Genomic DNA, 57,671 nt, shown 5'->3' with positions numbered 1-57,671 from the left:
AGCTATTTAACAATGGCAACAATTTCACAATTGGTACGCAAACCGCGTAAGGACAAAGTTCAAAAAACTAACGTTCCTGCGCTAGAAGCGTGTCCTCAAAAACGTGGTGTATGTACTCGTGTATATACTACTACACCAAAAAAACCTAACTCGGCAATGCGTAAAGTTGCTCGTGTACGTCTAACTAACGGTTTCGAAGTAACTTCGTACATCGGTGGTGAAGGCCATAACTTGCAAGAGCATAGTGTAATCTTGATCCGCGGCGGTCGTGTAAAAGATTTACCGGGTGTTCGTTACCATACAATTCGTGGTGCACTTGATACTTCAGGTGTTGCAGCACGTCGTAACGGTCGTTCTAAGTACGGTGCTAAAAAGCCTAAATCTTAATACTTTCCGTAAGTAAGGCCAAACAAACACTATTTAATTTTAATATGTTTTGGGTAAAATCCTGAAGCGCACGGAGATAATAAGATGCCAAGAAGACGCGTCGTAGCTACTCGTAAAGTACTACCAGATCCTAAGTTTGGATCAGAAGTTCTAACAAAATTCGTTAACGTAGTAATGGTTGACGGAAAAAAATCTATCGCAGAAAAAATCGTTTATGGTGCATTAGCATCAGCAGCTGAAAAAAGCGGTAAAGACCCAATGGAACTTTTTGAAGTTTCATTAGAAAACATCCGCCCAAGCGTCGAAGTTAAATCTCGCCGTGTTGGTGGTTCAACATACCAAGTCCCTGTAGAAGTTCGCCCTTCTCGTCGTAATGCGTTAGCAATGCGTTGGTTAGTTGAAGCTTCTCGTAAGCGTGGTGAAAAATCAATGGCATTACGTCTAGCTGGTGAGCTAGTTGATGCAGCAGATAACAAAGGTTCAGCGGTTAAGAAACGTGAAGACGTTCACCGTATGGCTGATGCAAACAAAGCGTTTGCTCACTACCGTTGGTAGAAAAATATTAGCACAGGCTTTTGCTTGTGCTTTTTCGTTTCTATTTGCACAAAGCTTTATTTAAGAAGGACATTGCATTGTCACGTACAACTCCCATTGAGCGTTACCGTAATATCGGTATTGTCGCTCATGTCGATGCAGGTAAAACTACTACTACAGAGCGTGTATTGTTCTACACTGGCGTATCTCACCGAATTGGTGAAGTACATGATGGTGCAGCAACAATGGACTGGATGGAGCAGGAGCAGGAACGTGGTATTACTATCACATCCGCTGCGACTACTACTTTCTGGCAGGGCATGCAAAACCAGTATGAGCAACACCGCATCAATATCATCGATACCCCTGGACATGTAGACTTCACTATTGAAGTTGAACGTTCATTACGTGTGTTAGATGGTGCTGTAGTTGTATTTTGTGGCTCGTCAGGTGTAGAACCTCAATCAGAAACTGTTTGGCGTCAAGCTAATAAATACCACGTTCCGCGTATTGTATTTGTTAACAAGATGGATAGAACAGGCGCTGATTTTGAATCTGTACTTGAGCAAATTCGAACTCGCTTAGGCGCTACTTGTGTTCCTATTCATCTGAATATTGGAACAGAAGAAAACTTTCGCGGAGTTATCGACCTCATTAAAATGAAAGCGATTGATTGGAACGATGCAGATCAAGGAATGACATTTAAATATGATGACATTCCTGCTGAACTATTAGAACACGCGCAAGTTTTGCACGAAGAACTAGTAGAAGCAGCTGCAGAAGCAAATGATGAACTAATGGAAAAATACCTTGAAGAAGGTGAGCTTTCAGAAGAAGAAGTCAAAGCAGGTTTACGTATTCGTACGTTAAATAACGAGATCGTCCTAGCAACGTGTGGCAGCGCCTTTAAAAATAAAGGTGTGCAAGCAGTGTTAGATGCGGTAATCGATTATTTACCTTCTCCAGTGGAAGTTGAAGCGATTAAAGCTATCAATGGACACAATGATCAAGAGATTGAATGTCCTGCTTCAGATGATGCACCATTTGCTGCACTTGCATTTAAAGTTGCTACTGACCCATTCGTGGGTACGTTAACCTTTATGCGAGTTTACTCCGGCGTAGTTAAGGCTGGTGAACAAGTTTTTATTCCTATTAAAGGCAAAAAAGAGCGTTTAGGACGTATCGTACAGATGCATGCTAACGAACGTAAGGAAGTCAAAGAAGTTCGCGCCGGTGACATCGCCGCCGTGATCGGTCTTAAAGACGTCACTACAGGGGATACGCTTTGTGTTGCTGGACAGAATATTATTCTTGAGCGTATGGATTTCCCTGAACCGGTTATTCAAATTGCGGTTGAGCCTAAAACCAAGGCCGACCAAGATAAATTAGCGCTAGCACTAGAAAAACTATCTGCTGAAGATCCTTCATTTCGTGTTGAAACGAATGAAGAGTCTGGACAAATACTGATCTCTGGTATGGGTGAACTTCACCTAGATATTATAGTCGATCGTATGCGTCGTGAGTTTTCTGTTAACTGTAACGTGGGTAATCCTCAAGTTGCATACCGTGAAACCATCCGTAAAACGGTTGAGGTTGAAGGTAAATTTATTCGTCAAGGCGAAGGACCTAGCCATTATGGCCATGTCCAACTAAGATTAGAACCGCTGGAAAGTGGTGCTGGTTTTGAATTTGTGAATGAAATGGCTGCGAATGTTTTCCCTAAAGAATACATTCCAGCGGTGAGCAAAGGCTGTGAAGAACAAATGAACCAAGGTGTGCTTGCTGGGTACCCAATGCTTGACGTACGAGTCACTTTACTAAATGGTTCTTACCATGAGGTTGACTCTAGCGAAATGGCATTTAAAATTGCTGGTATGATGGGTTTTAGAGATGGGGCATTAAAAGCTGATGCAACAATTCTTGAACCTGTGATGAAAGTGGAAGTAACTACTCCAGAAGATTGGATGGGCACTGTTGTTGGCGATCTTAATAGTCGTCGTGGTATTATAGATGGAATGGACGATGGCCCTGGTGGCGTTAAGATCGTACATGCTAAAGTACCGCTGTCTGAAATGTTCGGTTATGCAACCGCAGTTCGTTCAGCAACGCAAGGTCGTGCATCTTATTCGATGGAGTTTTTAGAATATGCCGATGCGCCTAAAAAAATTGCTAACGCAATTATTGAAGCGAAATAAAAAATAAATTAAACTAACGCCTTTCCATGTGATGGCATGTGGAGAGGTATTTACTGATAAAGAAGGTACACACTGTGTCTAAAGAAAAATTTGAACGTAATAAACCACATGTAAACGTAGGTACAATTGGCCACGTTGACCATGGTAAAACTACTTTAACAGCTGCAATCTCTGCTGTATTAACTAAGAAATTCGGTGGCGACATCCGTGATTTCTCTGCAATCGATAATGCTCCAGAAGAGCGTGAACGTGGTATTACAATCAATACTTCTCACATCGAATACGATACAGAAACTCGTCACTACGCACACGTAGACTGTCCTGGACATGCCGATTATGTTAAAAATATGATCACTGGTGCTGCTCAAATGGATGGCGGTATCTTAGTTGTTGCTGCTACAGATGGTCCTATGCCACAAACTCGTGAGCACATCCTACTTTCTCGTCAAGTTGGTGTTCCACACTTAGTTGTTTTCTTAAACAAATGTGACATGGTTGATGATGAAGAGCTACTAGAATTAGTAGAAATGGAAGTTCGTGAACTTCTTTCTGAATATGATTTCCCAGGTGATGACCTACCAGTTATCCTTGGTTCAGCTCTTAAAGCTCTTGAAGGCGAAGCTGAATGGGAAGAAAAAATCCTTGAACTTGCTGATGCACTAGATACTTACATTCCTCTTCCAGAGCGTGATATCGACAAACCATTCATCCTACCAATTGAAGATGTATTCTCAATTGCTGGTCGTGGTACTGTTGTTACTGGTCGTGTTGAACGTGGTATCATCAAAGTTGGTGAATCTGTTGAGATCGTTGGTCTTAAAGATACAGTTACAACTACTTGTACTGGTGTTGAAATGTTCCGTAAACTGCTTGACGAAGGTCGTGCTGGTGAGAACGTTGGTGTTCTTTTACGTGGTACTAAACGTGAAGACGTTGAACGTGGTCAAGTTCTAGCTAAGCCTGGTTCTATCAAGCCGCATACTAAGTTCGAATCTGAAGTATACGTACTAAGTAAAGATGAAGGTGGTCGTCATACTCCATTCTTCAAAGGTTACCGTCCACAGTTCTACTTCCGTACAACTGACATCACTGGTGCTGTTGAGCTTCCAGAAGGTGTTGAAATGGTAATGCCTGGTGATAACCTTAAGTTCGTTGTTGAACTAATTGGTCCAATCGCTATGGATGAAGGTCTACGTTTCGCAATCCGCGAAGGTGGCCGTACTGTTGGTGCTGGTGTTGTTTCTACTATCATCGCGTAATTTATAATTACACGTTTTTAGTTAAACAATATTCAAAAAAGACAGCTTAGGCTGTCTTTTTTTATGCCTGTAAGAAAAGTTAAAAGTCTCCATTTCGCAATCCGCGAAGGTGGCACTATACCAAGTGCATGTAGGTGCTGGTGTTGTTTCTACTATCATCGCGTAATTTATAATTACACGTTTTTAGTTAAACAATATTCAAAAAAGAGAGCTTAGGCTCTCTTTTTTTATGCCTGTAAGAAAAGTTAAAAGTCTTCATTTCGCAATCCGCGAAGGTGGCGCTATAGCAAGTGCATGTAGGTGCTGGTGTTGTTTCTACTATCATCGCGTAATTTATAATTACACGTTTTTAGTTAAACAATATTAAAAAAAGAGAGCTTAGGCTCTCTTTTTTTATGCCTGTAGAAAAGTTGAAAGTCTCCATTTCGTAATCCGCGAAGGTGGCGCTATACCAAGTGCATGTAGGTGCTGGTGTTGTTTCTACTCTTTTATTTTTTGACCTTGGGGCGCTGGCTTTAGCCTGCAGGGATTCTGGTGTTAGGGTTTATTTTTTGATCTTTTAACATGAATGATGAATCGAATAATCTATCCAACAATCAACACAAAAAAGATCTGCAAGCTGAAGCATGCGCCCCGAAAGTTAAAACACTGCAAGCTGAAAACAGGACTCGCAGAGCTCCTCCGTTCATAACACTAGGCTATCGCCTAATTCGCCATGCGCACCTAAACAACATAATTTAAATCAATAGTTTTGATTATCGATCTTTTACTTGAAAGCACCAAAATAACCACGAAGCGCTACGCTACACGAAGGGCACGAAGAAAAGCTCTAATTCATTACTTATGATTAATCGCTTTTGCTCTAACCTTCTTCACCCTTCGTACCTTCGTGGTAAACCGCTTGTGACTTTGGGGCGCTGGCTTTAGCCTGTAGGGATTCTGGTGTTAGGGTTTATTTTTTGATCTTTGTAACACGAATGATCAATCGAATAATCTGTCAAACAATCAACACGATTCAGCTTCCTAGCTCCGAATGTCAGCTTTTGACTTGAAAACACCAAAATAACCACGAAGCGCTACGCTACACGAAGGACACGAAAGAAAAGCTATAATCCATTACTTGTTATTAATTGCTTTTGGCCTAACCTTCTTCACCCTTTGTACCTTCGTGGTAAACCGCTTGTGACCTTGGGCGCTGGCTTTAGCCTGCAGGGATTCTGGTGTTAGGGTTTATTTTTTGATCTTTGTAACATGAATGATTAATCGAATAATCTATCCAACAATCAACACAAAAAAGATCTGCAAGCTGAAGCATGCGCCCCGAAAGTTAAAATACTGCAAGCTGAAAACAGGACTCGCAGAGCTCCTCCGTTCATAACACTATGCTATCGCCTAATTCGCCATGCGCACCTAAACAACATAATTTAAATCAATAGTTTTGATTATCGATCTTTTACTTGAAAGCACCAAAATAACCACGAAGCGCTACGCTACACGAAGGGCACGAAGAAAAGCTCTAATTCATTACTTATGATTAATCGCTTTTGCTCTAACCTTCTTCACCCTTCGTACCTTCGTGGTAAACCACTTTTGACTTTGGGGCGCTGGCTTTAGCCTGCAGGGTTTCTGGTGTTAGGGTTTATTTTTTGATCTTTGTAACATGAATGATTAATTGAATAATCTATCCAACAATCAACACAAAAAAGATCTGCAAGCTGAAAACAGGACTCGCAGAGCTCCTCCGCTCATAAAACTAGGCAGTGCCTAATTCGCCATGCGCCCTGAAAGTCAAAACACTGCAAGCTAAAAATATCAGTCAAGGGGAGGGGATTCGTTAGTGGCGTTGTAAATGATGGAATTTTAATACTAAAAATAATAGAGAAAGCTACTCTTGTAGGTTTTGTGTGTGAAGATGGTCAAGTGCAGGGTAGTGTCTTGCTTTTGTATTAGAGAGGCTTTTAGGGACTCTAGATTTGACATTAAAACATTAAATAAAGTCAAATGAATAAAAATGATAATAACGAGTTAAAGATAGCGATTATTTACAGGGGCATTTTTGTTTATTTATATTGCTATTGTTTTAACTTCTTCTGGTAATAAGACTCGATTTTATAAAGCTTGAATTCAAGTGATAAGTTAATCGTTGTAATTTTTTCGTGCATTGGCAATGGCGTAGCCAGGCATTTTTTTAGCTAATTTAGCTAATAATCTTTCCGCTTCTTTTTTGGTTTTTGGATTTACAATGACGCTGCTATTTAAAGCCCTGTATGCATCTTCATAATCAAGTGGACTGCCGTAACCTTGATCTAGTAATTTGATATAACTAATTTTTGCAGGTAAGTAACCTTGCAATGCGGCTTCTCTGAAATACCTTGTGGCTTTATCTTTGTCTTTAATAACCAAAGTACCGTTATTGTAATAACGCCCTAATTGTTCTATCGCTGCCAATAAACCTTGTTTAGCAGCTTGATCTATATAATACATGCCTAACGTTGCATCACGCTCTACACAAACGCCCCAAGCAAGCATATCACCCCATAAAAATACGTAAGAGGGTTCTTGTATCTTCAGTGCATGCGCTTTGATATCTTGTACTAATTGGCAATCATCTGCTTTTACTCTTTGTAAATGCTTATTTTTTTTAATCAGCGAATTGAGTTCATCTTGGGTATATACCTGTATCACTTCATAATCTTCAGCAATCGCTGTTACGCTATTTAATAAACTAAATATTAGTAGTGATTGTATTATTTTTTTCATATAAACCCTTGGCTTTGATGCTTTATCAAAATATTCATTATAGTCATTGATATTAAGTTATCGGCAAGTCACCTTTTTTCTTAAGTAAAAAACAGGCAAAAAAAAGCCCCTAATATTATTAGAGGCTGTTTATAGCAATTTTATTTAATCAATATTGAAAGTAATTAAATACCACTACCTTGTTCTTCAATTGGATCTTCGTGTAATCCACATTCACGTTTTAAGCCAAAGAAGCGTGTTTCTTCTTCACTCATGCCTAATTCAAGTGGGCGTGATGTTTGTACATCGCCTACTGAGACATAACCTTGCTCCCATAATGGATGGTAACTTAAACCGTTTTCTTCTAGGTAGTAATGTACTTCTTTGTTACTCCAGTCGATAATCGGTAAAAATTTAAAGCAGTTATTTTGAATGCTTAAAACCGGCAAGTCTTCACGACTTGATGATTGTGAACGACGTAAACCAGAGAACCATGTTTTAGCATTTAATTCTTTCAATGCACGTTTCATTGGCTCAACTTTATTGATCAAATTGTACTTAGTTAAACCATCTACGCCTTGATCCCATAATTTACCATAACGAGCTTCTTGCCATGCTGGACTGTGCTGTGCACTGTAAATTTTTAGGTTTAAGTTAAGTTGCTTTGTTAAATCATCAATAAATTGATAGGTTTCAGGAAATAAGTATCCTGTATCCGTCAAAATAATAGGTGTATCAGCTTTGACCGCTGTGATCATATGCAAACATACAGCAGCTTGTATTCCAAAGCTTGATGATAAAACAAATTCACTTTCTAAATTCTCGACTGCCCATTGGACACGCTCTTGAGCTGTCTTTGTTTCTAATAACGTATTAACTTCAGCGAGAGCGATTTTTTGCTCTGCTTTAGAAAGTGTTAATAGATGGTCTAGAACTAAGGTGTTAGGCATAGAAATCCCTAGCCGCAACAACTACTTCAGAAATAATGCCTGCGCGAATAACAAAGTCACCAAAATCTTCATCTTGGTCACGCTCTGTTGCCCAGCGACCGATTAATTCATCTAGTGTACTGACGATCGTTGCTTCATCAATATTTTCAGCATACATTTTAGGAATACGCGTACCGATACGGTTACCACCTAAATGCAGGTTATAACGACCAGGCGCTTTACCCACTAAACCAACTTCCGCTAACATCGCACGACCACAACCATTTGGACAGCCTGTAATACGCAGGATGATATGGTCTTTTGCAATGCCGTGCTTAGCTAATAAGCCTTCAACATCGTCGGTTAAGCTTGGTAAATAACGTTCAGCTTCTGCCATTGCTAGCGGACACGTTGGTAAAGAAACACATGCCATAGAATCAAGACGTTGACCACTTGTACCATCATCAATTAACCCACACTCACGTGCTAATTTTTCAATGTTGTCTTTTTCAGATTCTGGCACACTTGCGATTACTAGATTTTGGTTCGCTGTCATGCGGAAAGTACCTTGGTGTACTTTTGCAATTTTTACTAAACCTGATTTTAATGGTTTGCCATCAAAGTCTAGGATACGACCATTCTCAATGAACACGGTTAGGTGCCATTTGTTATCGATACCTTTAACCCAACCGATACGGTCGCCACGTTCTGTGAACTCGTAAGCACCGGGTGCTGCAAAAGCAATACCAGCACGTTTCTCAACTTCTTTCTTGAAGGTTTCGATACCGTGTGTTTCAAGCGTATATTTAGTACGAGCATGTGAACGACTAACACGACCACCTAGGTCACGTTGTGTTGTTACTACTGCTTCAGCTACTTCCATTACTTTATCTACAGTAATAAAACCAAAGTCATCACCTAGACGTGGGAACGTTGTTTTATCGCCATGTGTCATACCTAAACCAGCACCAACAACCACGTTATAACCAGTGATTTTGTCATCTTCAATGATGGCAATGAAGTTAAGATCATTGGCATGAATATCAACATCATTGTACGGCGGTAATGCCACAGCAATTTTAAATTTACGTGGTAAGAAAATATTCTTGTAGATAGGCTCTTCTTCTACCGTATCTAATACTTTTTCGCCATCTAACCAAATCTCTGCATAAGCATTTGATTTTGGTAAGAAGTGTTCACTTAACTTTTTAGAAAGCTCATACACTTCTGTGTGCAATTCAGATTGCTCAGGGTTAGACGTACAAATAGTATTACGGTTTACATCACCCGCCGTAAAAATAGAATCGATATTCGCTTTGAATTTCAATTCTTGGAATACTGATTTTAAATTACGTTTAAAGATACCGTGGTATTGGAACGTTTGACGTGTGGTAATACGGATACTACCTGCATCAGTTAATTCTTCAGCAATACGATCGATCTCTAACCATTGTTCAGGTGTTACAACACCACCAGGTAAACGAGCTCGTAACAAGAACGAATATAACGGTTCTAGTTTTTGTTGCTTACGTTCAGCACGCAGATCACGGTGGTCTTGTTGGTATAGACCGTGGAATTTAACGAGCTGTACTTCATCAGGATGAAATGAGCCTGTTGTTGTATCGTTAATTCCTTCTACTAAGTTACCGCGAAGATAATTACTTTCAATTTTAATGCGTTCGTTGTCGTGTAATTTCTGGCTCATTAGTAAACATCCCTTTGGTAGCGTTTTGCTTGGCGTAATTCTGTTAAGTATTCTTCAGCATCTTCAAGGCTTAGTTTTCCTTGTTTGCTGATAATATCGATTAATGCTGTTTGTACATCTTTAGCCATGCGGTTTGCATCGCCACACACATAGAAGTGTGCTCCATCTTGTAACCACTTAAAGACTTCTGCAGCATTTTCTTTTAAGCGATCTTGTACATATATTTTTTCAGCTTGGTCACGTGAGAAAGCAAGGTCTAATTTTGTTAATAGGCCTGATTTCAAATGTGTTTGCCATTCAACTTGATATAAGAAATCTTCGTTAAAGGTTTGGTCACCAAATAATAACCAGTTTTTACCTGTTGCTTCACTTGCTTCACGCTCTTGCATAAATGCACGGAAAGGCGCGATACCGGTACCAGGACCGACCATAATAACCGGTGTATCTGGATTCGCTGGTAAACGGAAGTTATGGTTATCTTCAATAAATACTTTAACTTCTTCACCTTCTTCTAAACGATGAGATAAGAAAGTAGAAGCACTTCCACCACGTTGTTGACCTGCTTCATTCTCAAATACAACCGCTCCGACAGTTAAGTGAACTTCATCTTCCACTTCAGTTTGGCTTGATGCAATTGAATATAGGCGAGGGCTACTACGGCGTAATAGCGCAACGAAGTTTTCTTCTGTTACTTTGTCATTACCCGTTGCGGTTACAACATCAACAATCTGGTTATTATTAGCGAAGTCACGACAAGCGTTTTTATCTTCAGCTAGTTTTTGTAATGCTTCGTTTTCTGTTAACGCAGCATAACCTTCAATGAAAGCTGGGTGTGTACCAGTTAATTCATATTCTTCAATTAATGCATCTTTTAATGCAATTTTTTTATCGCCTACAGTGACTTCTTTAGTCGCATCTAGGCCTAACTTTTCAATCAGTTCATCAACCATGTTTTGGTTATTTTTAAACCAAACGCCTAGTGCATCACCCGCTGTGTAATGTAAGTCTGAACCTTCTAAGTCAATTTCAATGTGTCGCACGTCTTTTGCTGAACGGTCGCCAGTGATTTTTTGACTTGTTAATAAACTTGCACTGAAAGGATTTTGTTTATTATATTTATTTTCCGTTACGATGGTGCCTGTTGCGACAGCGGCTGTTGTTGATGTGCCTGCTTTTTCAAGTGTCGCTTCAACTGCTGTTAATGCTTTGTCGAACCATGCTTGCGTTACTTCTTGATAATCAACATCGGCATCTAAACGGTCTGATATTATTTCGCCGCCTAATGCTTGTAAGCGTTGTTCAAAATCTTTACCTGTTTGACAGAAAAATTCATAGCTTGAATCACCTAAACCTAAGACAGCAAATTTTAATCCATCTAATTTAGGTGCTTTTTTAGAGGCTAAAAATGCATGTAAATCAATGGCGTCATCAGGTGCTTCACCTTCACCGTTAGTGCTGGCAACAACAATGACATGGCTCTCATCTTTAATCGCTTTAACTTTGTAATCAGCCATTGAAACAAGTTTATTAGGGATGCCCTTCGCTGTCGCTTGTTCAGCTAGTTCTTGTGCAACGCCTTTTGCATTACCCGTTTGTGAACCAACTAAGATAGTTAAGCTTTGTCCTGCGCTTTGCGTCGGAGCTGCTGCTGTTACTGGGCCTTGGCTTACGCCTGCTAGATAACCGCTAACCCATGCAGTTTGTACTGCATCCAAGCCTGCTGTTGCTTGTTGCAATTGAGTCAATTGAGACTCTGATAAAGGCGATGTTAAAGCCGATAAATTGTTAAGTGCCATGAAGTAATTTCCGCTATTACATTAAGATAGATGCAGTTTACGCGAGCTTATAATTAACACAAAAGAATAAAAGTTACTCTTTTATAACTAAATGCTATTTAAAAAAGTGTGGGTAATAATCATTCGTATTTAGGCGGTTTCTTAGAGAGGAAAATTTAAGACTGGTTATGTTTAATCTTGGTCACATTATAAATCGATTTAAAATATGACCAAGTCATTTTTTATTAATATACCTGTTGCCATTCAAGATTCAGCAAATGGTGAAGTGAACAGATGCGAGGCAGAAAGAGCAAGATCTAACGGGGTAAATCGACACTTTCTAACAACGAAGGTGTTTACTTCACTGCTCGCCCTCTGGGTCGTTAGCTTGAAAACCAACTCTGCGTTCCAACCTTCAATAAGGACTCGCCATTATTATCATGTTGGCTTTGATTTGGAGTCCAAGCTAACGACTGAAAAAAGTACCTTAAACGGTAACGAGTACATAAAGGGGTAAAAGCTTGATGCAATCACCCCATTAATTTTTTCAAAGTGCTATATCGTTGTTTCTGCATCTAATTCGATTTCATTTGAGCGAGTAAAAGCAGGGTGGCTGGCTAGTTGTTGAATATAAGTGGCTATGTTTTTATATTTATCTAATTCGCCATTGTTTTGTACTAACTCTGCAATAAACGACATCATAATATCTGCACCAGTTAATTGGTCTGAGACTAAATAACGTTTACCTTGTAACGATTGGTCGAAGAAGCTAATCACTTTTTCGGTTTCTATATCTGCATATTGAGCTAAAAAGTTAGTTTTACAGCCATCTTTTGCAACAAACATTTTTAATAACAAAGGTAAGATAGCAGAGCTCTCCGCAAAATGTAGCCATTGAGAGTATTCTACATACTCTTTTGTACCACGTGTTGGTGATAACTTACCGTCTGCGTCGTATTGCTCAATAAGGTATTCAGTAATAGCGCCTGATTCTGCGATTACTAAACCATTATCTTCAATCACAGGTGACTTGCCTAACGGATGAACCGATTTAAGCTCTGGTGGGGCAAGGAAGCTAACGCTATCACGTTGGTATGGGATAATTTCATAGTCAATATTAAGTTCTTCTAATAACCAAATAATGCGTTTAGAACGTGATTTATTTAAATGATGTAATTTGATCATGATATTCCTAATTTTTATAATGATGGATAATGTATAAGCAAGTTTATCAAAGCTCTTTTATTTTACATTCCATTGCCATCTATCACTTTAAACACATCATAATGTTATGCAATACTTTTATAAGTCTGCTAACAGACTAGTTTGCGAGATCAACTTTTAACTATTTTGATGAGTTATTATACCAATCACACTAGTTAAGTTATCTATTTTACTTGTTAAAATAACTTATTTCTTCATTGTAAATTTCGTAAATGGAACAACCATTTACGAAATTTTCACCTTGAACTAACTCATTTTTCCTGCGCAAAATTTAGATCACTTATTTAATGTAATCAGTATTAAAAAGAATTAAAAACACTCAACTTACCCGTCCTCGACATCTATTTAATCAAAAAGGCCACAAATAGATAACTATTTGTGGCCTTTAAATTTAATGTGCTATTTTTAGACTGGCTTAGAAATGAACTTCTACACCTGCAAATAAACCATCAATTTCTTGCTTGTTAGCCGTATGATCTAAATCCAGCTCTTGTACGCGGTAACCTGTGCGAACCGCGATATTTAATAAGCTTGAATCCGGGTTAAAGGTATAAGCTAATCCAATTTCAGCACTTAATGCGTCATCATCTGTTACTGAACCACCAATGACTTCTGCAAAAGCATGCATACTTACCCCTGGTACATGTACTTTAGCTGCACCATAAGCTTGTACTATTGATGCACTTTCGTTGTAACCTTCTGCATCCGTATAAACAGCACCTAAATCGAGTTCAACTAATCCATTATCAAGGATTTCGTAATACAAGATACCATTTGTCGTTGAGCTATTATCTTCATCAAAATGGTGGTTTGTTAGGTCATTATATTTAATTTTAATATTTGGTATTAATGGAATGAAATGTTCAAAAGCGACATAACCAGAAATATTATTTGATCTGTCTGAATCATTGTCGAGCGTTGTTTCATTCGTGCTGTAATCAAGACCAGCATAAACACCTAAGAAATCAGCCATTGCTGGCATGCTCATTGTAGCTGCGATAGCAGCCGCTAAAACTTGTTTTTTCATAATTGATATCCCTTTGTGAGCTTAATTATTTAATGATGTTTGTGATCTGACATTTTGTGAGAAGCGTTAATCTTTTGTACTGGTGTATTTACTTTGATCTGTTCACCATTATCAAAATAAAGCATGAGATCGACGCTTTGTCCTTCTGTTAAACTATTTTTTAAGCCTATAAACATAACATGATAACCACCTGGCTGTAATGATGTACTACTATTTGCTTTAATCATTATAGTGTCTACTTGACGCATTTTCATCATGCCATCTTTATTAATATTATTATGTATCTGAACTTGTTCTGCAATATCACTATTTACTGCAACTAAGTTGATGCTTTTATCGGTATTATTAGTGATAGTAAAAAAAGCGGCACTGCTTTTAGTATGGGGAGGCGTTGCACGTATAAGTTGCTTGCTAATGTCTATCTCACTTGCAAAACCACTTATTGAAATGAGTAATGTACAAATTAAAAGAGTTAGTTTTTTCATTATTTGTCCTTGTTATATTGAAAGAAGTAATAGTAAATTAGATAAGCAATTAAGAACCAAATACCAAATTTAAAAATAAAGGAGAGAGCACCAATAAAGATAAAGCAAGCGATCATTATGAAGGCGATAACACCAAGACTAAGTACCGATATACCAAACATAAAAAGTACAAATGCGGACATCAATAGCGCTAGCAACTCGAACATTTCATTCTCCTATAAATAAAAAATGCAAAGTACAGGAAGCTGCACTTTGCATAAGTAAAGTTTTAACAATTAGATTAGCGTTTACGCACGCAGTGCTTTATCACCGCGAGCAATACCACAAACACCGGATCTTACCACTTCAACAATTTCACTTGCATCACAAATAGTTGCTACAAAAGCATCTAATTTTGAACCCACACCCGTTAATTGTATTGTGTACAGGTGTTGAGTAATATCAACGATTTGACCACGGTAAATATCACAGGTGCGTTTAACCTCTTCACGTGCTTCACTACCTACTGTACGTACCTTTATTAACAATAGCTCACGTTCTACATGTGCACTTTGAGTTAATTCAGAAACACGTAACACATCAACTAGTTTGTGTAATTGCTTCATCATCTGTTCAAGTGTTGCATTGTCAACTACGTCAGTAGTGATTGTCATACGTGATAATGTTAAATCATTCGTTGGTGAAACGGTTAAAGATTCGATGTTATAAGCACGTTGTGCAAATAAACCAACAACACGTGCAAGTGCACCAGATTCATTTTCTAATAATACAGAAATTATTCTACGCATCAGTTTGCTCCGTTTTGCTTAGGTACATGTCTTGCATACTGCCAAATTTAACTTGCATAGGGTAAACGTGCTCTTCAGGATCAATCGCAACGTCAACAAATACAACACGATCTTTTAATTCAAACGCGCGTACTAATGCAGGCTCAAGCTCTTCAATTTTGTCTACCTTAATACCGATATGGTTATACGCTTCTGATAATTTAACAAAATCAGGCACACTATCCATATAAGAATGAGATTGACGACCACCGTAGAACATTTTTTGCCACTGTTTTACCATACCTAGGGAGCGGTTGTTTAATAACAAGATAACAACTGGAATGTTGTATTGCATACAAGTTGATAGCTCTTGAATATTCATTTGAATAGAGCCATCGCCTGTTACACAAACAACGGGACGATCTGGGAATGCTATTTTACAACCCATTGCTGCTGGTAAGCCAAAGCCCATTGTTCCAGCGCCACCTGAGTTAATCCATTGACGAGGTTCTTTAAATGGATAATATTGAGCGGCAACCATTTGATGTTGACCAACGTCAGAAGTAACAATAGCATCGCCTTTTGTTACTTTATATAAACACTGGATGACTTGCTGTGGTTTGATATGCGTTTCTGATGTTTTGTAAGCAAGACAATCTTTAGCGCGCCATTCGTTAATTTGATCCCACCAAAGATTAATGCTTTCGCTGTCATTGGTTGCTTTAGTTTCTTCAATCAGATCTAACATCTGTTGTAACACCACTTCAACACTACCTACAATCGGTAAATCTGCGTGGATATTTTTTGAGATAGATGTTGGGTCGATATCAATATGCATGATTTTTGCGTTTGGACAGAATTTATCAACATTATTGGTTACGCGATCATCGAAGCGTGCACCACAAGAAAAAATCAAATCAGCATTATGCATTGATTTGTTTGCTTCATAAGTGCCGTGCATACCTAACATACCGATAAATTGTTTGTGCTCGCCAGGGAATGCACCCAAACCCATTAAGGTATTGGTTACTGGTAAGTTTAATTTTTCAGCAAGCTCTAATACTTGTTTTGATGCATTGGCAATAATGGCGCCACCACCTACGTATAAAACAGGTTTTTTAGCACTTGTTAACGCAGCAACTGCACGTTTTATTTGTCCTTTATGTCCGCTTAGCGTTGGGTTATATGAGCGTAAGCTAACCGTTTCAGGATATTCATAAGGGAATTTATTCAGTGGGTTTTGTACATCTTTTGGAAGATCGATAACCACTGGGCCTGGTCGGCCTGTTGATGCAATATAGAATGCTTTTTTAATTGCAATTGGTATTTCTTCTGCGGTACGACATGAGAAACTGTGTTTTACGACTGGGCGAGAAACACCAATCATATCCGTTTCTTGGAAGGCATCGTCGCCAATCCAGAAAGTTGGTACTTGACCTGCTAAAACAACTAATGGAATCGAATCCATGTAAGCCGTTGCAATACCTGTAATACAGTTTGTTGCACCTGGGCCAGCTGTTACTAATACACAACCTACTTTGCCCGTTGCACGTGAATAAGCATCTGCCATGTGTACTGCGGCTTGCTCATGACGTACTAAATAATGCTCAATTTTATCAGATTGAAAAATCGCATCGTAAATATCTAACACTGAACCGCCAGGGTAACCAAAGATATGTTCTATACCTTCGTCCTGTAGTGAGCGCACAACCATTTCTGCGCCAGAGAGCATTTCCATAATTTGTATCCTTATACAATCGGTTAATTGCGTCGTTTTCTATCTGTATCGGATAGAAGCGAACCTTGCTTAAATGAGTTTTTAACTTTACGTTAATGAAAATAAAATGCATCTAAAAAACACTGAAAACTTGTCTTTTTTTTAACTTATTTGCTGTATTTCTGATTTTTTTGTAAAGCTTATTAACATTTTATGCTTTTCAATGTAGTGAAGCATTTTTCGTGCTATTTTGGTTTTTCTCAATACAGTCTAATTTTTTAATAATAATCTTTTAAGGTAGTCGAGAAAAAACCTAAAAAAGCGCCTTATTTAAATGCTTTTTAGGCATCATTTTATCCGTCCTTCCTTTTAATCTAAGAGTATAAACCCCATTTCCTTAGCTGGGCTGAGCACTGCGTTATTACTTTAGTTGATAAAAGCATCGTTAAGCGGCTATTAATTTTAATTGTTCTCTATTTATTTCGATGATAATTGGTTAAAATTCGCCTCTTTTTACGAATATACTAATAGCGAGCATCAATGTTTGAAGTAAATCCTATTCTTAATCAACTTAAAGACCTAACTGAGCGTGCTGAAATGCTTAGGGGGTACCTTTGACTACGACGCCAAAGTAGAGCGACTCGAAGAAGTTAGCCGTGAGCTTGAATCGTCTGAAGTTTGGAACGATCCTGAACATGCACAAGCATTAGGAAAAGAGCGCAGTAGCCTTGAATTAGTAGTGAAAACTATTGATGCCTTAACAGAAGGTACTGACGAAGTTGAAATGCTAGTGGAAATGGCGGTAGAAGAAAGCGATCAAGACAGTTTTGATGAAGCGATTAAAGAAGCCAATGATCTTGAAAAGCAATTAGAAGTCTTAGAGTTTCGTCGTATGTTTTCGGGTAAACAAGATGCTTGCTCTTGTTACCTTGATATTCAATCTGGCTCTGGCGGGACTGAAGCACAAGACTGGGCGAACATGCTATTACGTATGTATTTACGTTGGGGTGAAGCCAATGGATATAAAACCGAGTTAATGGAAGCAACGCCTGGCGATGTCGCAGGTATTAAAGGCGCTACTATTCGTTTTAGTGGTGAATATGCTTATGGCTGGTTGCGTACTGAAACAGGTGTGCATCGTTTAGTGCGTAAATCGCCATTCGATTCATCTGGTAAACGCCATACCTCTTTTGCTTCTGCGTTTATTTACCCTGAAATTGATGACAATATTGATATTCAAATTAATCCTGCAGATTTACGTATTGATGTATATCGTGCATCGGGGGCAGGTGGTCAACATGTTAATACAACGGAGTCAGCGGTTCGTATTACCCACGTGCCAACTAATATAGTAGTGCAATGTCAAAATGATCGATCGCAGCATAAAAATAAAGATCAAGCGATGAAGCAACTTCGCGCGAAACTTTATGAGCATGAAGTACAATTGCAAAATGTAGAAAAGCAGATTAATGAAGATGGTAAGTCGGATATTGGCTGGGGCAGTCAAATTCGTTCATACGTATTAGATGATTCGCGTATTAAAGATTTACGTACCGGTGTTGAAAATCGCAATACTCAAGTCGTATTAGATGGCGATTTAAATAAATTTATTGAAGCAAGCCTAAAGTCTGGATTGTAAATAAAATAAACAGCATAAGCCTTATATTAACTTACTTTATGTAAGGCTCATTTAGAAAAATAATGTAAGACACTAAACCGATAGGAACTATCATGTCAGAGCAAAATAAAGCAGAAGCACCACAAGAAGAGTTGAACGATATTTTAACCGCACGTCTAGAAAAACTAGATGCTATGCGTGAAAAGGGACAAGCATTCCCGAATGACTTCCGTCGTAAAAATATCTCAGATGAACTGCATAAGCTTTATGACGAAAAGAGCAAAGAAGAGCTAGAAGAATTAGCGGTTGAAGTGAGCGTTGCTGGACGCATGATGACACGTCGTATTATGGGTAAAGCAAGCTTTGCGACTATCCAAGATATGGGCGGTCAGGTTCAAGTCTACGTTGCACGTGATAACCTAGCAGAAGGTTTTTACAATACTGAATTCAAAAAATGGGATTTAGGCGATATCGTTGGTGCGACGGGTGTTTTATTTAAAACAAAAACAGACGAGTTAAGCATTAAAGTATCTGAAATTCGTATCTTAACTAAGGCATTACGTCCATTACCTGATAAATTCCACGGTTTATCTGATACTGAAGCTTGTTACCGTCAACGTTACCTTGACTTAATTGCTAATGAATCATCACGTAAAACATTTATTTTACGTAACAAAATCGTAACGGCTATTCGTACTTACTTAAATGAACGTAATTTCATGGAAGTAGAAACGCCAATGTTACAAGCCATTCCAGGTGGCGCAACAGCTCGTCCATTTGAAACGTTTCATAATGCATTAGATTTACCAATGTATTTACGTATTGCACCAGAATTAAACCTTAAGCGTTTAGTGGTTGGTGGTTTTGAGCGAGTATTCGAAATTAACCGTAGTTTCCGTAACGAAGGTGTTTCAACGCGTCATAACCCAGAATTCACTATGATTGAGTTCTACCAAGCTTACGCTGATTACATTGACCTAATGAACTTAACTGAAGATATGTTACGTACTATTACTGAAAACGTATTAGGTTCAAGCATTGTTAAATATGGCGAAGAAACGTTTGATTTTGGCCAACCTTTTATACGCTTAACAATGAAAGAATCAATTCTTGAATACAATGAAGGCATTGAAGCATCTGAATTAGATAGCATGGAAGGATTAAAAGCCTTAGCAAAACGTTTAGATATCCACTTAAAAGAGAGCTGGGGCGAAGGTAAAGTCTTAACTGAGATCTTTGAAGAAACAGCTGAGCATAAACTAATGCAACCAACGTTCATTACCGCTTACCCAGCTGAAGTATCACCATTAGCACGTCGTAATGATGAGAACCCAGATGTAACAGATCGTTTTGAATTCTTCGTTGGTGGTCGTGAGTTAGCGAATGGTTTCTCTGAGCTAAATGACTCACAAGACCAAGCGCAACGTTTCATGGATCAAGTAGCACAGAAAGAATCTGGTGATGACGAAGCAATGTTCTACGATGCAGATTACATTACTGCCCTAGAGCATGGTTTACCACCAACAGCGGGTGAAGGTATTGGTATCGACCGTTTAGTGATGTTGTTTACTGACAGTCATACTATCCGTGACGTATTACTATTCCCACACATGCGTCCACAAGCTAAATAATAAACACACTTTATTATTTCAACGATATTGTTTCACAATATTAAGCCTCGTTATTCGAGGCTTTTTTTTGCCCGTTTTTTATGACGAAAGTATTTTTATTGCATTTAATAATCATTAAAATTGACGCTTAGTGTATTTAATTAAAAGAATAACTTAATCAGTCAAAGTCATTCAGTCCATTATAAAAATAACAAAATAAATAAGAATTCACTTATACAAAGCAGTTAATACTATTATTTATTTCTTTTATTTTTAATTAAGTTACCTAATCAAAATAATGAGTATTAAAGTAAAATATTCATGTTAGATTTTTATTTTCTTTAAATTGTTTTTTTAACCAATTGATTTTTAATGTATTAATAAATGAATGTTAAGTTATTTGTTATATTTTTTATGTATTAAGTACTTATTTTTTTGTAAACAATATCAAAAGCACTTAACAAACTTATCTTTATTCTCATTTATTTTGAAATTTTCAGTAAATGGGGTGGGTCTTTTGAGGGGACAGTAACTTACACTCAATTAATGACGAGTTATTGTTTACAGCTTTTTTACTCATAACTTGTTTTAAAACATTACGTCTTAACCCATTACATTAAGGTCAATTATCATGAAAAAAATATTAAAAAACAAACCTGCTATTATCGCTGCTGGTATCTTTACTGCTGCTTTAACTATTAACCCAGCATATGCAAGCTGTGGTGGTGCTGATTTCGATGATTTTTGTTCGCCTTGTTCAGCTAAGGTGACTAAAGTGGTTAACCCGTGTGCTGCTAAAAACCCGTGTGCTGCTAAAAACCCATGTGCTGCTAAAAACCCGTGTGCTGCTAAAAACCCATGTGCTGCTAAAAACCCGTGTGCTGCTAAAAACCCATGTGCTGCTAAAAACCCATGTGCTGCTAAAAACCCATGTGCTGCTAAAAACCCATGTGCTGCTAAAAACCCATGTGCTGCTAAATAAGCACTTTGTTAGTTAGTTAATTATTGGTAAACAACGTATTCTAATAAGCGTTAAGAGATGTTTATTAAAAAATAGGTAACTTAGTTGATACCAAATTTTAGAGACTTCTAGGCGAAATCAGCACATGTTTTTTGCTATAACATTTTACTAGAATACGCTGTTTTATCTTTTTAACCTTTAATATTAAGTTTTATATTATGCATAAAATTTCTTGGTCTGCTTGTGAAGCGAATATTCCTCTTGAAGCTCCTTCGTTAGAGTCAATTGATAATATCGATGCTCTATTAGTCGCTGCTAAAAAAGTGAAAGAGTGCCATCGCCTTTTAGAGAGAGGGGGGATCAATATTGTTAGTGAATTACTTAAAGGGGAGGGGACATTTTACCAATTAAACCATTACCCTGAAGAAGATGTTTATGACAATGAAACACACAGTCAATATTATTACCATAATCATCGTGGAATAGAGTCTGAGCATGGCCACTTTCATACTTTTTTACGTTCACCATCAATTCCTGAGTCGATTAAACCGATGGAAGGGTTTATGCATTCAGAGCCGTGGCCTTCAGGTGAGAAGGCTGTTGCACACTTTGTTTGTATTTCAATGGACGATGAAGGTTTCCCTGTTGGCTTTTTTGCTGTGAACCGATGGGTATCTGCGCAAACATGGTATTCAGCTAAAGATACTATTGCCTTATTAGATAGCTTTTGCATTGATCATGCTTATCCTAACTTGGTGGTAAATCAATGGTTATCAGCGATGTTTATTTTGTTTAGACCGCATATCGTTGCCTTATTAGAGCATAGAGATAAAGTGATTGAGTTTATGCATAAAACAAACCCAGAAGTTGATGTATTAGAAGATCGTTCATTAGATATGACAGGCTCATTGTCTATAACAATAGATGAGTGGGTACTACAATTGACAGAGAAAGCTGAAACGCTTAATCATAACATCGACTAACAATGCCGAGTAATAACGATACCTAGTAAATTTTATTATCGAAAATAACCGTAATGGTATCAATGATATTGAATTTTTGGATTATCGAAGAATAGAGTTGAATAAGCTAGGCAATAATTTCACCTAGCTCAGTTTTTATTCTTAGTAAGAAAAGTTAAGCTTATCTTGTAACTGCTCAATAAAGTGATTTAAACCGGCTTCATCTACTTCGTTAAAACGCTCTGTAATTGGGCTATCAATATCTAATACTGCTACCGTTTTCCCATTGTAATTAATAGGTACAACAATCTCTGATTGGCTTGCTGCATCACAAGCAATATGCCCTGGAAACTCATGTACGTCGGCGATACGTTGCGTTGTATTAGTGCTAAACGCTTTACCACAAACTCCTTTATCTAAGTCGATACGCACACAAGCAACATTACCTTGGAATGGGCCCAATACAAGTTGATCGTGTTTTAATAGATAAAAACCTACCCAGTTTATATTCGATAAGTTCATATTAAGCAGAGCACTTATATTCGATAGATTAGCTATTAAATCTTTTTCATCTTCTATAAGAGCAACAGCTTGTTTTGTGAGTAATTGGTAGTCGGCTAATGTTTTCATTTTTTACCTGCTTATTAATTAATTATATCAAGAGAGAATAAATATTTTTATGGTTAACGCAAGAGAGAATTAAGCTCGGTAGAGGCGATTGATGAAAATAAAAGAGAATCTTTAATAAAATAATACTTTTTATAAAGAATTATTATTTTATGCACATTTTTTGCACATTCAATGGTTATTGTATGAATCTTGTTTTTAGTCTTATAAGGTTTGTTAAATGAAACAATGTTCAAAAATGTTACTTGCTTTCGCTCTTTCAGTTGGTTTTATCGGTCAAAGTTATGCAGCTGGTTCTGAGCAAGGAGATCGTCCTCAAGGTGGTCCACCTGCATTCTCATCGATCGATACCGATGGTAACGGCGAAATTAGTTTTACAGAATTTTCTGCTAAAGAAATTCCACATGGCGATCATCAAACAGTCTTTGATGAAATAGATTCAGATGGTGATGGTGTCATTACTGAAAGTGAATTTAGCAGCCACAAACCACCTCGTCGAGAAAATTAAAAAATAGATTGTTGTTATTGTAATCATATCGACTGAGCTCATTGCCTAAGATAGTATAAATATTTTTTCGATATTTTTATAAACGAAAAAACAGGTATTTTCCATATTGACCTTAACGGAAATAAGTCATCACTGAATAAGTGTGGAAGGAGGCGTAAGATCTCCTCCACATTTATCATCATATAATATCAATGCATGAAACAAGCTGACATTAATATATCTGAACGTGTTTTGGATATATTATTATTGGTGAATTTCTGTTGTTAAATTAAGCTGTTTTATTAATTTAAATAACTTTAGATATGTGATGATGTGAAAATTGGTATCGAAGTGGGTAATTCGACTATCAATACTGCTACATAATATTGTAACAGTATATTTAATGAGATAGGCCCGTTAGTTTTGTTAAATGCTAACGGGTTTATTTTTATTATTTACTTATTTAATCTGCTAAGTAGACCTTGATTACCATTCTATTTTTATATTGTATTGCCTTATTTAATATTTTTTAACTTATTCGGAATGCTTCGATGGTTATACCAATGGTATTAAATAAGTTGTTTTAATAAGTAAAATAGAACGGTTAATTAGTGTCATTATTAGTTAATACCTTGTTGAAGTAAAAGGTCTGTTAATATTGTTTATCTGGTTCTTACAAATTAAAACCGTAATACAAGCATGAGATTGCTCATATGAAAATCCATAATAAATTATTTTTTGTTTTTTTTAGCTTTAGCTTGTTATTAGTGAGTGCTTTAGTCTTGTTAATACAATGGAGTATTAACAAGGGAGTTATTGATTATGTTAATAGTAAAGATATAGAAGCATTAAAACCTCTCGTTACTCAGCTTGAAAAAGAATATAAAAAAGAAAATAGCTGGCAAGATTTAAGAGGTCACCATAAAAGATTTGGAGATATACTTTTTTTGCACTTACAAGGTGAATTTAGTGTATCAGAATTGCCAGGACGACCTAATCGCCCACCAAGAGATCGACAAGATCGTATTTCCCAGCCTGATCCTATGCACAGAGATAGTCATCCTATAGAAAGTAACCGTCCACCAAGAGGCCAAGCAAGTTTTGCTTTATTTGATCATAATAAAAAATTGATCGCTGGTTATTATGATGAAAATGTTGAGTATAATAAAACCCCTATCAATGCCAATGAAGTTAATGTTGGTTGGTTAATGATCCCTAAAAAAAAGCAAATTACAGACGGTTACGAGCTTGATCTTATCGAACAATTGCAAAGTTACTTATGGGTCATAGCGATCTTTACCATGGTGTTAGTCGTCTTGATTACTTTTCCTATCGCACGCCATATAGCAGAACCAATTAAGAAAATTATTCTAGGTATGCATAAATTAACGCAAGGTGATTATCAACAGAATATAACTCTGAACAGAAAAGATGAATTAGGTGAACTTAGTCGAGACTTTAATGAGTTAGCATTAACCTTGTATGAAAATGAAGGTGCTCGTAAACGTTGGCTAGCCAATATATCCCATGAATTGCGGACCCCTGTAGCGATCTTACGTGGTGAGCTAGAAGCGATGTTAGATGGTGTTAGGCCAATCAATGAAAAAAATATTGACTCTGCTAATGATGAAGTTAAACACTTACAGCATCTTATTGATGATTTAGACCAACTTAGCAGTGCGGATATAGGTGGTATGCATTACCGAAAGAAAGCAGTTAATCTTGGTACATGGTTTAAGTCAGAAGTTGATAAATATACAGGTTTTCTAGCGGCGGCTAATATAGCTTTAGTTGTAGATAATAATGAGACAGAAGCGAATGTATTTGCCGACACGACAAGGTTATGTCAGTTATTTGAAAACCTAATTAATAATTGTATTAAATACTCAGGAGCTAGCGTTGCTAAAATTTCACTTGAAGTAGACACTTCGATAACAGGAGGTTTGATACGTATTAAAGTTGAAGATAACGGCGTTGGTGTTGAAGAACAGCACCTGCAGCGTCTTTTTGAGTACTTATACCGTGTTGACAGTTCAAGAAATCGGAAAACAGGTGGGGCAGGCCTTGGTTTGTCTATTTGTGCACATATAGTGACGGCACATCAAGGTAGCATTAAAGCGTTAGCATCAGAATTAGGTGGGTTAGCAATCGAGATTGAACTTCCGTTAGAACAATAATATTTTCTAACAGTTAAGTACTTTAATACTGCTTATATGTAGTATTAAAATAGAATCTGCCAACTTAATAAACTATACCCGTTATCGTTCAAGGCGCTTTGTTCAATCGTTAGCTTGGTTTTCAAATCAAGGAGCAACATGAGGATAATGATGAGTCCTTATCGAAGGTTGTAACGCAGTGTTGGTTTTAAAGCTAGTGACCCGGAGGGCAAACCGTGAAGCAAATTCTTCATTGTTAGAAAGTGTCGATTTAACCTGCTAGATCTTCTTTCTGCTTAGCATCTGTTTACTTCATTACTTGCTGAGTTTTCCACCTTGAATGATAACAGGTATATATTAAAGTAGAATTGTATAGCCTTAATAATTCTCAAAACTAATCTCTAATTAAAGTGACTTATTACGGAGTTGTAAATCTGGTAAATAGAATAGCCATTAATAAATTAAACGTTTTTAATGTAGCGATAAAGAATTAACTTTCCTTTGAAATTAAGCTATTTTTCTACATAAAATTCAGACCATTACCTAACTAGGTTACTATTAATATGATAAGGAACAATCAGTGTTAAATTCTATATTAATTGTAGAGGATGAAATTAAGCTCGCTAATTTGTTAGCAGATTATTTTAAATTAACAGAATATGCCCCTCATATAATAGATAACGGTGATGACGTTATTGCTTGGGTAAAAAGCCACAAGCCAAATGTTATTCTATTAGATATCATGTTACCCGGTAAAGATGGTATTACCTTGTGTCAAGAGATCCGTCAGTTTTCAAATGTCCCTATCTTAATGGTCTCTGCAAAAGTAGATGAATTAGATCGATTATTAGGATTAGATTTAGGTGCTGATGATTATATCTGTAAGCCTTTTAGCCCGAGAGAAGTGGTGGCTAGAGTGAAAGCAGTATTAAGAAGAGCAGGCTCTTCTAATATTCTTAGCAATGACTTTTTATTAAATGAAAATCATTTAACGGCTACATTTAAGCGTAATGTTATTGTATTTACATCTATTGAGTTCCAGTTGCTTAAGCTGTTAGCTAATAAACCTGGTCGTATCTTCACGCGAGAGCAATTGATGCAAAATATGTATTCAGATGATCGTATTGTTAATAACCGGACTATCGATAGTCATATTAAAAAACTAAGAAAAAAGTTAATTATAATTAGTGAAGGTGAAGATTTAATTCAATCAGTTTACGGTGCGGGTTACCGTTTAGTGTTAGCTTAAAAATAGTCATAGTATTAGCACTAACATCGCTTCAATGAGAGGGTTAAAACAAGCCGTTATTATACCAATCACGCTAATTAACAGATCTATTTTACTTATTAAAATAATATATTTCTTCGTTGTAAGCTTCGTAAAAGGAATAGCCATCTACGTCTTGAATGGAACTGTTTTTTCCAACGTAAAATTTAGATAACGTATTTAATTCTTTTGGTATTAATTCTCCGACAGACGATTAACGAAGTTAAACGTCCAAAGAACTCAACTTATACCTTAAATTAAGTTATACCAATCACACTAATTAAGTTATCTATTTTACTTGTTAAAATAACTTATTTCTTCGTTGTAAATTTCGTAAAGGGAACAACCATTTAGCTCAATTTTCGCCTTGAACTAACTCATTTTTCCTGCGCAAAATTTAGATCACTTATTTAATGAAATCGGTATTATTTTTCCTGCGCAAAAATTTAGATCGCTTATTTAATGTAATCGGTATTAAAACCACTTTATCAAATATGTCTTTATTAAATTTTAGGCAAAAAAATACCCGCTCGAAAGCAGGTATTTTTTAACATTAAGATATTGTCACTGATTACTCAGCTTCAACAACCTCAAGGTTTACAACTGAAGTTACGTCAGAGTGTACTGTAACAGTAATCTCGTAAGAACCAGTTAAACGTAAAGCGCCTTCAGGAAGACGAACTTCACTTTTAGCAACAGCTACACCAGCAGCAGTGATTGCATCAGCAATATCACGCGTACCGATTGAACCGAATAGTTTACCAGCATCACCAGCTTTAGAAGTGATTGTTACCGCTTCTAATGCAGAGATAGCTTCACCACGTGCTTGAGCAGCAGCTAGGTTAGCAGCTTGCTTAGCTTCTAATTCAGCACGACGTGCTTCAAAAGCTTCTAAGTTTGCTTTGTTTGCTGGTACAGCTTTTTGCTGTGGGAAAAGAAAGTTACGTGCGTAACCTGCTTTAACATTAACTTTATCGCCAAGTTTACCAAGGTTAGCAACTGTATCTTGTAGAATAATTTCCATAATATATAGCTCCTATTTACTTGTGTAAATCTGTGTAAGGTAAAAGCGACAAGTAACGTGCACGTTTGATAGCGCGCGCTAGTTGGCGTTGGTATTTTGCACATGTGCCAGTAATACGGCTAGGTACGATTTTACCACTTTCAGTGATGTAGTTTTTTAATGTAACAACGTCTTTGTAATCAATCTCAACAACATTTTCTGCTGTGAATCGACAGAATTTACGACGGCGAAAATAACGAGCCATGGTAGTTCCTTAAATTTGTTCTATGTACTGAGCATGTAACACCAATTTACCAAGATTACTCTTGCTTTGGTGGTAAGTGATAAAACCACTTACTTTAATTTGCATACCTTTCGATAATTTATTTTTCAACTGACTTGCTAATGGTCCACTTGTTGCAATTGGCATATAACAATATGTATTGCGTGGTAATCCAGCTTCTTCTTGCACTGAACGATGTTCTATCGTCAGGTTACAGTGTTCAATACCACTTGGGCTTGTTTTATGTATCGGCTTTTCAGTTACGATACCTGTAAGTTGCAAAAAGTTATCAGTCACTCAGTTTCTTATGCTTCAGCTTCTGTTGCAGCAGGCGCAGCTGGTGCAGCATCAAAATCTGGACGTGGAGCACGAGGAGCACGTTCAACACGTTCTTCTTTTGCTTTAGCCACTACAGATGCTTCAGTTACAGCAGATTTAGTACGCATGATCATGTTACGGATCACAGCATCGTTGAAACGGAAAGCAGTTTCCAAATCATCGATTACTTTTTGCTCAGCTTCAATATTCATAAGAACATAGTGTGCTTTGTGTAGTTTGTTGATTGGGTAAGCCAGTTGACGACGGCCCCAGTCTTCTAGACGATGAACAGTACCACCAGCTTCTGTGATAGAAGTAGTGTAACGCTCGATCATACCATTAACTTGTTCACTCTGATCTGGGTGAACCATAAATACGATTTCATAATGACGCATATAAAAATCGCTCCTTACGGGTTAGTAGCTTCTTAATTTGGCTCAGCCGTACCAATAGAAGCAAGGAACAAAAAGGGTGGCTGATTTAAGGCGGCAGATTGTACAATTTAGAGTCAACTTACGCAAGTGACAAAAGTAATATAACTGATAATAAATAATATGAGCGTAAATTGTTGGGAACTTTTATTGATCGTTTGCATCTATAGCTTAACAACATAAAATACCCTTTTCTTAAATTATATAAATGAGCTGGTTTTATTGAACTCTCCATTCTTTTACATTTTAATGGTTAATCTTGTCGTCTTTAGTGCTAATGCCTGGTTTTTTATGGAGCCTGAGGGGCCTATAGCAAAAGAAAGTCCTGTAACAATTGAGGATGAAAAAACTAATAAAAATGAGATTAATAATAAAGATCTAGAAGATGAAAAGCCGCTTACGATGGACGATATTTTATTAAATTTAACAGCAGAAGAAACCCTTGCTGTCATCAAATCTCAGACAGATGCACAACAAAAGATAGAAACGTTAAAAGCACAACTACAGGCAGAACTTAAAAAAACGACTCAAAGACAACAAGCTCAAGAGTTACAAGAAGCCAAACTGGCGACTTTAGAAGAAGAAAATCAGCGTCTGGCGGATAAAGTATCGACTTTAGATAATCAGGTTAACATTCAAGAATCTCATCTAGCCGAAAGCCTTAAGCGTGAAAAGCAGCTTAACGATGCATTACAAAAAGAGTTATTAAAACATGCAAGCTTATTAAGCTCACCCATTGATCAAATTAAAACCTCCATCGATCAGAAATCTGATTTATTAAAAACAAAGAAAACATCACAAGGGAGAAATGGGATTTCTGATGCTGAGTTTATTGATGTGGCAGTTCAAACAAATAATATTCAGACAGATGTAGTTGATGGCAATGAAGAAGCAATATTAGAAGAAAAACATTTTAGCGGCGCTGTTGAATTTGGCTTTAATTATGAACAAGAAAATGAATTAACTAAAAGTGCAGAAGGGCGATTGATCTTAGATTACAACGTTGTTGATCAATATAATATTAATAATGATATTAAATTTGAGTTTGAAGATGAAGAAGATGAAGAAACGGAAAACGAATGGCGTTGGCAGTTACAAGGAAATTATAATTTAGATCCTGTTAATTTAATTTTTCTGCGTAGTGATATTCAACGCAGTCAATCTGCTTCATATGGAAAAGAAGATACATTTACAACAGGATATGGTCATATTTTCTTTAATGAAAATAATCATAAATTTAATACTGAATTTGGGCCAGGTTACAAGCTTGCAGAGCCTAATGATGGAGAAGATGAAGTTTCTTTTAATGAGTTCATTATACGAACGAAGCTAAACTATGAAAGAATAGTCACAGAAAGCTTACAGGTTACATTAGGTAGCGTGTTTGAATTAGGCCATAAAAATAGTGTTTATGAAGTCGAGTTCAAAGCTCAAAATAGAATATATCAGGAGTTGTATTTAATTTTTGATATCAATTATAAATACAATCAAAATGTTCCAGAAGAAAGTGAAAATGATGAACTTTCTACTGGTTTTAATTTACAGTATGCATTTTAGTTTGATTTTTTAGATTACAGATAGAATATTAACTGAATGTTGGAAGTCTGGGGACTTTTGTTCAATTGTACTTTAAAGGGGTTGATCTTCCTTTAAAATCGATAAAAAAAGCCAGAAGGTAATTCATCTACCTTCTGGCTTTTTTATAGTCAATTTAATACCGCCTATTTGTTTTTATAATGGCAGTTACTTAATTGTCGTTACTTAATGCCGTTATTTATCGACGTTGACGAACCACTTCAAACAAACAAATACCCGTTGCAACAGATACATTCAAACTTGAAACGGCACCTGCCATTGGTAATTTAATTAGCTCATCACAATGCTCACGAGTTAAACGACGTAAGCCTTTGCCTTCCGCACCCATTGCTAATGCCATACCGCTTTCTAATTTACAATCATAAAGGCTTTGTTCTGCTTCACCGGCTGTACCATAAATCCAAATACCTTTATCCTGCAAACTACGCATAGCACGTGCTAAGTTAGTCACATGGATTAATGGGATTGATTCTGCTGCACCACAAGCTACCTTACGTACAACAGGCGTTAAACTTGCTGAGTTGTCCTTAGGAATGATAACAGCGTGAACACCAGCGGCTTCTGCACTTCGTAAACAAGCACCTAAGTTATGCGGGTCAGTAACACCATCTAAAATTAATAAGAATGGTGGAACATCTAATGCGGCTAAAATAGGTTCTAAATCATTGTCCGTTAATACTTTCAATGTTTTTACTCGCGCCATAATACCTTGATGCTGCTCACCATCAGACTTTTCATCTAATGCTTTGCGTTGCATGAATTGCACTGACACACCCCATTCTTTTGCTTTATTAAGCACATCATTCAAACGTTCATCATCACGGCCTTTTAGGGCGTAAATTTCTATCACACGTTCTGGTTGCTTCTCTAATAGGGCATCAACGGCGTGCATACCGTAAATAATTTCACTTTTACTCATGTCACTTATCTCTTTATAAAAAAGGTGAAGCAAAAAGCTTCACCTGTAATCACTGTTCTATTGCTATTTAGGTCTATGCCTAAAGGTTGCGCCTAGGTAATATGGTTAAGTACTACTGTACTCAGTACCATAGTTCAGCTTTATGCTTTAGTGTTATTCGCTTTTGCTTTAGAGCGAGCTGCACGACCTGGACGCGTTGTTTTAGATGTCGTTTTTTTCTTTTTAGAAGAAGCGGTATTCTTTTCACCTTGCGCTACTTTGCGTTGAGGCTTTTTCTTTTGCTTATTGGCCGCTTTTCTTTTTGCTAAAAGCTCTTCTTCTGTCAATTTTACAACAGGCTTTGTATCGCCCTTATCACTTGTTTTAGTATTTGCTTTAGCGTTGCCTTGGCCTTTTTCTTTATTACGTGAGCGTTTGTCGATAGGGCGATCTGAACCTTTACCTTCAGATTTACGGCCTTCTGGCTTACGAGCACGTTTACGTTGTCCAGCCACCGCTTCATCTGCTAGTTCAAAGTCAATCTTCTTATCATCTAAGTTAACTGACAATACTTTCACTTCTAATACATCACCAATACGATAAATGCGGCCTGTACGCTCACCTTTTAGGGTTTGCTTACCTGCATCAAAGATATAGTAATCAGAAATCAAGCCAGTCACATGCACCAAACCATCAATATGAATGTCATTCAGGCGTACAAAGAAACCAAAGTTGGTAACAGCGGCAATCGTACCGACCATAGTGTCGCCAATATGATCTTGCATGTATTCACATTTAAGCGCGTCAGCGACATCACGTGTTGCATCATCTGCACGACGTTCGGTCATTGAGCAATGTTCGCCTAATTGGCTAACTTCTTCAGTTTGATAGTTGTAACCACCTGTTTCAGTCCATTTCGCTTTTAATTGATTGTTCGCTTGATGTGCGACCAAGTATTTAATAGCACGATGTAAAATCAAATCAGGATAACGACGAATCGGTGAAGTAAAGTGAGCGTATTCTTCTAACGCTAAACCAAAGTGGCCTAGGTTTTCATCTTGATAAACCGCTTGCTTCATTGAGCGCAGTAGCATGGTTTGTAACAGCTCTTTATCATCACGTTCTGCAAAGGTTTCGGCTAAATCAGCGTAATCACGTGGTGCAGGTTTTTCACCACCATTAAGACTCAAGCCTAATTCACCTAAGAAAGAACGGAAGTTAGCGAGTTTTTCTTCACTTGGTGTTTCATGTACGCGGAATAATGCAGAGGCGCCTGCAGACTCAATAAAACGTGCAGAAGCAACATTCGCTTGAATCATACATTCTTCAATGATCTTATGCGCATCGTTACGTACTAGTGGCACAATCGCATCAATTTTACGTGCTTCATTAAATAAGAAACGTACTTCTAACGTTTCAAATTCCATTCCACCACGGATTTTACGTGCTTTTTTGAACGCTTTATAAAGGTTCTCTAACTCTTCTAAATGTGGCACTAATGGTTTGTATTGCTCACGTAATTCTTGGTCGCCCGCTAAAATCGACGCTACTTTTGTATAAGTGAAACGCGCGTGAGAATTCATTACCGCTTCGTAGAATTTGTAATCTTTTAAATGACCGTCTTGTCCAATCACCATTTCGCTAACCATACATAAACGGTCAACTTGTGGGTTCAGTGAACATAAGCCGTTTGATAACACTTCAGGTAACATCGGGATAACTTGATCTGGGAAATAAACAGAGTTACCACGGTTAACCGCTTCTTTATCTAGAATAGTACCAGGTCGAACGTAAGAACTTACATCGGCAATCGCTACCCATAAGCGCCAACCGCCATCCGGTTCTTTTTGACAGAAAACAGCATCATCAAAGTCACGTGCATCTTCACCATCAATCGTTACTAATGGTAAATCACGTAGGTCAACACGACCTTTTTTAGCTTCTTCTGGTACGAATTCACCGAAAGGTTCAAGTTCTTTATCTAAACCCTCAGGCCATTCATGTGGAATATCATGTGTGCGGAGTGCAATTTCAACTTCCATACCCGGTTCCATATCTTGACCGAGTACTTCTGTGATTTTACCCGTTGCAGTAAAGCGGGCTTTAGGTCGTTGTAGTATTTCAACTACGACTATTTGTCCATGGCGAGCGCCGCCATTGTTTTCTTTACTAATAGTAATTTCTTGATTGAGTCGGGGATCGTCAGGTATTACTGATGAAACACCATCTTCTACAAAGTAACGACCTACAATCGTTTCTTTACGTGCTTCTACTAAACGCACAAAACGTGCTTCAGTACGGCCACGTGAATCAACCTTAACAGGTTGCGCTAATATAGTGTCTCCGTGAAACAGGAAACGCATTTGGTGATTAGGTAAGAAAAGGTCTTTACTATCATCTTCTGTTTTTAAGAAACCAAAACCATCTTTATGGCCGATCACTTTACCCGTTGCAAGGTCAAGTTTATCAGGTATCTGATACGTTGCATTGCGGCACCAAATTAATTGACCATCACGTTCCATCGCTTTTAAACGACGACGTAGGCCTTCAGCTTCTTCTTCGCTGCTCAATGAGAATGCTTTAAACATCGCATCACGTGTGATTGGTTTACCGTGTTTTTCAATGAAAGCTAGAATAAACTCGCGGTCAGGTACAGGGTGTTCATAAGTTTTGGGTTCTTGATCTACAGTAGGATCTAGGGTCATATTTGGAACTCTTTATAAGGCAATTAGTTAAAGTATATCTGAAAATCAGTCAAAGCTTTGGATTAATCAATAAAAGGCTGTTTTTTTTATTTTTTAGGCAAATTGGTTATTGATTAAGCAAGCAGAACCATTTTAGCAAAAAAAATGCAGAAAAGACTAGACAGCTTTTGCAGTGTTCAGTATTATCCGCGCCACGCTAAAGACGTGAGCACCCGTAGCTCAGCTGGATAGAGCGTTGCCCTCCGGAGGCAAAGGCCACAGGTTCGAATCCTGTCTGGTGCACCATTACTTCGAGAAGCAATTGTTTTAAAAAGTAATATTACGGATGTGTAGAAGTTCTTTAGTTGTTATAGTGGCGGATGTAGCTCAGTTGGTAGAGCCCCGGATTGTGATTCCGGTTGTCGCGGGTTCAAACCCCGTCATTCGCCCCATCTTTTCTCGATGTTAAATTGAAGCAGAAACAAACTGTAAATACGTCTCGGTGATTAGCGCAGCTTGGTAGCGCATCTGGTTTGGGACCAGAGGGTCAGAGGTTCGAATCCTCTATCACCGACCACATTTGAATAATCCGCTTAGCTCTTAGAGTTAAGCGGATTTTTTCGTTTCTGAACCTCTGATTTTCATACTCGGTGATTAGCGCAGTTTGGTCGCGCATCTCCATTGTTTCATAAAAAGTTGGACCAGAGGGTGGTTTTTTAGGTTCGGATCTTCTATCACCGACCACATTAGAAAAGCCGCAATACTGAAAAGTATTGCGGCTTTTTGCATTTCTGACCCTTGATTCTAAAATACGAATAACAATACTCGGTGATTAGCGCAGTTTGGTAGCGCATCTCCATGGTTTTTATAAAGAGTTGGAGCAGAGGGTTGGTTTTTAGGTTCGAATCCTCTATCACCGACCACATTTGAAAAGCCGTAATACCATTCCGCCTAATTAGTTGATCAGATTCATCCAATCCCTAGTGCACATTTTTATTACTCTTTGACTATCACTTACAAAGTCATTCCATGCATAACAAACCGCATCCACAATTGACTCATAACCATTAAAACAACGATTAGCTAAATGATGTTGACGCAACCAGCTCCACACTTGTTCTATCGGATTTAGTTCTGGAGAGTACGGAGGAAGCTTAATTACGCTAACATTATTAAAGTCTGTCGCAAGATCTTCTGTATGCCAACCAGCCCCATCCATAATAATGACTGCATGCCGATCTTCGGCGGTACTCATGGATATTTGTTTCAGGTGAGCATACATAATGTCTTTATTTACATAAGGCATTACCATCGCTTGTGATTGCCCATTAGTGACACAAACGGAGCCAAATAAATATGCATATTCAAACTGTTGCTGTTTCACAGCTAATGGTCTGCTACCTGTTTTAGCCCATAGCTTTGTTGTTGTATTTTGTTGTCCAAAACGTGCTTCATCTTGTAACCAGATATCGACTCTATCTAATGAGATATGGCCAGGGATCTTAAGGATCATTTTTATTTGGAATTTTTTTAAAATCTTCTTGAACTTCAAGGGACTGTTTTGGGTGCTTAGAGCGAGAGGTTATCCATGAAAAACCTAAACGGTGAAGTAATTTGTAGACACTTGAAAGGTGGTATTGATGGCCAAAATTATCAGCAATAAACAACTGGATATCAGTGCCTACTAATCGGCCACCCTTATCATTTTTTGTATATTCATTAATATATTGAATTAGTTGAAGTGATTGGATTTCAGATAATCGTAAGGGACGTCCAGTTATCTTTTTATCAATTAATCCATCCAATCCATTTTGATGATATTGAGATATCCATTTATTAACACTAGTACGGCTCACTTTAAGAAATTTAGCGATATCGGTACGAGAGTTGCCTTCTTGAAAGTGCGCTAGAGCAGAATAACGCAGTCTCATACGAACACTTTTATGTGTTTTGGCCAATTCAGAAAAATCATGTTTTTTCATACGTCACCAAGAGAATATAATCAGTTAATAATTAAATACATTAGATCACATAATTAGGCGGAATGGTATAATATTGAAAAATATTGCGGCTTTTTGCATTTCTGACCCTTGATTCTAAAATACGAATAACAATACTCGGTGATTAGCGCAGTTTGGTAGCGCATCTCCATGGTTTTTATAAAGAGTGGAGCAGAGGGTTGGTTTTTAGGTTCGAATTTTCTATCTCCGACTACATTTGAATAATCCGCTCTATATTTTGGCTCGTCTACGCTCGTCCTGTCAGTTTGATATTTCATTACTTGGTGTTTCGCCATGTCGGCGACCTACTTTTTCTTACCAGAAGAATAAAGTAGGCAAAAAGACTGGCTCCCAATTCGTTTTTTAATCTGAATCAATCACTGTCTTCTTAACACACCGCTCAGACTCGACATCCATGTCTCGAACTGAGCTAGCAACGGCATCCATGCCTCTGCTTGCTGAAGTCAGTGATTGATTCAGAAAAACTCAACGGGAGGCAGATCGTAGCCATATTGAGTTTCGCTTTTGTTATTTGTTGGGAATATTTATTTATTATTTATAAATGAAAGGATTTTTGTTAATAAAATTAGTGTTATACCTGAAATTCCAAAAGAGACGAAAGGCGTAACAACATCATTTAATAATGGCCAAGTCTCTTTAACTAAAGGGTGAACGGCAAATTGTGCAAGACTTGCTGCACCTACTAATCCGAAAATGAAGGTGAGAGTTCTATCGTTCTTATTTTTTATTTTATCAGTGTTGTATTTTAATTCATCAAGGTAATATTTTGCAGACTCTTTACCAGAGTTAATTAATCCGGTGGTTCCGAATTTTCCCATAAGGTAAGACAAGGAATCTACAATTTCTCCTGCATTACTGCTTTGATGAATGATGTTATCAGAGCTTGCAAGAATCTTATAAGCATAAAGTAAGTGTTCATTACTTTGTGGATTCTGAGCCCAAGCACATGCTCTTGCAATCTTTAAATTATAGTATTCTATTAACTCTGTTCTTGCTTGACCTGCAAAAATCATAGAAGCAGTATTAGGATCTTCCCAAGCATCTATAGGACTATTCTTCGACTTTAACCACGTAGATAATAGTATTGCTCTATTGCCATGTAAGCAGAAGTCATCAATGAATCTTAGGTCTCGGGGGCGTTCTGGTCGTTTTGTTATTTTATCTGCTCGAAAAAGAATTTTTGATATGGAATGAGAAAAATTATCGTATAATTCTTCTTTATTGTCAGGTTGATTTTTGAAACGCAGCAATGTTATTGATGGGCGGCCTTGCCACATAAGCTGTTTGAATGGGCTATTTATTTCATTTTTCCCATTTACTATTAAACTACAGATCGCATTACAATATATGGATCGACATAACTCTATTGTAAGTTCTGCAAATTTATTTTTTTCAGTCCCCACAATTTGGTGTAATACCCAACTACCATGGTCATCACCAAATTCAAAAATATTTCCTTTATTTTGTAGAGATTCGGTAAGAAGTTTCTCAGTTTCTTGTTTGTTTTTCTTTATAAGTTGTTTAATTTTCCATTTAGTTAAATATGTTTTTCCATTTAAAAAACTATCTTCGTGTATATTATGTAAAAGGGCTTTTGCATCAAGTTTTTGTAAACGAGAATCTATCCATATTGATTTAAAATAGTACTTAAATATATTTACAATTTTAGATAAAAACTCACTTTCACCTAATCCATCCCATGACGCATCAAGTTGAAAACTAAGTATTCCAATACCATCTGAATATACCTTTAAAGATGCAAAAATAGGAAGTTTATATTCGTCATTATCTAAAAGTATAGGAGGTAAAAAAGTACGGAAATATGAAGACTCTTCATTTTTAATTTGCTTTTCATGGAAAGCCATTTTTGAAGCGTAGTGTAAATCTGAAACTACCGATTTTGGCATCCCTTCATTTGGGGTAAAATCATTGCCAGTTTGGGAAAGTAATTCATACTTCTTAGTTCCAGAGTTATCAATATAGATGCAATTAAAATCAGAAAAGAAGACCGATGTGGAAATTCCTTCTTTAAGAAATTTTTCAGCTGTTTTTAGTAAGTCGATACTTGCAGAATCAAAACCAAGGGTATAGTTATAAAAAGAATTCGCTTGGTAGACCTTAAGCTCTTTATCTTTACTGGAAGATTTGAACATGGCTTTGACTCTTAAATTAATTTAAATGTCTAAATAATATCATAATTAAATTTTGATGGAGATATTCTGTTTCCCTCATATCATCATCTCTATTTTAAAATATATCAGGGTTATAAAAACCGAATGAAAGTATTGGCTTGTCATTTTTTAATTCAATAGTATCTGGTAGTTAACGATGCTTCTTTCCTCAATGCGGCTACATTTCCCCTCCGTTGATCTTTCCCAAGAAATGGATTCATTTTAGTAAAACCAAACAGGATGTTTGGGTTAGTTGACGCTAGTGAATTCAATGGATGGCTGTGCAATAGCTTTATGGTTGATAGTTTACCTATAATAAATACGTCATTATTTTCATTTTTAGACGTTTATTTTGTGTAAGGTCGCATCTTAAGTTGGCTTGTTGTGACCTATAATACAGAATTTGAAGGTCATAATAGGTGGATAAAATTAAGTTAAACAACAACTGCTACTTTTCCTATATAATTGATTGATAATTATACTTTATATATGGTGAATCAGTGTTGTCTTCTTTCCTAACTATTATTGTTGCAACGAATTAATATGACTAAATTATCACTCCGCTCTGTGCTTATTTTTCCCTATGTCGTACTTGTTGTTTGCTTAGCACTTGCCATCGGTTCTCTTTCCTATAGTGCTGGCTATCATGCGGTGCAAACCGTATCGAAACATTTACTTGAAGAAACGGTTAACCGCATTAGTCAGGCGATAGATAGGCATGTTGTTGGGTCTGTCGCAACGTTAGAAGTTGCTTTTCCTGATGGCATGCTGATGGATGCTGATATTAAAAGCAATTTAAATAATATAAGAGATCGTTTTTGGAGTGCCTCATCGCTTCACTTAGACCCCAATAATTATGTCTATTATGGCAACAAGGCTGGTCAAGCAATAGGCCTTTATCGATATTCCATTAAGAAAGGTGAATTAAGAGTTAAATATACACCTGAAGAGCATCGAAAATTCTATGAGCTTAATGGCATAAATAGTACTCCAACACTTTTATCTATTGAAGAAAAAAACTTTGACCCAAGAGTTAGACCTTGGTTCCATGCTGGTTCTCGTAATAATAATGATACTTGGACTTCGGTTTATATTGATTTTAGAACCCATGATTTAATTGCTACGCGCGCGCGCCAGGTAATAGGCCGTGATGGTACGTTTGAAGGTGTCGTGGCGACAGATATGTCATTAAAGTCATTAAATGATTTTGTCAGTAACCTTAATATTTCAGAGAATGCTATCGCCTTTATTATTGAGCCTGATGGCCAATTGATTGCCTCTTCAGTGAGCCCGAATATTAAACGTAACAAAGATGGAATCAAAACAAGAGTAAAAGCAGACCAAAGTGGTAATACCTTACTCTCTGATATTTATTCACAAATGGTGCCTCTCATTTCAGAAAAGGTAGCCAATGATAAGCCAGAAACCTTTAGTTTTACTGATGATTTACAGCGTGAAATATATGTTGCCTATAATAAATTTGAAGATGGTGCCGGATTAGAGTGGATTAATGTCGTGGCGATACCCAGTTCTGATTTTATGGGAGACATTAAAAATAATAATTTACAAACGATTTTACTTGGTATTTTAGCAACCGGGTTAGCGGGGATAATTGGCTTCATCATACTCCAATGGGTGACTAAGGATTTGAAAGTGTTGTCAGATGCGGTTAATAATGTAAATAGTGGATATATTGATATTGAAGAGCCTATTAATATTCAAAGAAATGATGAAATAGGGGATTTAGCAAAGAACTTCTCAGCGATGCAACGAAGATTACATACTGATTACCTTACTGGTTTACCTAATCGATATGCCTTTGAGCAACACTTAAAAACAAAAATAGAAAAGTATAATTCTGAAGAAAAATACTAACCCATTTGCCATCTTTTTTATCGACTTAAATGATTTTAAAAAAATAAATGACGTTTATGGTCACGATGTTGGTGATCAAGTCTTAATTCAGTTCGCTGACAGGGTGCGATCTGCTATTGGCCATGATGATCTTGCTGCTAGGTTTGCTGGGGATGAGTTTGTTATTGTCATTAATGATGTTAATAATAAAGGTGACTTAGAAGCTGTCTTGTCTAGGGTAAAACAAACATTATCAGAGCCTCTTAATTCATCAGATGTTTTTACTGATAGTTTCGGTGGTGCGATTGGCGTCGCGAATTACCCTGAAGATGGAAGCACTATCGATCAACTATTGGTGGTGGCTGACAATAATATGTATGCAAATAAAGCTGAGATTAAAAAATAATAAAGCATCTTTAATCGAAGAGAGCGATAACTCTTAATGCTAAAAGATAAAAGGGGATTATTTGCTTAGCGATTAAGGCTCTTAGGGGGAGAGATTACCTTTTGTCTATAGATGAAATCTGCACTTGAATGAAACTCAATGTGGCTACTGCATTGATGAGCGTTCGAAACGAGTTGTTTAAAATGAAGGCATTGATTGGGGGCAGTGGTGATTATGCCACAGCATCGCCCTAGGAGCGGATTAAGCTCTGTGTATCCTGTTCAATCTTTTTTGCGTGTTGTAGGTAAATGTTTTTTCCTGATAAGAAAAAGTAGAGTTGCTGCCAGGGAGAAACGCTGTTAATAAATATCAATATGGCAACATGAAAAGATGAGCGTAGTCAAATTACATTTCAAAATAATGTAGAGCAATCTTTCTCCCCATCACACCTAAAATACATCACCAACAACCTATATCAACTCTTTAATCACATTGTGTAACCATAGATAGCTGGCTGGCTTTACTGTTGTTTATCTGATGTCAATCCAAGTTTCATTTTGAGGGCCTACCAGAAAGGTTAGTGTAAAAGGCTGAACAAATACAAAGTTGGTGTTTTTTGTCGTTCTGTCTATTCTTTAACTACATGATTAAAGTCTAGGCTCATGAGTAAATGAATTGAGCGAACCCTTGTTACCTAGAACCTGTTCATTTTACTGAGTTTTGCAGCGGATATATGTAAAGAAGGAGAAGAAAAGTATCAGGAAGAATAGTAAAAAGTGTTTTACGCTAACTATTCATTAATTTAGTTAAAATAATTTTAGTGTCTGGAAATGTTCCTCTCGTGATGCATACATTTTAAAAGAACAATTAATGCCTGGGTATATCGAAGAAAATAATTAGCAATATACCTCCGCTAATAATTTTTATCGTTAATAGAAGGAGTCTTTGATATCTCATTTCTACTTAAACTCGTTAATTAAAACGACTAAAAAAAGCGATTGTATAAAGATTTTTGAGTAAATATGAGTGCTAAACGACTGATCTTTTTATGAGCTTTATACGTAAACAACGCTTTTTTTCTTTTTTCTTAGTCCATACAGCTATTAGTAATACTAATAAAGTTCAATATTTAGTCTATTTTTCCTCTAAAAAATAAAAAAATGCAGCATTGACCGCCTAATTCCTTATTTAATTCCATCTTTTTTTGGGACCTAGATCACAATGCTTTTCTTTAGTGTCGATTTTTATGTGATGTTTCGTCATATAACTGCGTTTCCTATTTCCGCCTTCAGTTTTGTGTGGTAATTTTATTTTGCGCTTAAAACACTGTGACGCGTTGTTAACGCTAAAAGTATTTAAGTATTTAAGGACTCAATTATTATTATCAATAGCCACAAGGTGATGGAAAATGAAAAAAACAATATTAGCAACAATGCTTACTTCTTTATTCGCTGCAACTGCTGCACATAGTGCAACGATGCATGACGCTGACGGTATCACTGTTGAGCTATACGGTGATGTTGAAGTGCAAGCTATTAACACATTAGATGAAGACGAAGGTAAAAAAATCCAGCTTGATGAAGCAAACTTCGGTGTAAAAACAGCTTACGACATTACTGATGATGTAGCAGCTATTGGTGTTATTTCGTTTGAATCAATTACAGGTAACGACAATGACAACGGCGCAACACTTGATGATGCATACGTTGGTTTCTCTTCTGGTAAATACGGTACAATAACAGTTGGTAAGCAAGTTACTATCTTTGATGATGCCGGCATCGGTGGTGATTACCAGTTTGGTTTTAACGATTTCTACGAGCAAACTACCTCTAGTGAACAAGTAATTAAATATACTGTTGATAAAGGTAACTACTACGGTGGTATCGCTTACATTGTAAACGGTGAAGATTCCGATGGTCTTCGTGCTATAGATGGTAAATTAGGTGTTCGTTTTTCTGGTGTTGATTTAACTGCATTCTACGGCGAGTCAGACCTTGCTGGTGGCGGTGAAACGAAAAACTTAAACTTAGAAGCACGTTACACAATTGACAAATTAACATTAGCCGCTGCTTATGCAACGACTGATATGGACGGCGCTAATGACGTCGATTCTTTAGGTCTTGCTGCTACTTACCAAGTTAACTCAAAAGTACAACTTGCTGTTGGTTACGCAAACATCGATGAAGATAATGCTGGCGATGACAACCAATACTACGCAAATGCTTCTTACGCATTTAGCAGTAACGTTAACACTTACTTTGAAGTTGGTGGTACTGATGCTGATGATACTGAGTTAGGTTATGTTGCTGGTATGGCAATCTCTTTCTAAGATAAGTTTATTATAAATCAGGTTATTTTTATCTAATAAGTTAAAAATTAAAAACTGATACCATAATAAATTATAAAATTTGCTTATTCATTTTAAATGGATAAGCATTTTTTTTATGCTTTTAAAAATATAAAATATAAGGTTTTACTTATTAGCTAATATGAAACATATATAAAGCTAATTGTTAAAATATAAGTAATCTCACAAGCTATTTTTGTCTACTATTCGTATCAAACACTTCTTTCGTAAGACTCAATATCTTTTGTTGGGTAAAACAATAAGCATACATTCAACGTACTGTCTTTCGACCTATTCAAGTTATGCATTTATGTTTTTAATTTACGTAATACCGATTACATTAAATATGTTATCTAAATTTTGCGCAGGAAAAACAGTTCAATTCAAGGGGGAAATTGAGCCTGTCGAAGATCAATACCAAAAGAATTAATAAGGTGATCATTCTTGCTGGTTAAAATCCTGCCTAACTGCGTTGTGAGTTTTGAAGCGAGAACAACTATCTCCTACAACTCACGCCTTATTAGGGCTAATTTTTCCTGCGCAATCTCTGATCATTTATTTAATTCCATTGGTATAACTTCGTAATCGTCTATCGGAGAATTAACCAAAAGAAGTTAATTCTTTAATGGCTGTTCCCTTTACGAAATTTACAACGAGGAAGTGGGCTATTTTAACAAGCAAAATAGATAAGTTATTTATTGTGATTGGTATAATTACCTATCCTTAATAGCATTAAGTTAATGATAGGTAATTACATAGATTTCAGGGCTCAATCAAACTTTTGATCTGTATACGCTTATTTTTTCTATGTAATTATTAGAATACGTATTTAATGGTTTGTAATAACTAAACTGTTGGTTTGAAAATAAGTGACGTACCATTGATACAGTGAAGAATCTGTTTATTTATATAAAGTATATGGCCTAAATGACTACCACAACGTCGGCAATGAGATTCCATTACTTTATCTTCTTTAGGCTCCCCACGACTGTAATGTGTGAACAAATCTATCCCCATGAGTACTGTATCAGGCTTGCTATGTCTGAAGAAAACCCACCCTTTATCCAAAACAGTTTTCTCTTTTGATTCATAAACAGTTAATTCACAGCCTTTACAGTGGTATAAACCCTCACGTTTTTCTTTCCAAAGTGGGCTACTTTTTGCTTCTTCTGTTTCACCTTCTCGAAGGATGGTAAATTCAGCTTCAGTTAGGCGTTCCTTCCATTCTGCATCTGTATAATTAACTTCATATGTGTAATCTTCACTCGTACTGACTTGGTCAGTCGTCGCTTTAGTTGTGGGCTCTGCTGCAAACGCTTTAGTCGCTATTTGGCTGACCGCGACGACTGCTGAGCTAGTTAGAAACTTTCGTCTTGTAATATTTATTTTCATCATTATTCTCCATTTTTAACTTTGTTTTTTTATAAATCAAACATAGAAATGTATTATTTCTAAAAAGCTTAGTCGAAATTTAATTACTTACCTATAATTTTAATGCTTTTTTGTTCTATAAGCATCGTATTTTTCTAAAGCCTGTTGAAGCATAAGAAGCATTAATAGGTTTTATATATATGCATATTGGCTATTAAGATAACGCAGTCGTGCTTTTCTTTGTCATTGTAGTCTCATATTTGTAAGCATAATTTGCTGAGATCTTACACAATGTTTTTTCTACTTAAATAATCAACTGATTTTTATCATAAAATTAATTCTTTCTGTCCAATTAGCTCTGTGCAATTCAGATTGCTTTAGCATAATGGCTGTTTTGAATTGTTTGATTATTCTTCATAAATTTTATACACCTTTAAAAAATACTAAAGGTAGTTTATTAAAGACCGTTGAGTATAGTTATAAATTTCATATTTTTTACATGTACCACTTTTATTTTTAAAGTGGTATTTAAGATGGAGAGTTTTTTGGCATCTCAATTACGTTTATCATTATTTAAAATTTAATTTTTGAGAATAGTTTTAAAAAATTAACATGAATTAATAAACTTAAGTTATTTGTGTTCAAAATGAAAGTTATTATAAATTAGCCTCATACGGTGATGTTGAAGTTCAATACAAATTAATATCAGTCTAAGTCATTATCTCGTCATTTATGCTTGTTAAAATGAATGCTAGCTTCGTTGTTGACTTTGTAATGAGAAGACTAGTTACTGCAATCAACGCCTTGCTAACATCCATTTTCCCTAACGCCTAAATAGACTCTTTATTTATCCAGATTGGTATAACTAAAACAAACTAAGATCTTGTCTTAATACTCGATGATGCTGATTTTTTGTTAAAACTGTGTACGTTGTTGTCGGACAATTATCTGTTATAGATGTTATGGCATTTACTACTGAATCAGATGGTGAAGTAAGTTATGCTAATGTAGAAAAGGTTATGTAGATTTTTTAACTGTAAATTGAGAGACACTAACTTTTCATAAATAATATTTTATTTGTGATGATTTAAGCAATGGTAGTATTTTTGAGACGAGCATAGATAATATAGCGACATATGATCCGTTTAAATTGAAGTTGTAAAGTATAAAAACGACTATGGTAATGTTTATGGCAGTAACGTTTACGTATTAGATGATCATGGTGCTATCGATAGTAATACGCTTGTTCGTTTTGATTTAACTGAATATTATAATATCGACGATGACTGCTTATATTAAAGTCTCTTAAAGTCGCCAGTGATGATTCAGATTTTGGTTATTTAGTCCTGTATTTAATTAAGCTTCATATGTGGCGAAATATTTTTTTAGCTACATATTTCTTTAATGCCTTATTCCTGATAAAGCTCGATATACCATTAAGAAATCGAAAACCTTTATCTAATATTGTTATCTATTTTTCTTTCGCTTACTTTTTCTTATTACTTCTCATTTTATTTCATTTTCTCTGCCGTTTGAACATTATACCAAAAGAATTAATAAGGTGATCATTCTTGCTGGTTAAAATTACCTCTAACTGCGTTGTGAGTTTGGAAGTGAGAACAACTATCTCCTACAACTCACGCCTTATTAGTGTTAATTTTTCCTGCGCAATCTCTGATCACTTATTTAATTCCATTGGTATTATCTATTTAACTGATTTTCTTTATATTGTTACCTATACCTCATTATATATATTTTTCATTTTCAAAAAGAATGTAAATGCTTATTTTTTATGTTATTTTGATGTTGTTGTGGTTATCCAGTTTTCTTTTGATTTTTGAGGTATTTATGAGTTTTGTTGAAAAAGTGGTAATGGCATCTGAAGGACCTTCTTTTTCTAAATTAATACAAGGCTATTGGCGATTAAACGATTGGAGAATGTCACCTCAAGCTCGCCTCACTTTTTTAAAACAACATCTAGAACTTGGTATTAGTACTGTTGATAATGCGGCAATCTATGGCAATAGTGAGATGTTATTCGGTGAAGCATTAAAGCTAGATCCTAGCATGCGGGACAAAATTGAAATTATTTCTAAGTTTGGTATTAATGGCATTGCTTCCTCACCTAACGAAAAGCGTGTATCGCATTACGATAGTAGCAAAGCAGCAATTATTACTTCTACAGAGAATTCATTACGTCGATTAGGCGTTGAAAAACTAGATGCATTGTTAGTGCATAGGCCTGACTTTTTGATGAATGCAGACCAAGTTGCAGCGGCTTTTTATGAGTTGAAGCGTTCTGGTAAAGTCGACCATTTTGGCGTCTCAAATTTTACACCTTCTCAATTCTCTCTTTTACAATCCCGCTTAGATAAACCATTAATTACTAACCAAGTTGAAATAAATCAAATCAATACACATAACATTGAAAATGGCGTATTAGATCAATTGCAGGAATATCGCGTACGTCCGATGGCATGGTCATGTTTAGCTGGTGGTGCTATTTTTAATGAGCAAAGTCCGCAAATTTCACGATTATGTAGCTGCTTAAAAGAAGTGGCTAAAGAGACTGGTGCGACTTCTATTACGCAGGTTATCTTTGCTTGGGTACTTAAGCATCCATCAAAACCGGTTGCATTAATTGGTTCAGGTAAAATTACTCGGGTACATAATGTCGTTGCAGCATTAACATTAAAAATGACGACAGAGCAGTGGTATCGTATTTGGGTTGCCTCTAAAGGCTGTCCTGTCCCGTAGCCCTATCATGATAGTAGAATTGAAGATGAACACTAACTTAATAACGGCATTGCATTTGGGTTGCCTCTAAAGGCTGTCTTGTCCCGTAGTTCTACCTTAATAGTAGAATAGAAGATGAATACTAACTTAATAACGATATCGTATTTGGGTTGCCTCTAAAGGCTGTCCTGTCCCGTAGCCCTATCATAATAGTGGAATTGAAGATGAACACTAACTTAATAACGGCATTGCATTTGGGCTGCTTCTAAAGGCTGTCTTGTCCCTAGCCCTATAATCAAGTTGAAGATGAATACTAACTTAATAACGATATCGCATTTGGGTTGCTTCTAAAGGCTTCTTTGTTTATTAAGCTGTTATTCCAAAGCTATTAAATATAAATAAGCGTCTTATCAGTATTTTGAAAAAAGACAGCTAAGCTGATGAGCGTTAATGACTAGACCAGAATAATCAGTTAAATCATTTCAATTATTAGTTTTGCGGCAAACAGTAATAAAACTAATCCCATCACTCGATCAAACCAATGACCATAGTTTAAGAATTTTTTTCTCACAGATTGCTGTGAAAATAGAAAAGACACTAAGCAGAACCAAGCCGCTGTTGTCACGATGATCCATAGCCCATAAAGAGATTGCACAGCAATGGGTGTACTTGCACTGACGATTGTTGTGAAAATAGCTAAGAAAAACAGTGTTGCTTTAGGGTTTAACACATTAGTCATAAAGCCAATCATAAACGCTTTTTTCTGATTTTTTTTATTATTATCAAGCGTAATTGATGACGATTGATTTGGTTTCGCTTTGCTACGTAGTAAATTAACAGCTAAATAGGTGATATAAGCTGCACCTAGTATTTTAGCAACCATCATTAAAGAATTTGATTGTGAGATCAAAATACCCACACCTAGAAGCGTGTATAACACATGTACCGATATACCTGCACCTATCCCTAAGCTGGTGATGATTGCCGTTTTACGGCCAAAGCTAATACTTTGTCTAAGTACGATTGCAAAGTCTGGCCCAGGGCTCATGACGGCGAGGAGATGGATGATGGTAAGCATAATAAATTCTTGAAAGTAGGGCATGTTTTACTTTTAACTCTAATTGGTGAGGAGACGTTTAATCGATTATGATAACGTGTCTTTAATTATTTTCATAAGGTTAAATAATGACTTCTGTGACACAATTTCCTGTGCCTTTGCTAGGATTCGCCGCCTTTAGCGGTACCGGTAAAACAACCCTAATAGAGCAACTTATTCCTTTGTTAATTGAACAAGGTTTACGTATCGCTTTGGTGAAACACAGTCACCATGACATTGAAATGGATAAACCTGGCAAGGACAGCTACCGTTTACGTAAAGCGGGAGCATCACAAGTCGTATTGGCGGGAACACATCGTTCTATTTGCTTTCATGAACATGAGCAAGCACATGATAGTGAATTAAGTGAACAACTCGCCTTATTAAATACGCAGAGTTTAGATCTCGTGCTGGTGGAAGGTTACCGTGATCAAGCTTTTCCTAAAATAGAGCTACACCGTAGTGTTTTACAAAAGCCATTTTTGTACCCAACGGATACTAATATTATTGCTCTGGTTTGTGATCAACCTGTTGATACAGGTGATTTACCACTATTTGATTTTACGCAACTACAACAGCTCGTTACATTTATCTTAAAGCGCATTGTGTCAGCGCTTTGATAACATTCTTTAATAAAGTACTTTGATCATACCAATCACACCTTGAATTCAAGTGATAAGTTATCTATTTTACTTGTTAAAATAACTTATTTCTTCGTTGTAAATTTCGTAAAGGGAACAACCATTAAAGCATTAATATCTTTTGGTTAATGCTCCGATAGACGATTAACGAAGTTAATCTTCGAAAGGCTCAATTTTCGCCTTGAACTAAGTCATTTTTCCTGCGCAAAATTTAGATTACTTATTTAATGTAATCGGTATAAGTTCTGTTACTTAGAAGTCATTGATTTAAAGCAGAGTTATTTGTCTGTTTTCTGTTATTTTCCAAAAAGGGTATTAGTAATGAATAAATGGTTGGTTTATTTTTAGGCTTTTATGTTTTTAGAGGTTGTCGTTGAGAAAAAGCTGATATTAAGCGTTGTTGGTAGTTTTCTTCTGGCAATTGTTGGCGTGATTTTCCGAGCAAATAGTTTTCTTTAAAGGTTGAAAATAATAACGTTAAGAGATGCGCATTCTCTACTTCACCTAAGCTGTCTAATACTAAACTCGCTACTTCAGCGGTTGCTAATTGATTGTCTTTAGTCGCTTTACGCATGATGTATTGCGATAGTTTTTCTGGTGAAAAAGACAAGACAGGAAATGCATCTAAATATGGGCTTTTACGGAACATTTTTTTAGCTTGTGCCCACGTACCATCCAACAAAATAAACAAAGGTCTTTTACCCTCATTTAAATAAGTAACAATAGGTGATGACATTAACGTTCTCTCTGCCGTGGCATATTCAGCAGGAAATATAACGATTGGTTGCCATGTTGGGTCGGCTAATATCGCTAACATATCTGAGTTGGGCTTTGTGCGAGACCAAATATAGGCATGAGTATCAGGAATGATATCCGCAATTAAACGTCCTGTATTACTTGGTTTTAAGATCTCATCGTCATACATCAATAATAGAAATGCACCTTGGCTATCGACAGTTTGTTTGATTGAGCAAATGCATAAGTAGGGTAATAACATGCAATGCTTACAGCGTGGAATACTACCGCCTCGGGCTAAAAAAGGACGCGTACTTTGGCTTAAACGGTAATCGTATAGTGTATGAACTGCATGAATTCGCATAATTAACTCTGTTATTAAGAGGAGGGGATTATATGCAAAAAAATGACTATAAAGAATACATGAAAGCTATTAATTGGCGATCATGAGAGAAAGAAGTGGAGAAATAATACCGATTACATTAAATATGTTATCTAAATTTTGCGCTGGAAAAACAGTTCAATTCAAGGCGTAAATTGATGTAAATGGCTGTTCCCTTTACGAAATTTATAACGAGGAAGTGGGCTGTTTTAACAAGTAAAATAGATAAGCTATTTATTGTGATTGGTATAAGTAGAATTAAAAGGGATGATATTAATCACCCCCCTTGATCTCATTTTGTTAGTGCTTAGTTTGTTATTTGATAATACTTACTGTTGATGTGATGGTAAGTCATTACTTTCAAATGAATCAGCAAACTCGTGGTTACGGTCACGGTGCTGTGCTTCATCTTCACGAATACGCAATACAACATCACGTAACAATGCATCTTGTGGCAACTTATAATAGTCTCTAGCAATTTTAGGCGCAGCGACATTTTCAACAACACCTTCATCTATTTTATCTAGAAATTCGGTATAACTTTTACAGGCTTCTTCTTCAAAATAACCGACGACTCTGTGTGCGGTTTTAGACGATAGAATATATAAAAAAGTGTACACAAAGAGGAACGCGCCTTGCCCTAGTAATACTAATGTACGTTCAATCCATGTCGGTTTAGCAATGTCTAAAAATATCATTAAATGCATGCGTTCATTTTCAGCTTCATCTAATAATTCTCGCACCCATCCTTCATCATCTCGCATACGACGTAATGCTTTTAAGTGGTTGAGCATACCTGCAACCATACCAGGTACAGCGGCAATTGTTTCTAAGATGACGGCACGTTTAGCGTACTTGGTGCCGTAAAAAAGGTTTAGTGTGAATTTCAATACCTGAGTGATTTTATAGGCGATAGACTCAGACATTTTACTTGGCTTTTGGTGCAGCAATTCAAAGTTTGACATAGTATCTCTCTCAGTAAGTTAAAGTAATTCTACTGCTAAATTAATACTAAATGTGATCTGGGTCAATGCATGTTCAGGTTGAAAAAAAGCTGATTTTTGTCATGTAAACAACCATTAACAACTTTAGAAATAGTCCATTAACATTTGTGAATGATTTTGCCTTTTAACTAATTGAAATACGCTCTATTGATCGCTATTTGTTAGTGTTTTGTAATTAAGTTACTTTTTTTTAAATAAAAATTATTGACGTAAATTTGACTTAATATGTCTAGGTTTATCGCTAAAAAAGAGATTTTTATATTTTAAATTAAGTATTTAGCTTATTAAAGGAAGGTATTCGATACGATAAAAATATGATATTTACATTTACTAATATGAAATGAGGTTAAATAAGGTGGCGGTAATAGCATTGGTTTAAGTTCCGTGTCATGGTGACGACTATAATAAAAACCTATTTCTTAATTAAGAAGGGAGTTAACCATTCAGATGAATATTCCAGATGACTTTGTACATTATAAAACGACGCCACTTTTTACTAAAAACAATATCCCCAAATTATTCTTATTTGAACATAATACAAAGGCGGGCGTGTTTGGAAAAATATGTGTATCCTTCGGGCGCTTAACGTTTTATGGCTTTGGCGAACGACGTGGCCCAATAGAACAAGAGGTTGTCATCTCTGCTGGTGAGCATGCTATTTCCCCACCTGAATACTGGCATAAAGTAGAGTTTTTAACTGATGATACTGAATTTAAAGTAGAATTTTATGCACATAAAGACTCTGATACCGTTAAACAAAATTTATCAGAAAGAAACGAATAATTTAATTGCTATACCTAGTTGCTATAACAGGTGGCTATGCTTAACAACACTGAAACGAGAATGTAATGGTTGAGAAAAAACGTATTTATATCGCTTATACTGGCGGCACTATTGGTATGAAACCCTCTAAAAATGGCTTTATTCCCGTTGCTGGTTATTTGTCTGAAACGATTAAGAATATGCCTGAGTTTTACCACCAGGATATGCCTGAATTTGAAATACATGAATATGAGCCGCTTATCGATTCAGCCGATATTTCACCGCAAGCTTGGCAAGTGTTAGCAACTGATATTCAGAAGAAGTATCAAGAGTTTGACGGGTTTATCATATTACATGGTACAGACACCATGTCTTATACTGCATCTGCATTATCATTTATTTTTGAAAGTTTGAGTAAGCCGGTGATTATTACTGGCTCACAAATACCACTTTCACAGTTACGTTCAGATGCTCGAGCTAATTTATTAAACTCTTTGTATATTGCAGCTCATCATCCTATTAATGAAGTCTGTATTTTCTTTAATAACCAGTTGTTTAGAGGTAACCGTACCACTAAACAACATGCTGATGGTTTTAGTGCTTTTGTTTCGCCTAATTACCCGGTGTTATTAGAAGCGGGAATAGAAATTAAAAATGTTGCCGGTAAAAAACAGAAAACCGTTAATACACGTTTAACCATTGGCACGATCGAAAAACAATCGATTGCCATTTTGCATTTATTTCCAGGATTAGACTGGCAAGTGTTGGACAACTTATTAAAAAGCCCACTGCAAGCGTTAGTGTTATTAACTTATGGCGTTGGTAATGCTCAGCAAGATCCGCAATTATTAAGTACTTTAAAAGAGGCAAGTGATCGCGGTATTCTCATTGTTAACTGTAGCCAATGTTTAAAAGGCAGCGTTAACATGGAAGGTTATGCAACAGGGCATGCATTAAGCGAAGCGGGCGTGATCAGTGGGTTAGATATGACCACAGAATCAGTGATTGCTAAGTTACATTATCTCCTTAGCCAAGACCTAAGCTATAAAGTAGTAAAAGAATTACTAACAACTGATTTACGTGGTGAATTAACGATTGCTGTTTAACAGTTGTATTCAGTAGCGGCTATTTAGCCGTGTCGCTGTTTAGTCGCTACCGTTTCATGGCGTTATTCGTTTTTGGTGCTTATTTCACTTGGCTTGTCAGTGTTTTAATTAAGCCATTTACTCATTAAAATATTAAAATATTAAAATATTAAATCACTAAATCACTAAATCACTAATCTATGTCTACGGCGTTAAATTAGTTTATAAGCTTTAGCTTTATTTTTAACGTCGCAGGGATAACCAATCACCGATCACTAACAATCAATAATCAATCATTACAATCAATCTCCAATAGCCAATAACCCAATAATCAATATTAAAAGGTGATCATTAAACAGGCTGCGATTTGTTTTTTATTGTTCAGTTATTCAGTATTAACTGCATCTTCATTGAAGGTACCTTGCATTAAGTGTGCTGTTACAAACTCGGTGAACACTTTTAAGCGAGAAGGCATGTATTTATTTTGTGCATATTGCATTGCTATCACCCCCGCGTAATTACCTTTAATTTCCCAATCAGAAAGCACGTCAACCACTTCATTTTTTTGTAGTGCATTTTTAATCACAAAGTCAGGGAAGATGCCAATCCCAAAACCATCTTTAACACCATTTAAACGCATCTGAGAATGATTGACGGCATAGCGTCCAGAAACAGGGATTACATGCCTTTCCTCTTTTTTCATAAACTCCCATATATGGTCGATGGCGGTTTCACCTAAATACAAACAATCATGCTCTGACAATTGTTGTGGATGAGTCGGGCAACCTCTGTTTTTTATATAGTTGGGGCTTGCACAGAGTTTTAAATGCACCTTACCGATTTCTTTCATTATCAACCCTTCAGAGGGTTTATCGGTTAAGCGAAATACCACATCAATGCCTTGCGCTATCATATCGATATCACCGTCTGATGCTCTTAGCTTTAACTGAATTTTTGGGTATTTAGTTAAAAAAGGAGTGACTAGTGGCTGCAATACAATGGTTAAAAATGCTTTTGGTGCGGCAACGGTTAACGTTCCAGAAGGCACGGTATGTTCTAAACTAGAGATATCAATGGCCTGTTGAGCGGCTTCAACAATGATCGTTGATTGTTGGTATATTTTTTTACCCGCGTCGGTGATCAATAAGCGACGCGTGGTTCGCTCAAACAACTTTACCGATAGTGCACTTTCTAAACGCGTAATCAATTTGCTTAAAGCGGAAGGTGTTACCCCTAGCTTTTTGGCTGCCGTTGTAAAGCTTCCTTCATTCACCACAACAATAAAAGTGGCTAAATCGGGTAATAAAGTAATTAGTTTATTTGTGACCATGATTCACCAATGGTTTTCCATTTTATAGGCTAATAGTTGTAATCGGTTTCAATTAGAATCTGTTTATTCGATTTTATTATACTTTTTATCAACAACATTTATATGTCGTATTCTTTATAAAAGGATTTTTTATAAAGAAAAATAACAGCTAAACGATAACCACTTAAAGAAGGAAATATGATGTCTTCTACATTTTATGCACAAATCAAAACACAAATAGAAACAGTAAAGAGCGAAGGATTATATAAATCAGAACGTATTATTACTTCTGCGCAAAAAGCCGCTGTTTCAATTTCTACAGGGCAGGAAGTATTAAACTTTTGTGCCAATAACTATTTAGGTTTAGCCAATCATGAAACGCTTATTCAAGCGGCAAAAGACGGCATGGATGAACATGGTTTTGGGATGGCATCAGTACGTTTCATTTGTGGTACGCAAGATTCACATAAAGTATTAGAGCAAAAGCTATCTACTTTTTTAGGCAAAGAAGACACCATTCTTTACACCTCATGTTTTGATGCCAATACCGGTTTATTTGAAACTATTTTAGGTAAAGAAGATGCGATTATTTCAGATGCGTTAAACCATGCTTCTATTATTGATGGTGTTCGTTTATGTAAAGCAATGCGTTTTCGTTATGCTAACAACGACATGACAGAGCTTGAACAACAATTGATTGCTGCCAAAGAAGCGGGTGCTCGTCATACCCTTATTGTTACTGATGGTGTGTTCTCAATGGATGGCGTAGTGGCAAACCTACCGGCTATTTGCGATTTAGCTGAACAATATGACGCATTGGTGATGGTTGACGATTCTCATGCCGTTGGGTTCATGGGTGAAAATGGAGCAGGTACCCATGAATACCATGACGTGATTGACCGAATTGATATTATTACTGGTACGTTAGGTAAAGCGATGGGCGGTGCCTCGGGCGGTTATACCTCAGGCAAAAAAGAAGTTATCGATTGGTTACGTCAACGATCTCGGCCCTATCTTTTTTCTAACTCGGTAGCACCTGCGATTGTATCAGCGTCTATTCGGGTGCTTGATTTACTCGCTGAATCTGGACATTTACGCACCAAACTATGGGAAAACTCAACGCACTTCCGTACCCGTATGGAAGCTGCTGGGTTTACCATGGGAGGGGCTGACCATGCGATTATTCCTATTATGTTGGGTGATGCCAAAGTGGCTGCTGAGTTTGCTGAACGTGCATTAGTTTTAGGTATTTACGTGGTGGCTTTCTCTTTCCCTGTAGTGCCTAAAGGGAAAGCTCGTATTCGTACACAAATGTCTGCCGCGCATTCTCGTGAACAACTTGATACCGCGATTGATGCGTTTATTAAAGTTGGGCAAGAGATGGAGTTAATTGGTCATGAAAATTAAAGCGTTAGCTAAATTAAAGCCTGAACAAGGGCTGTGGATGACTGACGTTGAAAAGCCTGAAGTTGGGCATAATGATTTGCTTATTCGCATTAAAAAGACAGCAATTTGTGGCACTGACATCCATATTTATAATTGGGATGAATGGGCGCAACAAACTATTCCTGTTCCTTTAGTGGTTGGTCATGAATACGTTGGTGAAGTGGTTGGCATGGGGCAAGAGGTTCGCGGTTTTAAACTCGGCGACCGTGTTTCTGGAGAAGGACATATTACCTGTGGACATTGCCGTAATTGTCGTTGTGGTCGAACTCATCTTTGCCGTAATACAAGTGGCGTAGGTGTTAACAGAACGGGGGCATTTTCTGAATTTTTAGTATTGCCTGCGTTTAATGCTTTTAAGATTCCTGATCAAATTTCAGATGATCTTGCGTCTATTTTTGACCCTTTTGGTAACGCAGTTCATACGGCTTTATCATTTGATTTAGTGGGTGAAGATGTGTTGATTACTGGTGCTGGCCCGATAGGCATTATGGCCGCAGCAGTTGCAAAACATGTGGGTGCTCGTCATGTGGTGATCACTGATGTTAACCAATACCGTCTAGATCTTGCTAAAAAAATGGGCGTTACACGTGCCGTTAATGTGAAAGATGAAAAGCTAGAAGAGGTGATATCTGAATTGGGTATGACAGAAGGTTTTGATGTGGGGCTAGAAATGTCTGGTAACCCATCTGCGTTTAATAGCATGTTAAAAAATATGAACCATGGTGGTAAGGTCGCTTTGTTAGGCATTCCACCTTCAGATATGGCAATCGATTGGAATCAGGTTATCTTTAAAGGGTTAGTGATCAAAGGTATTTATGGTCGTGAGATGTTTGAAACGTGGTACAAAATGGCTAGCCTTATTCAATCTGGCTTAGATTTAACGCCTATTATTACACATCACTTTAGCGTGGATGATTTCCAAAAAGGTTTCGATATGATGCGTTCTGGTAAATCAGGAAAAGTGATTTTAGACTGGGAAAAATAGTGGATTTGTTGCTAATTGATACTGCTACTAGCTGAGTAATACTGGTCGATGTGGCTGCTTGAAACTGCTGCTGGTTAATACTACTGCTGGTCGATGTTACTGGTTGTTACTGCTGGTTAATCATGTTGCTGCTTGATACTGCTGTTAGCTTATAGTTAGTCATAAGTACTAAAAGGTTTTCATTGGTCGAATACACTGAAAACTAGTTAAACATTGATACCATTCCGAAAAATCAATCGGAATGGTATCAGCTTAATGTCGATGTATAGTTATAGTAGTTATAGAAGTTATAGAAGTTATAGAAATTATAATCGCTATTGCCGCTATGTTTAAGCTCAGTTTATGAGAACGTTAAGCCAGGTTCATCAACATTACTAGTGGCGACTTTAAGTCGATCAGTCAGCTCTGTGTACTCTGAACTAAGAATTGTGTCGACATAATGCCATTGGCTTTCAACTTTCTCTTGAGTGAAGGTGAGGGTTAAAAAACCTCTATCTTTAGCATTTGAATACTTAAGCCCCTCAATTAAAGAAACAAAACCATCCTCTGTACTTTCGATCGCGTCATCACTAATATTTAAATAATACTCAAGTCCGGGTGACGAGATGGAAGCCGTTGCAAACTCAACACCGACAATTTTATCATCGCTATTAGATAACTCATTTGCCCATGCATTATGTGTATCACCCGCCACAACGACTAAATTTTTTGATGCGTCATTAAAGATGGCCAATACTTTATCTCGCTCTGTTGCATATCCATCCCATGCATCTAAATTATATGGTAGTTCAGGGAAGGATAATAAACTAAGAGCATCAGCAGTCAGTTTGTCTGCATTGGCTTCATAATAGGTCTGCTCATCGGTGGTTATCGTAGAATCTCCAGCTTCGATACGTGCTGCTAATAAAGCTAATGCTCCTAACTCTGCATAATCCGTTGTACTCATGGCATTTAATGCAATGGCACCAGGTAATTTCATTTCACCCATTAATACTTGTTGACCTAATAATTGCCAACGGCCGTTATTGACACTCACGCTATCTTCAAGCCACTGTAATTGCTCTGCCCCGAGCATGGTTCTTTCAGTTTCATAGAGATCTTGGTTAAACGTTTCTTCATCAAACAAAACACTACCATCAAAATAATTTGCATAGTCGAGCTGTTTTTCACGTGCTAAAACACGGGTATCTAACATGTATAAATCAACAAGATCACCAAATGAAAATTGACGATAAATTTCTGCATAGTTACCTTCACTCCAAGGGCGGATAGGTAACCATTCAAAGTAAGCTTGCAAGGCGGCAAGTTTACGTTCTTCAAAACTACCTTCATCTTCGGTATGGTTTGCTGCGCCATCACTCCAAGTATCATCAGCGACTTCATGGTCATCCCAAACGGTGATAAAAGGCACTTTACTGTGTAATAGTTGTAAATCAGGATCGCTATGGTATTGAGCATAGCGAGTACGATAATCACTTAAACTAAAAATTTCAGTTTCGGGTAATACTTGACGATCTATTGCTTCAGCATTATCGCTGCCGTACTCGCCTCGACCGTATTCATAAATATAATCACCGAGATGCAAGATGGCATCTAAATCATCTTGTTGTGCGGCTAAGTTATACACATTAAAAAAGCCAGCAGGGTAGTTGGCACAAGATAACACGGCTAATTTAACGGAGTCAGGCGAGCCATCG

45 protein-coding genes and 5 tRNA genes (1 of these 50 running past the window's edge) are annotated in these 57,671 nt (G+C 36.8%); 26 read left to right on the top strand and 24 right to left on the bottom strand.

All coding sequences use genetic code 11. The features are described 5' to 3' along the window. Nucleotides 1–12 precede the first annotated feature (12 nt). From rpsL to tuf, 4 genes are all read left to right on the top strand, one after another. A complete protein-coding gene (rpsL, locus tag GQR59_RS14435; protein ID WP_025565709.1) occupies nt 13–387 on the top strand; it encodes a 30S ribosomal protein S12 in 375 nt (124 codons plus the stop codon). A gap of 84 nt (nt 388–471) precedes the next feature. Continuing rightward, nucleotides 472–942: a 30S ribosomal protein S7 gene (gene rpsG, locus GQR59_RS14430; protein WP_160063835.1), complete on the top strand. Its 471-nt coding sequence runs from the start codon at nt 472–474 to the stop codon at nt 940–942. A gap of 77 nt (nt 943–1,019) precedes the next feature. Next, nucleotides 1,020–3,116: an elongation factor G gene (gene fusA / locus GQR59_RS14425; protein WP_160063833.1), complete on the top strand. Its 2,097-nt coding sequence runs from the start codon at nt 1,020–1,022 to the stop codon at nt 3,114–3,116. A gap of 74 nt (nt 3,117–3,190) precedes the next feature. Further along, complete coding sequence (gene tuf / locus GQR59_RS14420; RefSeq protein WP_025565705.1) at nt 3,191–4,375, top strand: elongation factor Tu; 1,185 nt, start codon at nt 3,191–3,193, stop codon at nt 4,373–4,375. Between the two features lie 2,136 nt (nt 4,376–6,511). On the opposite strand, the gene GQR59_RS14415 is transcribed toward tuf, so the two are convergent. The 9 genes from GQR59_RS14415 to GQR59_RS14375 form a co-directional block, all read right to left on the bottom strand. Continuing rightward, on the bottom strand, nt 6,512–7,135 hold the full coding sequence (locus GQR59_RS14415; protein ID WP_160063831.1) for a tetratricopeptide repeat protein: 624 nt from the start codon (nt 7,133–7,135) through the stop codon (nt 6,512–6,514). A 164-nt stretch (nt 7,136–7,299) separates the two neighbouring features. Then, the gene (locus GQR59_RS14410) at nt 7,300–8,064 is read right to left on the bottom strand and encodes a phosphoadenylyl-sulfate reductase (protein WP_160063829.1); all 765 of its coding nucleotides are present in this window, start codon (nt 8,062–8,064) and stop codon (nt 7,300–7,302) included. Then, nucleotides 8,057–9,748: an assimilatory sulfite reductase (NADPH) hemoprotein subunit gene (gene cysI, locus GQR59_RS14405; protein ID WP_160063827.1), complete on the bottom strand. Its 1,692-nt coding sequence runs from the start codon at nt 9,746–9,748 to the stop codon at nt 8,057–8,059. Before cysI ends, GQR59_RS14410 begins: the two co-directional genes overlap by 8 nt. After that, entirely contained in the window at nt 9,748–11,544 is a 1,797-nt protein-coding gene (locus tag GQR59_RS14400; protein ID WP_160063825.1) for an assimilatory sulfite reductase (NADPH) flavoprotein subunit, read from the bottom strand. Before GQR59_RS14400 ends, cysI begins: the two co-directional genes overlap by 1 nt. Before the next feature lie 534 nt (nt 11,545–12,078). Then, nucleotides 12,079–12,708 carry a glutathione S-transferase family protein gene (locus GQR59_RS14395; protein ID WP_160063823.1) on the bottom strand — a complete coding sequence of 210 codons (630 nt, stop codon included), beginning with the start codon at nt 12,706–12,708 and terminating at the stop codon, nt 12,079–12,081. A gap of 454 nt (nt 12,709–13,162) precedes the next feature. Next, nucleotides 13,163–13,774: a TIGR04219 family outer membrane beta-barrel protein gene (locus tag GQR59_RS14390; RefSeq protein ID WP_160063821.1), complete on the bottom strand. Its 612-nt coding sequence runs from the start codon at nt 13,772–13,774 to the stop codon at nt 13,163–13,165. A 29-nt stretch (nt 13,775–13,803) separates the two neighbouring features. Beyond that, complete coding sequence (locus GQR59_RS14385; protein WP_160063819.1) at nt 13,804–14,259, bottom strand: copper chaperone PCu(A)C; 456 nt, start codon at nt 14,257–14,259, stop codon at nt 13,804–13,806. Between the two features lie 287 nt (nt 14,260–14,546). Next, entirely contained in the window at nt 14,547–15,047 is a 501-nt protein-coding gene (gene ilvN / locus GQR59_RS14380) for an acetolactate synthase small subunit (RefSeq protein WP_160063817.1), read from the bottom strand. Beyond that, the gene (locus GQR59_RS14375) at nt 15,040–16,764 is read right to left on the bottom strand and encodes an acetolactate synthase 3 large subunit (protein WP_160063815.1); all 1,725 of its coding nucleotides are present in this window, start codon (nt 16,762–16,764) and stop codon (nt 15,040–15,042) included. The genes ilvN and GQR59_RS14375 overlap by 8 nt, the downstream gene beginning before the upstream one ends. A 519-nt stretch (nt 16,765–17,283) precedes the next feature. Here GQR59_RS14375 and prfB point away from each other — a divergent pair. From prfB to GQR59_RS14355, 4 genes are all read left to right on the top strand, one after another. Continuing rightward, nucleotides 17,284–18,382 (top strand): peptide chain release factor 2 gene (gene prfB, locus GQR59_RS14370; protein WP_201288114.1). Its coding sequence is split into 2 segments (ribosomal slippage): nt 17,284–17,358 and nt 17,360–18,382, totalling 1,098 coding nucleotides; the frame shifts between segments, so codons are not numbered across the junction. A 92-nt stretch (nt 18,383–18,474) separates the two neighbouring features. After that, on the top strand, nt 18,475–19,992 hold the full coding sequence (lysS, locus tag GQR59_RS14365; RefSeq protein ID WP_160063811.1) for a lysine--tRNA ligase: 1,518 nt from the start codon (nt 18,475–18,477) through the stop codon (nt 19,990–19,992). A gap of 610 nt (nt 19,993–20,602) precedes the next feature. Further along, nucleotides 20,603–20,953 carry a hypothetical protein gene (locus GQR59_RS18735; protein ID WP_236546779.1) on the top strand — a complete coding sequence of 117 codons (351 nt, stop codon included), beginning with the start codon at nt 20,603–20,605 and terminating at the stop codon, nt 20,951–20,953. A 197-nt stretch (nt 20,954–21,150) separates the two neighbouring features. After that, nucleotides 21,151–21,915 (top strand): DUF6969 family protein, encoded by a 765-nt coding sequence (locus GQR59_RS14355; RefSeq protein ID WP_160063809.1) that lies wholly within the window; start codon nt 21,151–21,153, stop codon nt 21,913–21,915. 141 nt (nt 21,916–22,056) lie between these two features. Here GQR59_RS14355 and GQR59_RS14350 read toward each other — a convergent pair whose 3' ends face one another. Beyond that, nucleotides 22,057–22,524: a GAF domain-containing protein gene (locus tag GQR59_RS14350; protein WP_160063807.1), complete on the bottom strand. Its 468-nt coding sequence runs from the start codon at nt 22,522–22,524 to the stop codon at nt 22,057–22,059. A 217-nt stretch (nt 22,525–22,741) separates the two neighbouring features. Here GQR59_RS14350 and GQR59_RS14345 point away from each other — a divergent pair, with 217 nt between their 5' ends. The 3 genes from GQR59_RS14345 (at nt 22,742) to GQR59_RS14335 (ending at nt 26,413) form a co-directional block, all read left to right on the top strand. Further along, on the top strand, nt 22,742–23,029 hold the full coding sequence (locus tag GQR59_RS14345; RefSeq protein ID WP_236546778.1) for an EF-hand domain-containing protein: 288 nt from the start codon (nt 22,742–22,744) through the stop codon (nt 23,027–23,029). Nucleotides 23,030–23,721: 692 nt separating this feature from the next. Further along, a complete protein-coding gene (locus GQR59_RS14340; protein WP_160063805.1) occupies nt 23,722–25,185 on the top strand; it encodes an ATP-binding protein in 1,464 nt (487 codons plus the stop codon). A 559-nt stretch (nt 25,186–25,744) separates the two neighbouring features. Further along, entirely contained in the window at nt 25,745–26,413 is a 669-nt protein-coding gene (locus GQR59_RS14335) for a response regulator (protein WP_160063803.1), read from the top strand. A gap of 589 nt (nt 26,414–27,002) precedes the next feature. Here the strand turns inward: GQR59_RS14335 and rplI are convergent. From rplI to rpsF, 4 genes are read right to left on the bottom strand one after another with little or no spacing between them, the layout of a single operon-like run. Beyond that, entirely contained in the window at nt 27,003–27,455 is a 453-nt protein-coding gene (rplI, locus tag GQR59_RS14330) for a 50S ribosomal protein L9 (RefSeq protein ID WP_025563295.1), read from the bottom strand. A gap of 16 nt (nt 27,456–27,471) precedes the next feature. Next, the gene (gene rpsR, locus GQR59_RS14325) at nt 27,472–27,699 is read right to left on the bottom strand and encodes a 30S ribosomal protein S18 (RefSeq protein WP_160063801.1); all 228 of its coding nucleotides are present in this window, start codon (nt 27,697–27,699) and stop codon (nt 27,472–27,474) included. 9 nt (nt 27,700–27,708) lie between these two features. Further along, on the bottom strand, nt 27,709–28,014 hold the full coding sequence (priB, locus tag GQR59_RS14320) for a primosomal replication protein N (RefSeq protein WP_025563296.1): 306 nt from the start codon (nt 28,012–28,014) through the stop codon (nt 27,709–27,711). Between the two features lie 8 nt (nt 28,015–28,022). Continuing rightward, nucleotides 28,023–28,430 (bottom strand): 30S ribosomal protein S6, encoded by a 408-nt coding sequence (gene rpsF / locus GQR59_RS14315; protein ID WP_025563297.1) that lies wholly within the window; start codon nt 28,428–28,430, stop codon nt 28,023–28,025. 258 nt (nt 28,431–28,688) lie between these two features. Between rpsF and GQR59_RS14310 the strand changes: the two genes are divergently transcribed. Next, nucleotides 28,689–30,023, top strand: a complete 1,335-nt coding sequence (locus tag GQR59_RS14310; RefSeq protein ID WP_160063799.1) for a DUF481 domain-containing protein — start codon at nt 28,689–28,691, stop codon at nt 30,021–30,023. 217 nt (nt 30,024–30,240) lie between these two features. On the opposite strand, the gene rlmB is transcribed toward GQR59_RS14310, so the two are convergent. Together rlmB and rnr are read right to left on the bottom strand one after the other, a co-directional pair. After that, nucleotides 30,241–30,981, bottom strand: coding sequence for a 23S rRNA (guanosine(2251)-2'-O)-methyltransferase RlmB (gene rlmB, locus GQR59_RS14305; protein WP_025563299.1), 741 nt, complete (start codon nt 30,979–30,981; stop codon nt 30,241–30,243). A 140-nt stretch (nt 30,982–31,121) separates the two neighbouring features. Further along, nucleotides 31,122–33,665, bottom strand: a complete 2,544-nt coding sequence (gene rnr / locus GQR59_RS14300) for a ribonuclease R (RefSeq protein ID WP_160063797.1) — start codon at nt 33,663–33,665, stop codon at nt 31,122–31,124. A 208-nt stretch (nt 33,666–33,873) separates the two neighbouring features. Here rnr and GQR59_RS14295 point away from each other — a divergent pair. The 5 genes from GQR59_RS14295 (at nt 33,874) to GQR59_RS14275 (ending at nt 34,567) form a co-directional block, all read left to right on the top strand. Then, nucleotides 33,874–33,950, top strand: a tRNA-Arg gene (locus tag GQR59_RS14295). Nucleotides 33,951–34,020: 70 nt separating this feature from the next. Beyond that, nucleotides 34,021–34,096 (top strand) — tRNA-His (locus GQR59_RS14290). Nucleotides 34,097–34,144: 48 nt separating this feature from the next. Further along, nucleotides 34,145–34,221: transfer RNA gene (locus tag GQR59_RS14285), tRNA-Pro, on the top strand. Nucleotides 34,222–34,292: 71 nt separating this feature from the next. Beyond that, nucleotides 34,293–34,388, top strand: a tRNA-OTHER gene (locus GQR59_RS14280). An 82-nt stretch (nt 34,389–34,470) separates the two neighbouring features. Further along, nucleotides 34,471–34,567, top strand: a tRNA-OTHER gene (locus tag GQR59_RS14275). A gap of 32 nt (nt 34,568–34,599) precedes the next feature. On the opposite strand, the gene GQR59_RS14270 is transcribed toward GQR59_RS14275, so the two are convergent. Next, nucleotides 34,600–35,626, bottom strand: a protein-coding gene (locus GQR59_RS14270) for an IS630 family transposase (protein ID WP_442966185.1) whose coding sequence is annotated in 2 segments (ribosomal slippage) — nt 34,600–35,175 and nt 35,177–35,626 — 1,026 coding nt in all. Because the reading frame shifts where the segments join, the coding sequence is not laid out codon by codon here. 563 nt (nt 35,627–36,189) lie between these two features. Next, nucleotides 36,190–37,818, bottom strand: coding sequence for a hypothetical protein (locus tag GQR59_RS14265; RefSeq protein WP_160063795.1), 1,629 nt, complete (start codon nt 37,816–37,818; stop codon nt 36,190–36,192). A gap of 561 nt (nt 37,819–38,379) precedes the next feature. On the opposite strand from GQR59_RS14265, the gene GQR59_RS14260 reads away from it, so the two are divergent. From GQR59_RS14260 to GQR59_RS14255, 3 genes are all read left to right on the top strand, one after another. Beyond that, nucleotides 38,380–39,711, top strand: a complete 1,332-nt coding sequence (locus GQR59_RS14260) for a HAMP domain-containing protein (RefSeq protein WP_201288113.1) — start codon at nt 38,380–38,382, stop codon at nt 39,709–39,711. Then, a complete protein-coding gene (locus GQR59_RS18530) occupies nt 39,689–40,096 on the top strand; it encodes a diguanylate cyclase domain-containing protein (RefSeq protein ID WP_201288155.1) in 408 nt (135 codons plus the stop codon). Before GQR59_RS14260 ends, GQR59_RS18530 begins: the two co-directional genes overlap by 23 nt. Before the next feature lie 1,387 nt (nt 40,097–41,483). Next, complete coding sequence (locus GQR59_RS14255) at nt 41,484–42,404, top strand: porin (RefSeq protein WP_160063793.1); 921 nt, start codon at nt 41,484–41,486, stop codon at nt 42,402–42,404. 864 nt (nt 42,405–43,268) lie between these two features. Here GQR59_RS14255 and GQR59_RS14250 read toward each other — a convergent pair. Further along, nucleotides 43,269–43,817, bottom strand: a complete 549-nt coding sequence (locus GQR59_RS14250) for a peptide-methionine (R)-S-oxide reductase (protein WP_160063791.1) — start codon at nt 43,815–43,817, stop codon at nt 43,269–43,271. A 1,824-nt stretch (nt 43,818–45,641) separates the two neighbouring features. Here GQR59_RS14250 and GQR59_RS14245 point away from each other — a divergent pair. Further along, nucleotides 45,642–46,550, top strand: coding sequence for an aldo/keto reductase (locus GQR59_RS14245; RefSeq protein WP_160063789.1), 909 nt, complete (start codon nt 45,642–45,644; stop codon nt 46,548–46,550). A gap of 451 nt (nt 46,551–47,001) precedes the next feature. On the opposite strand, the gene GQR59_RS14240 is transcribed toward GQR59_RS14245, so the two are convergent. Further along, nucleotides 47,002–47,607 (bottom strand): LysE family translocator, encoded by a 606-nt coding sequence (locus GQR59_RS14240; RefSeq protein ID WP_236546777.1) that lies wholly within the window; start codon nt 47,605–47,607, stop codon nt 47,002–47,004. A 107-nt stretch (nt 47,608–47,714) separates the two neighbouring features. On the opposite strand from GQR59_RS14240, the gene mobB reads away from it, so the two are divergent. Further along, the gene (gene mobB, locus GQR59_RS14235) at nt 47,715–48,245 is read left to right on the top strand and encodes a molybdopterin-guanine dinucleotide biosynthesis protein B (protein ID WP_160063785.1); all 531 of its coding nucleotides are present in this window, start codon (nt 47,715–47,717) and stop codon (nt 48,243–48,245) included. Between the two features lie 373 nt (nt 48,246–48,618). Here the strand turns inward: mobB and GQR59_RS14230 are convergent, their stop codons facing one another. Both GQR59_RS14230 and GQR59_RS14225 read right to left on the bottom strand, forming a co-directional pair. Further along, nucleotides 48,619–49,365, bottom strand: coding sequence for a tRNA-uridine aminocarboxypropyltransferase (locus GQR59_RS14230; protein ID WP_160063783.1), 747 nt, complete (start codon nt 49,363–49,365; stop codon nt 48,619–48,621). 347 nt (nt 49,366–49,712) lie between these two features. Beyond that, nucleotides 49,713–50,348 carry an alternative oxidase gene (locus GQR59_RS14225; RefSeq protein ID WP_160063781.1) on the bottom strand — a complete coding sequence of 212 codons (636 nt, stop codon included), beginning with the start codon at nt 50,346–50,348 and terminating at the stop codon, nt 49,713–49,715. Between the two features lie 486 nt (nt 50,349–50,834). On the opposite strand from GQR59_RS14225, the gene GQR59_RS14220 reads away from it, so the two are divergent. Both GQR59_RS14220 and ansA read left to right on the top strand, forming a co-directional pair. Next, nucleotides 50,835–51,170, top strand: coding sequence for a DUF1971 domain-containing protein (locus GQR59_RS14220; protein ID WP_160063779.1), 336 nt, complete (start codon nt 50,835–50,837; stop codon nt 51,168–51,170). Between the two features lie 65 nt (nt 51,171–51,235). After that, entirely contained in the window at nt 51,236–52,255 is a 1,020-nt protein-coding gene (gene ansA / locus GQR59_RS14215; RefSeq protein WP_160063777.1) for an asparaginase, read from the top strand. A 364-nt stretch (nt 52,256–52,619) separates the two neighbouring features. On the opposite strand, the gene GQR59_RS14210 is transcribed toward ansA, so the two are convergent. Continuing rightward, the gene (locus tag GQR59_RS14210; RefSeq protein ID WP_160063775.1) at nt 52,620–53,564 is read right to left on the bottom strand and encodes a LysR family transcriptional regulator; all 945 of its coding nucleotides are present in this window, start codon (nt 53,562–53,564) and stop codon (nt 52,620–52,622) included. A 177-nt stretch (nt 53,565–53,741) separates the two neighbouring features. On the opposite strand from GQR59_RS14210, the gene GQR59_RS14205 reads away from it, so the two are divergent. Both GQR59_RS14205 and tdh read left to right on the top strand, forming a co-directional pair. Continuing rightward, the gene (locus GQR59_RS14205) at nt 53,742–54,950 is read left to right on the top strand and encodes a glycine C-acetyltransferase (RefSeq protein WP_201288112.1); all 1,209 of its coding nucleotides are present in this window, start codon (nt 53,742–53,744) and stop codon (nt 54,948–54,950) included. After that, complete coding sequence (tdh, locus tag GQR59_RS14200) at nt 54,940–55,974, top strand: L-threonine 3-dehydrogenase (RefSeq protein WP_160063771.1); 1,035 nt, start codon at nt 54,940–54,942, stop codon at nt 55,972–55,974. The genes GQR59_RS14205 and tdh overlap by 11 nt, the downstream gene beginning before the upstream one ends. 340 nt (nt 55,975–56,314) lie before the next feature. On the opposite strand, the gene GQR59_RS14195 is transcribed toward tdh, so the two are convergent. After that, nucleotides 56,315–57,671 carry the 3' portion of an alkaline phosphatase D family protein gene (locus GQR59_RS14195; protein WP_160063769.1) on the bottom strand. The gene runs 410 nt beyond the window's last position, so the window shows 1,357 of its 1,767 coding nt (coding positions 411–1,767); the start codon falls outside the window, past its right edge — the gene reads right to left on this strand; it ends in the stop codon at nt 56,315–56,317.

Origin of the sequence: Psychromonas sp. L1A2, assembly GCF_009828855.1 — a bacterium.
Classification (GTDB): Bacteria; Pseudomonadota; Gammaproteobacteria; order Enterobacterales; family Psychromonadaceae; genus Psychromonas.
This window is presented reverse-complemented; position numbering and strand designations above follow the sequence as displayed.

Bases quoted from the DNA above. Each gene is read 5' to 3' on its own strand.
- tdh (WP_160063771.1), top strand. From the start codon at position 54,940: ATGAAAATTAAAGCGTTAGCTAAATTAAAGCCTGAACAAGGGCTGTGG.
- GQR59_RS18735 (WP_236546779.1), top strand. From the start codon at position 20,603: ATGAAAAAAATATTAAAAAACAAACCTGCTATTATCGCTGCTGGTATC.
- GQR59_RS14230 (WP_160063783.1), bottom strand. From the start codon at position 49,365: ATGCGAATTCATGCAGTTCATACACTATACGATTACCGTTTAAGCCAA.
- GQR59_RS14220 (WP_160063779.1), top strand. From the start codon at position 50,835: ATGAATATTCCAGATGACTTTGTACATTATAAAACGACGCCACTTTTT.
- GQR59_RS14225 (WP_160063781.1), bottom strand. From the start codon at position 50,348: ATGTCAAACTTTGAATTGCTGCACCAAAAGCCAAGTAAAATGTCTGAG.
- rpsG (WP_160063835.1), top strand. From the start codon at position 472: ATGCCAAGAAGACGCGTCGTAGCTACTCGTAAAGTACTACCAGATCCT.
- ansA (WP_160063777.1), top strand. From the start codon at position 51,236: ATGGTTGAGAAAAAACGTATTTATATCGCTTATACTGGCGGCACTATT.
- GQR59_RS14210 (WP_160063775.1), bottom strand. From the start codon at position 53,564: ATGGTCACAAATAAACTAATTACTTTATTACCCGATTTAGCCACTTTT.
- lysS (WP_160063811.1), top strand. From the start codon at position 18,475: ATGTCAGAGCAAAATAAAGCAGAAGCACCACAAGAAGAGTTGAACGAT.
- GQR59_RS14350 (WP_160063807.1), bottom strand. From the start codon at position 22,524: ATGAAAACATTAGCCGACTACCAATTACTCACAAAACAAGCTGTTGCT.
- rnr (WP_160063797.1), bottom strand. From the start codon at position 33,665: ATGACCCTAGATCCTACTGTAGATCAAGAACCCAAAACTTATGAACAC.
- GQR59_RS14385 (WP_160063819.1), bottom strand. From the start codon at position 14,259: ATGAAAAAACTAACTCTTTTAATTTGTACATTACTCATTTCAATAAGT.
- GQR59_RS14255 (WP_160063793.1), top strand. From the start codon at position 41,484: ATGAAAAAAACAATATTAGCAACAATGCTTACTTCTTTATTCGCTGCA.
- GQR59_RS14410 (WP_160063829.1), bottom strand. From the start codon at position 8,064: ATGCCTAACACCTTAGTTCTAGACCATCTATTAACACTTTCTAAAGCA.
- GQR59_RS14260 (WP_201288113.1), top strand. From the start codon at position 38,380: ATGACTAAATTATCACTCCGCTCTGTGCTTATTTTTCCCTATGTCGTA.
- GQR59_RS14375 (WP_160063815.1), bottom strand. From the start codon at position 16,764: ATGGAAATGCTCTCTGGCGCAGAAATGGTTGTGCGCTCACTACAGGAC.
- rlmB (WP_025563299.1), bottom strand. From the start codon at position 30,981: ATGAGTAAAAGTGAAATTATTTACGGTATGCACGCCGTTGATGCCCTA.
- GQR59_RS14205 (WP_201288112.1), top strand. From the start codon at position 53,742: ATGATGTCTTCTACATTTTATGCACAAATCAAAACACAAATAGAAACA.
- rpsR (WP_160063801.1), bottom strand. From the start codon at position 27,699: ATGGCTCGTTATTTTCGCCGTCGTAAATTCTGTCGATTCACAGCAGAA.
- rpsF (WP_025563297.1), bottom strand. From the start codon at position 28,430: ATGCGTCATTATGAAATCGTATTTATGGTTCACCCAGATCAGAGTGAA.
- GQR59_RS14415 (WP_160063831.1), bottom strand. From the start codon at position 7,135: ATGAAAAAAATAATACAATCACTACTAATATTTAGTTTATTAAATAGC.
- GQR59_RS14345 (WP_236546778.1), top strand. From the start codon at position 22,742: ATGAAACAATGTTCAAAAATGTTACTTGCTTTCGCTCTTTCAGTTGGT.
- GQR59_RS14245 (WP_160063789.1), top strand. From the start codon at position 45,642: ATGAGTTTTGTTGAAAAAGTGGTAATGGCATCTGAAGGACCTTCTTTT.
- ilvN (WP_160063817.1), bottom strand. From the start codon at position 15,047: ATGCGTAGAATAATTTCTGTATTATTAGAAAATGAATCTGGTGCACTT.
- GQR59_RS14340 (WP_160063805.1), top strand. From the start codon at position 23,722: ATGAAAATCCATAATAAATTATTTTTTGTTTTTTTTAGCTTTAGCTTG.
- GQR59_RS14265 (WP_160063795.1), bottom strand. From the start codon at position 37,818: ATGTTCAAATCTTCCAGTAAAGATAAAGAGCTTAAGGTCTACCAAGCG.
- rplI (WP_025563295.1), bottom strand. From the start codon at position 27,455: ATGGAAATTATTCTACAAGATACAGTTGCTAACCTTGGTAAACTTGGC.
- GQR59_RS14240 (WP_236546777.1), bottom strand. From the start codon at position 47,607: ATGCTTACCATCATCCATCTCCTCGCCGTCATGAGCCCTGGGCCAGAC.
- mobB (WP_160063785.1), top strand. From the start codon at position 47,715: ATGACTTCTGTGACACAATTTCCTGTGCCTTTGCTAGGATTCGCCGCC.
- GQR59_RS14390 (WP_160063821.1), bottom strand. From the start codon at position 13,774: ATGAAAAAACAAGTTTTAGCGGCTGCTATCGCAGCTACAATGAGCATG.
- cysI (WP_160063827.1), bottom strand. From the start codon at position 9,748: ATGAGCCAGAAATTACACGACAACGAACGCATTAAAATTGAAAGTAAT.
- rpsL (WP_025565709.1), top strand. From the start codon at position 13: ATGGCAACAATTTCACAATTGGTACGCAAACCGCGTAAGGACAAAGTT.
- GQR59_RS14400 (WP_160063825.1), bottom strand. From the start codon at position 11,544: ATGGCACTTAACAATTTATCGGCTTTAACATCGCCTTTATCAGAGTCT.
- GQR59_RS14250 (WP_160063791.1), bottom strand. From the start codon at position 43,817: ATGATGAAAATAAATATTACAAGACGAAAGTTTCTAACTAGCTCAGCA.
- GQR59_RS14355 (WP_160063809.1), top strand. From the start codon at position 21,151: ATGCATAAAATTTCTTGGTCTGCTTGTGAAGCGAATATTCCTCTTGAA.
- GQR59_RS14395 (WP_160063823.1), bottom strand. From the start codon at position 12,708: ATGATCAAATTACATCATTTAAATAAATCACGTTCTAAACGCATTATT.